At 71.5% G+C, this 55,770-nt stretch carries 51 protein-coding genes (2 of these 51 cut by a window edge); 24 read left to right on the top strand and 27 right to left on the bottom strand.

Features of this window, described 5'->3' with window-relative positions:
- The 4 genes from BM041_RS05300 to BM041_RS05285 all read right to left on the bottom strand — a co-directional run.
- Nucleotides 1–1,145, bottom strand: partial view of an aromatic ring-hydroxylating dioxygenase subunit alpha gene (locus BM041_RS05300; RefSeq protein WP_092956454.1) — the 5' portion only. Its footprint begins 142 nt before the window's first position; 1,145 of the gene's 1,287 nt are visible here — the first part of the coding sequence; it begins with the start codon at nt 1,143–1,145; its stop codon lies off the left edge, out of view.
- A gap of 63 nt (nt 1,146–1,208) precedes the next feature.
- On the bottom strand, nt 1,209–2,138 hold the full coding sequence (locus BM041_RS05295; protein ID WP_092956451.1) for a dihydroorotate dehydrogenase: 930 nt from the start codon (nt 2,136–2,138) through the stop codon (nt 1,209–1,211).
- Nucleotides 2,132–2,944, bottom strand: a complete 813-nt coding sequence (locus BM041_RS05290) for a dihydroorotate dehydrogenase electron transfer subunit (protein ID WP_092956448.1) — start codon at nt 2,942–2,944, stop codon at nt 2,132–2,134. Before BM041_RS05290 ends, BM041_RS05295 begins: the two co-directional genes overlap by 7 nt.
- Before the next feature lie 58 nt (nt 2,945–3,002).
- The gene (locus tag BM041_RS05285; protein WP_175533750.1) at nt 3,003–4,037 is read right to left on the bottom strand and encodes an ornithine cyclodeaminase family protein; all 1,035 of its coding nucleotides are present in this window, start codon (nt 4,035–4,037) and stop codon (nt 3,003–3,005) included.
- 106 nt (nt 4,038–4,143) lie between these two features.
- On the opposite strand from BM041_RS05285, the gene BM041_RS05280 reads away from it, so the two are divergent.
- From BM041_RS05280 to BM041_RS05270, 3 genes are read left to right on the top strand one after another with little or no spacing between them, the layout of a single operon-like run.
- Complete coding sequence (locus tag BM041_RS05280; RefSeq protein WP_092956445.1) at nt 4,144–5,433, top strand: Zn-dependent hydrolase; 1,290 nt, start codon at nt 4,144–4,146, stop codon at nt 5,431–5,433.
- A 20-nt stretch (nt 5,434–5,453) separates the two neighbouring features.
- On the top strand, nt 5,454–6,128 hold the full coding sequence (locus BM041_RS05275) for an orotate phosphoribosyltransferase (protein WP_092956442.1): 675 nt from the start codon (nt 5,454–5,456) through the stop codon (nt 6,126–6,128).
- A 1-nt stretch (nt 6,129) separates the two neighbouring features.
- Nucleotides 6,130–7,179 (top strand): ring-opening amidohydrolase, encoded by a 1,050-nt coding sequence (locus tag BM041_RS05270; RefSeq protein ID WP_175533749.1) that lies wholly within the window; start codon nt 6,130–6,132, stop codon nt 7,177–7,179.
- Here the strand turns inward: BM041_RS05270 and BM041_RS05265 are convergent.
- Entirely contained in the window at nt 7,163–8,368 is a 1,206-nt protein-coding gene (locus tag BM041_RS05265) for an amidase (RefSeq protein ID WP_175533748.1), read from the bottom strand. The genes BM041_RS05270 and BM041_RS05265 overlap by 17 nt on opposite strands.
- A 92-nt stretch (nt 8,369–8,460) precedes the next feature.
- On the opposite strand from BM041_RS05265, the gene BM041_RS05260 reads away from it, so the two are divergent.
- The 6 genes from BM041_RS05260 to BM041_RS05235 all read left to right on the top strand — a co-directional run bounded on the left by BM041_RS05260 (nt 8,461) and on the right by BM041_RS05235 (nt 15,065).
- Nucleotides 8,461–9,423: a tripartite tricarboxylate transporter substrate binding protein gene (locus BM041_RS05260; protein ID WP_175533747.1), complete on the top strand. Its 963-nt coding sequence runs from the start codon at nt 8,461–8,463 to the stop codon at nt 9,421–9,423.
- Nucleotides 9,424–9,489: 66 nt separating this feature from the next.
- Nucleotides 9,490–10,245 carry an SDR family NAD(P)-dependent oxidoreductase gene (locus BM041_RS05255; RefSeq protein ID WP_092956430.1) on the top strand — a complete coding sequence of 252 codons (756 nt, stop codon included), beginning with the start codon at nt 9,490–9,492 and terminating at the stop codon, nt 10,243–10,245.
- An 11-nt stretch (nt 10,246–10,256) separates the two neighbouring features.
- The gene (locus BM041_RS05250) at nt 10,257–11,231 is read left to right on the top strand and encodes a Bug family tripartite tricarboxylate transporter substrate binding protein (RefSeq protein ID WP_092956427.1); all 975 of its coding nucleotides are present in this window, start codon (nt 10,257–10,259) and stop codon (nt 11,229–11,231) included.
- 7 nt (nt 11,232–11,238) lie between these two features.
- Nucleotides 11,239–12,993 carry a thiamine pyrophosphate-binding protein gene (locus BM041_RS05245; RefSeq protein WP_092956424.1) on the top strand — a complete coding sequence of 585 codons (1,755 nt, stop codon included), beginning with the start codon at nt 11,239–11,241 and terminating at the stop codon, nt 12,991–12,993.
- Nucleotides 12,994–13,048: 55 nt separating this feature from the next.
- Nucleotides 13,049–14,002, top strand: a complete 954-nt coding sequence (locus tag BM041_RS05240) for a Bug family tripartite tricarboxylate transporter substrate binding protein (protein ID WP_092956422.1) — start codon at nt 13,049–13,051, stop codon at nt 14,000–14,002.
- Nucleotide 14,003: 1 nt separating this feature from the next.
- Complete coding sequence (locus BM041_RS05235) at nt 14,004–15,065, top strand: NAD(P)-dependent oxidoreductase (RefSeq protein ID WP_092956420.1); 1,062 nt, start codon at nt 14,004–14,006, stop codon at nt 15,063–15,065.
- A 57-nt stretch (nt 15,066–15,122) separates the two neighbouring features.
- Here BM041_RS05235 and BM041_RS05230 read toward each other — a convergent pair whose 3' ends face one another.
- Nucleotides 15,123–15,578: a YybH family protein gene (locus BM041_RS05230; RefSeq protein ID WP_092956417.1), complete on the bottom strand. Its 456-nt coding sequence runs from the start codon at nt 15,576–15,578 to the stop codon at nt 15,123–15,125.
- 75 nt (nt 15,579–15,653) lie between these two features.
- Between BM041_RS05230 and BM041_RS05225 the strand changes: the two genes are divergently transcribed.
- Nucleotides 15,654–16,406: an SDR family NAD(P)-dependent oxidoreductase gene (locus tag BM041_RS05225; protein WP_092956414.1), complete on the top strand. Its 753-nt coding sequence runs from the start codon at nt 15,654–15,656 to the stop codon at nt 16,404–16,406.
- 87 nt (nt 16,407–16,493) lie between these two features.
- Here the strand turns inward: BM041_RS05225 and BM041_RS05220 are convergent, their stop codons facing one another.
- From BM041_RS05220 to BM041_RS05210, 3 genes are all read right to left on the bottom strand, one after another.
- Complete coding sequence (locus tag BM041_RS05220; protein WP_092956411.1) at nt 16,494–18,092, bottom strand: ABC transporter substrate-binding protein; 1,599 nt, start codon at nt 18,090–18,092, stop codon at nt 16,494–16,496.
- 78 nt (nt 18,093–18,170) lie between these two features.
- On the bottom strand, nt 18,171–19,727 hold the full coding sequence (locus BM041_RS05215) for an ABC transporter substrate-binding protein (RefSeq protein ID WP_092956408.1): 1,557 nt from the start codon (nt 19,725–19,727) through the stop codon (nt 18,171–18,173).
- A gap of 210 nt (nt 19,728–19,937) precedes the next feature.
- Nucleotides 19,938–22,175: a primosomal protein N' gene (locus BM041_RS05210; RefSeq protein ID WP_092956406.1), complete on the bottom strand. Its 2,238-nt coding sequence runs from the start codon at nt 22,173–22,175 to the stop codon at nt 19,938–19,940.
- A gap of 104 nt (nt 22,176–22,279) precedes the next feature.
- On the opposite strand from BM041_RS05210, the gene fsa reads away from it, so the two are divergent.
- From fsa to BM041_RS05190, 4 genes are all read left to right on the top strand, one after another.
- Entirely contained in the window at nt 22,280–22,936 is a 657-nt protein-coding gene (fsa, locus tag BM041_RS05205) for a fructose-6-phosphate aldolase (protein ID WP_092956403.1), read from the top strand.
- The gene (locus tag BM041_RS05200; RefSeq protein ID WP_175533746.1) at nt 22,933–23,667 is read left to right on the top strand and encodes a DUF484 family protein; all 735 of its coding nucleotides are present in this window, start codon (nt 22,933–22,935) and stop codon (nt 23,665–23,667) included. Before fsa ends, BM041_RS05200 begins: the two co-directional genes overlap by 4 nt.
- A gap of 13 nt (nt 23,668–23,680) precedes the next feature.
- Nucleotides 23,681–24,613 (top strand): tyrosine recombinase XerC, encoded by a 933-nt coding sequence (locus BM041_RS05195; protein ID WP_092956397.1) that lies wholly within the window; start codon nt 23,681–23,683, stop codon nt 24,611–24,613.
- Nucleotides 24,614–24,772: 159 nt separating this feature from the next.
- A complete protein-coding gene (locus BM041_RS05190) occupies nt 24,773–25,552 on the top strand; it encodes an SDR family oxidoreductase (protein WP_092956395.1) in 780 nt (259 codons plus the stop codon).
- A 1-nt stretch (nt 25,553) separates the two neighbouring features.
- Here BM041_RS05190 and rsgA read toward each other — a convergent pair whose 3' ends face one another.
- Entirely contained in the window at nt 25,554–26,627 is a 1,074-nt protein-coding gene (gene rsgA, locus BM041_RS05185; RefSeq protein WP_092956393.1) for a ribosome small subunit-dependent GTPase A, read from the bottom strand.
- Between the two features lie 153 nt (nt 26,628–26,780).
- On the opposite strand from rsgA, the gene BM041_RS05180 reads away from it, so the two are divergent.
- The gene (locus tag BM041_RS05180) at nt 26,781–27,233 is read left to right on the top strand and encodes a hypothetical protein (protein ID WP_092956391.1); all 453 of its coding nucleotides are present in this window, start codon (nt 26,781–26,783) and stop codon (nt 27,231–27,233) included.
- A gap of 18 nt (nt 27,234–27,251) precedes the next feature.
- Here BM041_RS05180 and BM041_RS05175 read toward each other — a convergent pair whose 3' ends face one another.
- The 6 genes from BM041_RS05175 to lpdA all read right to left on the bottom strand — a co-directional run bounded on the left by BM041_RS05175 (nt 27,252) and on the right by lpdA (nt 33,351).
- Nucleotides 27,252–28,409, bottom strand: a complete 1,158-nt coding sequence (locus BM041_RS05175; RefSeq protein WP_092956388.1) for an MFS transporter — start codon at nt 28,407–28,409, stop codon at nt 27,252–27,254.
- A 63-nt stretch (nt 28,410–28,472) separates the two neighbouring features.
- The gene (locus BM041_RS05170) at nt 28,473–29,009 is read right to left on the bottom strand and encodes a DUF4142 domain-containing protein (protein WP_092956385.1); all 537 of its coding nucleotides are present in this window, start codon (nt 29,007–29,009) and stop codon (nt 28,473–28,475) included.
- Between the two features lie 72 nt (nt 29,010–29,081).
- Nucleotides 29,082–29,363, bottom strand: coding sequence for a PGPGW domain-containing protein (locus tag BM041_RS05165; RefSeq protein WP_092956382.1), 282 nt, complete (start codon nt 29,361–29,363; stop codon nt 29,082–29,084).
- Nucleotides 29,364–29,390: 27 nt separating this feature from the next.
- Nucleotides 29,391–30,701, bottom strand: coding sequence for an SAM-dependent methyltransferase (locus tag BM041_RS05160; protein ID WP_217648614.1), 1,311 nt, complete (start codon nt 30,699–30,701; stop codon nt 29,391–29,393).
- Nucleotides 30,682–31,938 carry a DNA adenine methylase gene (locus BM041_RS05155; RefSeq protein WP_281244499.1) on the bottom strand — a complete coding sequence of 419 codons (1,257 nt, stop codon included), beginning with the start codon at nt 31,936–31,938 and terminating at the stop codon, nt 30,682–30,684. Before BM041_RS05155 ends, BM041_RS05160 begins: the two co-directional genes overlap by 20 nt.
- Nucleotides 31,939–31,959: 21 nt before the next feature.
- Nucleotides 31,960–33,351 carry a dihydrolipoyl dehydrogenase gene (gene lpdA / locus BM041_RS05150; protein ID WP_092956376.1) on the bottom strand — a complete coding sequence of 464 codons (1,392 nt, stop codon included), beginning with the start codon at nt 33,349–33,351 and terminating at the stop codon, nt 31,960–31,962.
- A 135-nt stretch (nt 33,352–33,486) separates the two neighbouring features.
- On the opposite strand from lpdA, the gene BM041_RS05145 reads away from it, so the two are divergent.
- On the top strand, nt 33,487–34,365 hold the full coding sequence (locus BM041_RS05145) for an AraC family transcriptional regulator (RefSeq protein ID WP_092956373.1): 879 nt from the start codon (nt 33,487–33,489) through the stop codon (nt 34,363–34,365).
- Nucleotides 34,362–35,468, top strand: coding sequence for a serine hydrolase domain-containing protein (locus BM041_RS05140; RefSeq protein WP_245761931.1), 1,107 nt, complete (start codon nt 34,362–34,364; stop codon nt 35,466–35,468). Before BM041_RS05145 ends, BM041_RS05140 begins: the two co-directional genes overlap by 4 nt.
- An 11-nt stretch (nt 35,469–35,479) precedes the next feature.
- Here the strand turns inward: BM041_RS05140 and BM041_RS05135 are convergent, their stop codons facing one another.
- Complete coding sequence (locus BM041_RS05135) at nt 35,480–35,965, bottom strand: DUF3237 domain-containing protein (protein ID WP_245761930.1); 486 nt, start codon at nt 35,963–35,965, stop codon at nt 35,480–35,482.
- Nucleotides 35,966–36,026: 61 nt separating this feature from the next.
- Here BM041_RS05135 and BM041_RS05130 point away from each other — a divergent pair, with 61 nt between their 5' ends.
- Together BM041_RS05130 and BM041_RS05125 are read left to right on the top strand one after the other, a co-directional pair.
- Entirely contained in the window at nt 36,027–37,007 is a 981-nt protein-coding gene (locus BM041_RS05130; protein ID WP_092956370.1) for a Bug family tripartite tricarboxylate transporter substrate binding protein, read from the top strand.
- A gap of 88 nt (nt 37,008–37,095) precedes the next feature.
- Nucleotides 37,096–39,000 (top strand): calcium-binding protein, encoded by a 1,905-nt coding sequence (locus tag BM041_RS05125; protein WP_092956367.1) that lies wholly within the window; start codon nt 37,096–37,098, stop codon nt 38,998–39,000.
- A gap of 18 nt (nt 39,001–39,018) precedes the next feature.
- On the opposite strand, the gene BM041_RS05120 is transcribed toward BM041_RS05125, so the two are convergent.
- The 9 genes from BM041_RS05120 to zapE all read right to left on the bottom strand — a co-directional run bounded on the left by BM041_RS05120 (nt 39,019) and on the right by zapE (nt 49,412).
- A complete protein-coding gene (locus BM041_RS05120; protein ID WP_092956364.1) occupies nt 39,019–39,336 on the bottom strand; it encodes a hypothetical protein in 318 nt (105 codons plus the stop codon).
- A 70-nt stretch (nt 39,337–39,406) separates the two neighbouring features.
- Complete coding sequence (locus BM041_RS05115; protein WP_175533745.1) at nt 39,407–39,763, bottom strand: hypothetical protein; 357 nt, start codon at nt 39,761–39,763, stop codon at nt 39,407–39,409.
- Nucleotides 39,764–39,824: 61 nt separating this feature from the next.
- Nucleotides 39,825–41,033 (bottom strand): 2-oxoglutarate dehydrogenase complex dihydrolipoyllysine-residue succinyltransferase, encoded by a 1,209-nt coding sequence (odhB, locus tag BM041_RS05110; RefSeq protein ID WP_092956358.1) that lies wholly within the window; start codon nt 41,031–41,033, stop codon nt 39,825–39,827.
- 28 nt (nt 41,034–41,061) lie between these two features.
- Entirely contained in the window at nt 41,062–43,962 is a 2,901-nt protein-coding gene (locus tag BM041_RS05105; protein ID WP_092956355.1) for a 2-oxoglutarate dehydrogenase E1 component, read from the bottom strand.
- A 233-nt stretch (nt 43,963–44,195) separates the two neighbouring features.
- The gene (gene sucD / locus BM041_RS05100; protein WP_092956352.1) at nt 44,196–45,092 is read right to left on the bottom strand and encodes a succinate--CoA ligase subunit alpha; all 897 of its coding nucleotides are present in this window, start codon (nt 45,090–45,092) and stop codon (nt 44,196–44,198) included.
- Between the two features lie 3 nt (nt 45,093–45,095).
- Complete coding sequence (sucC, locus tag BM041_RS05095; RefSeq protein WP_092956349.1) at nt 45,096–46,292, bottom strand: ADP-forming succinate--CoA ligase subunit beta; 1,197 nt, start codon at nt 46,290–46,292, stop codon at nt 45,096–45,098.
- Nucleotides 46,293–46,371: 79 nt separating this feature from the next.
- Complete coding sequence (mdh, locus tag BM041_RS05090) at nt 46,372–47,325, bottom strand: malate dehydrogenase (protein ID WP_092956346.1); 954 nt, start codon at nt 47,323–47,325, stop codon at nt 46,372–46,374.
- Between the two features lie 280 nt (nt 47,326–47,605).
- Nucleotides 47,606–48,094 (bottom strand): hypothetical protein, encoded by a 489-nt coding sequence (locus tag BM041_RS05085; RefSeq protein WP_092956343.1) that lies wholly within the window; start codon nt 48,092–48,094, stop codon nt 47,606–47,608.
- Between the two features lie 163 nt (nt 48,095–48,257).
- Entirely contained in the window at nt 48,258–49,412 is a 1,155-nt protein-coding gene (gene zapE, locus BM041_RS05080; RefSeq protein WP_245761929.1) for a cell division protein ZapE, read from the bottom strand.
- A 110-nt stretch (nt 49,413–49,522) separates the two neighbouring features.
- Here zapE and BM041_RS05075 point away from each other — a divergent pair, with 110 nt between their 5' ends.
- From BM041_RS05075 to BM041_RS05065, 3 genes are all read left to right on the top strand, one after another.
- Entirely contained in the window at nt 49,523–51,187 is a 1,665-nt protein-coding gene (locus BM041_RS05075) for a glycosyltransferase family 4 protein (RefSeq protein WP_092956337.1), read from the top strand.
- The gene (locus BM041_RS05070) at nt 51,187–51,828 is read left to right on the top strand and encodes an HAD family hydrolase (RefSeq protein ID WP_092956334.1); all 642 of its coding nucleotides are present in this window, start codon (nt 51,187–51,189) and stop codon (nt 51,826–51,828) included. The genes BM041_RS05075 and BM041_RS05070 overlap by 1 nt, the downstream gene beginning before the upstream one ends.
- 114 nt (nt 51,829–51,942) lie before the next feature.
- Nucleotides 51,943–53,760, top strand: a complete 1,818-nt coding sequence (locus BM041_RS05065; protein ID WP_092956331.1) for a sensor histidine kinase — start codon at nt 51,943–51,945, stop codon at nt 53,758–53,760.
- 7 nt (nt 53,761–53,767) lie between these two features.
- Here BM041_RS05065 and pip read toward each other — a convergent pair whose 3' ends face one another.
- Nucleotides 53,768–54,718, bottom strand: a complete 951-nt coding sequence (gene pip / locus BM041_RS05060; RefSeq protein WP_092956328.1) for a prolyl aminopeptidase — start codon at nt 54,716–54,718, stop codon at nt 53,768–53,770.
- Nucleotides 54,719–54,833: 115 nt separating this feature from the next.
- Between pip and BM041_RS05055 the strand changes: the two genes are divergently transcribed.
- Both BM041_RS05055 and BM041_RS05050 read left to right on the top strand, forming a co-directional pair.
- Complete coding sequence (locus BM041_RS05055; protein WP_092956325.1) at nt 54,834–55,586, top strand: hypothetical protein; 753 nt, start codon at nt 54,834–54,836, stop codon at nt 55,584–55,586.
- A gap of 79 nt (nt 55,587–55,665) precedes the next feature.
- A protein-coding gene (locus tag BM041_RS05050; protein WP_092956322.1) for a metal ABC transporter solute-binding protein, Zn/Mn family crosses the window boundary here: on the top strand, nt 55,666–55,770 show its 5' portion. 855 nt of this gene lie beyond the right edge of the window; only the first 105 of its 960 coding nucleotides appear in the window; its start codon is at nt 55,666–55,668; its stop codon lies beyond the right edge, outside the window.

The following is a 55,770-nucleotide window of genomic DNA, read 5'->3' as shown; positions in this document are numbered from 1 at the left end:
TTTTCCGCCAGCGCCTTCGCCGCGCGCATCAGGCGGTGGCGGGCCATGATGATGCCGTTGTCGGTGGAGACCAGATTCTCCTTCGTGCGGTCGACGATGGGGCCCATGCTTTCCTGGAGCGACGCATCCTGCATGGCGATGCCGGCGACGCCGGAATAGGTTTTCCCCAGTTTCTGCGCCTCCCTGTCCATGAGGTAGTCGTTGTCCTTGTTGGCCGCCGGGCGGTAGGTGCCGGGGACGTAGGTGACGTGGATGCCGTGGCCATCCAGCATCGCCTGGCGTTCATGGTCCGTCAGCGCGCGGGTCGGGTGGTAGTCGAAGGACCAGGCCCAGCAATTCTCATCATCGATGGGAATCCAGAAATGGCCGTGCACGGGGTGGTCGCCGCGCGGCGGCACCATGGTGAAGCTCGGCATCACCCAGGGCGTGATGCGCCAGTAGTATTGTCCATCTTCTGCATTCCGCCTTGCGCCGATGTAGAGGCCGCCCGGGGCTTCCACGACCTCGAAGACCGGCTTCGCGTCCTTGAGGTTATACTGGTTGCCCTTGGCGCCCTTGAAGAGGGGGTCGGAATTCAGCGCGCCGCGATGCAGCCAGGAGACGTGGGAGGAATCGATGCCGCCTTCCATCGCCTGCAACCAGTTGCATTCCTGCAGCCGCTTGCTGGTGAAGGTCTGGGCGGGGGCGACTTTCGCGAATTCCCATTCCGGCAGCGGCGGCTCGCTCTCCGCCGGCCCCATATAGGCCCAGAGGATGTCGCCGATCTTCACCAGCTTGTAGCCGGTCAGCTTGATCTTCTGGCAGAAGCCGTTCTCGGCGGGCTCCGACGGGACCTCCACGCATTGCCCGGTCACGTCGTATTTCCAGCCGTGATAGGGGCAGCGGATGCCGCCATCCTCGTTCCGGCCGAACCAGAGCGAGACGCCGCGATGGGCGCAGAATTCGTCGATCAGGCCGTAGCGGCCCTCACTGTCCCGCACCGCCAGCAGGCGCTCCGACAGCAGCTTGATGCGGACGGGCGGGCAGCCGTCTTCCGGCAGTTCCTCGGCCAGCAGCGCGGGGATCCAGTAGGAGCGGAAGAGCTGGCCCATGGGCGTGCCGGGGCCGGTGCGGGTGACGAGCTCGTTCTGCTCCTGGCGCAGCATGGGCGTTATTCCTTCGAGGACTAAGCGTTATCAAGGCAGAGGGGGGTGCCCTGTCAACCCGCCCTATTCGGCGGCGAGGCGCCCGCTTCCCGGCAGCGCCAGGCCGGTGAGGTCCGCGCTGCGGGCGAAACCGCGGCGGGTGCAGAAATCCCGCAGCCCGTCGATCACCTGCACCAGGGCCGTCGGGCTGATGAAGCTGGCGGTGCCAACCTGCACCGCGGTGGCGCCGGCCATCATGAATTCCACCGCATCCTCCGCCGTCGCGATGCCGCCGACGCCGATGACGGGGATGCGGACGGCCTGGGCGCATTGCCAGGTGAGGCGCAGCGCGATGGGCTTGAAGGCAGGGCCGGAAAAGCCGCCCATGCCGGCGCCGAGCTTGGGCGTGGCCTTCTCGATATCGATGGCGAGGCCGAGGATGGTGTTGGCGACGACGATCGCATCCGCGCCCGCCTCCTCCGCCGCCCGCGCCACCGCGGCGATGTCGCCGGTATTGGGGGAGAGCTTGGCCCAGATCGGCAGGGCGCAGCGCGCGCGCATGGCGGCGATGGCGGCGGCGGCTGATTCGGGAAACATCGCGAAGGCGCGGCCATCCTCCTCCAGATTGGGGCAGGAGATGTTGGCCTCGATCGCGGCGATGCCGGGGGTATCCGCCAGGCGCGCGGCGGCCTCGGCGAAGGCGGCATTGGTGCCGGCGGAGAGGGAGACGACCAGCGGCGGGCGGAAGCGGCGCCATTCGGGGATGGCGTGCGCGATGAAATGATCGAGGCCCTTGCCGGGGATGCCGATGGAATTGAGGATTCCCGCCTCCGTCTCGCAGAGCCGTGGCAGGGGATTGCCGGAGCGGGGTTCCGGCGTAACGGATTTCGTCACCAGCGCGCCCAGCAGCCCGAGGTCGAAGACCTGCGCGAGTTCGGGGCCGAAGGTGCCGGATGCCGGCATGACCGGGTTGGCCAGCGTGACCGCGCCGATGCGGGTGGTGAGGTCTACCATCCCAGCGCCGCCTGGAGATCGAAGACCGGGCCTTCCGCGCAGACGCGGAGATTGACGGTGCCGCCATCCGGCGCGCGGATCGGCCGGACGCAGCAGAAGCACATGCCAAGCCCGCAGCCCATCTGCTGTTCCAGCGCCACCTGGCCGGGGATGGCGTATTCCGCCGAAAGCCGTTGCAGCAGCAGGAACAGACGGTTCGATCCGCAGGTGAAGACGGCATCCGGCCGCGCGGCCTCGAAGCGGGCGCGCAGCAGCGCCTCCACCGCCGCGGGATCGCTGCTGCCATCGGCATCGAAGACCGGCGTGACCAGCGCGCCCGACGCGCCGGCGAATTCATCCGCCATCAGGTCGGCGGGATCGCGGGCGGAGAGCACGGCATCGACGGCGATGCCGAGCCGCGCCGCCGCATCCGTCAGCGGCGCCAGCGTCGCCAGGCCCACGCCGCGCGCCAGGATCAGGATGCGCCGCCAGGACGGATGCAGGGAGAAACCCTGGCCGAGCGGGCCGACCACGGAAAGCCGATCCCCCGCGCGCAGCGCCGCCAGCGCCGCGGTGCCCCTGCCCTTCACATGGAAGAGAAAGCCGAGCGGCTCCTCCGCCCCGCAGCGCCAGATGCTCATGGGGCGCCGCAGATAGGGGCCGTTGCCGCCGCCATCGCGGCAGAGCAGGTGGAAGAACTGCCCGGGGCGGCCGCGCGCGGAGAGGTCCGGCGCATCCAGGCGCAGGCGATGGTAGCGGCGCCCCACCGGGGCACTCTCGATCACCACCGCGTCGCGTTCGGCCACCGGGAAGGGTGCCAGGTCCATGCCAGGCCCTGCTGGTTCAAGGCCCGGATGGTCGCGCGCCGCCCGGCGAAGTCAACCCTCAGCGGAGGATGGCGCGGTTCCGCCGCGGCGTCGGGCCGCGCAGATGCGGGTTCGCGGGCTCCCCCAGATTGACCCGGATGCCGAGGCGACGGAGGCGCGCCTTGCGCCAGGCCAGCGCCGCCAGCGCCAGGTCGCCGATCGCCATGCCCTGGATGATGGCGACGATGTTGTCGCTGTCATCCACACGGCCGGGCTTCGTGCCGCCGACGATCTCCCCCACATCGGCGGCCAGCCGCGCGGTGATCGCCTCCGCCGTCCAGGCGCCGCTGTCGATCCAGGCGCCGACATTGCCGATGGTCAGCGCGAAGACGAGGTCATCCACCACGAAGCGGTTCGCCCAGCCCAGCAGGTCCGCATGCAGTTCCACATCGCCGAGGCCGATCACCGTCGCGCCGGGCTTGACCATGGAGGCGTCGAGGAAGGTCTCGGTCGCGGCGGTGATGGTGATGACGATGTCGGCATCGCGCACGGCTTCCGCGATGGAGGGCGCGGCGTGGAGTTTCAGCGTTAGCTCCGTGGGCGCCTTGGCCACGAATTCCGCCACCGCCTCCGCCCGGCGCGCCGCGACATGGAGGTCCGTGATGCCGGGAAGCGCGGCGGCGAGGCAGGCCGGCAGGTGGGCCGCGATGCGCCCGGCGCCGATCAGCGCGGCGCGCGTGGCGCCCGGGCGGGCCAGCAGCTTCGCCGCCAGCGCGCCGGTGGCCGCCGTGCGCAGGCAATGCAGCCAGTACTCGTCCATCATCGCCAGCGGCCGGCCCGTGGTGCCATCCGCCAGCCACGCCCAGTCCCGTGCCGCGTCCCGCGCATCCGCGATCAGGCGGAAACCCGCGAGCTTCGCGCCGGGCAGGACGGCGCCCTTCACCTTGAAGGTCGCACCTGGTCCCTTCATGCCCAGGGCGGGCGGGTTCGACAGCACCTGGCGATGGGCGCCGTAATCCCGCCAGGCATCCTCGATGGCATCCAGCGCTTCCTGCGGCGTGACGAGGCCATTGGCTTCGCCGCTGCGGAGGATGAGGAACTCGTCGTTGTCCATGGAGCGCCCGGTTCGGTGTGGCTGTGATGGTGGGTCGCCAGGGCGGCGGCGCCAAGAGGCGCCCCCTGTTCTTGCCCAGATCGGCCTGCCGCGCCAGCATCCCCCGATGGACACGCCCCTGCCCGCCATCGCGCCCGACCTCGCCATCATGGCGCGCGGGCTGTTCGATGCGCTGCGGGATTCGCATTTCGACGGCACCGGCATCACGCGGGAGACCTATGGCGCCGGGGAGACCGCGGCGATGCGGCGGGTGGAGGCGATCGCGCGCGCGGCCGGGCTGCGCTGCGACTGGGATGCGGCGGCGAACCTGATCGTCACGCTGGACGGCACGGACCCGTCCCTGCCGGCGGCGGCCTGCGGATCGCACCTCGACAGCGTGCCGCAGGGCGGCAATTTCGATGGCGCGGCGGGCGTCATCGCGGGGCTGCTGGCGCTGCTGGGCGCGCAACGCGCGGGGCCACGGGCGCGCAGCCTGGTGCTATTCGTGATGCGGGGGGAGGAAAGCGCCTGGTATGGCCGGCCCTATCTCGGCTCCTCCGCCCTGTTCGGCCTGTTCGATCCCGCCTGGATGGACCTGCCCTGCCTGCAGGACCCCTCCCTGACCCTGCGCGTGGCCATGGCGCGGGAGGGGGCGGATGTGGCTTCCGTCGCAGCGGGCACCCGGCTGGTCGATCCCACCGCGCTGTCACACTTCGTGGAACTGCATATCGAACAGGGGCCGGTGATGGTGGCGCGGGGCGTGCCCGTCGGCCTCGTCTCCGGCATCCGCGGCAACCATCGCCACCCCCATGCCAAGGCGGTGGGAGAGGCCGCGCATTCCGGCGCGGTGCCGCGCTGGCTGCGGCGGGATGCCGTGCTGGCGACGGCGGATTTCGCCATGCGGCTCGACTCCACCTGGCGCAACGCGCTGGAACGCGGCGAGGATCTGGTGATGACCTTCGGCATCCTCACCACGGATCCGAAGCAGCATGCGATGACTCGCGTGCCCGGGGAGGCGCGCTTCACGCTGGAATACCGGTCGGAGAGCGAGCGGACGCTGAAGGATTTCCAGGCGCTGGCGGAGGCCGAGGCGCTGGAGATCGCGCGGGAGCGTCGCGTGCGGATCGACCTCGGCCTGCCGGTGCGGACCCCGCCCGCGGTGATGGATGGGCGGCTGCTGGCGCTGGCGCGGCGGCTGTGCGAGTCCGGGGGGATGCCGCATGAGGTGCTGGCGAGCGGCGCGGGGCATGATGCCGCGATCTTCGCCAATGCGGGCGTGCCTTCCGCCATGGTCTTCGTGCGCAACGACCATGGCAGCCACAACCCGCGCGAGGCGATGGACTTCAACGATTTCCTCAAGGGGGCGGCGGTATTGCAGGCGGTGTTGCTGACGGGCGCGGAAGCGGTGGGGCGTTAGCGGAGCGATGGGACGGTAACATGGAACGGGACGCGATCGCGCGGCGCACGGCGCAGGCGCTGCTGGATACGCGGGCGATCCTGCTGCGGCCGGACCGGCCCTTCATGCTGTCCTCCGGCTGGGCGGCGCCGGTCTATCTCGATATCCCGCGCGCGCTGTCATTCCCGCTGGCGCGGCGCGCGCTGCTGGAAGGGGCGGAGGCGCGCATCCTGGCGGAGGTCGGCCATGCCGGCTTCGATGCGGTGGCGGCGACGGAACAGGGCGGCATCGCCCTCGGCGCCATGCTGGCGGAGCGTTTTCATCAGCCCTTCGCCGTTGTCAGGCGCCGCGCGCAGGGCTTCGGCGCGGATGCGCATATCGAAGGCGCGCTGCGGCCGGGGTCTCGCGTGCTGCTGGTCAGCGACGTGACGACCGACGGGCGCAGCAAGGGCGCCTATTGCCGCGCGCTGGAACGCGCGGGGATGGAGGTGGCGCGCATCTTCGTGCTGTTCAAATGGGGCATCTTCGATCGCGTGGTGACGGATGCCGGCGCCGGACTCTTCGCGCTGGCGGATTGGAACGATGTGGTGCGGGAAGCGGAATCGCGCGGCGCGCTGCCGGCGGCGGATCTGGCGGAGCTTCGCCGCTACCTCGCCGATCCCGTCGCCTGGTCGGCGGCGCATGGCGGCATCGCCGCGCCTGACTGGAAGGAATGACATGACGGTCCTGTTGCGTCACTACGACATGGAGGGCCCCGGCGATGCGCGGGGCCTGGCCGGGGCGCTGGCCGCATTGCCGCCGGGGCGCCTGCGGCGGATCGCCGTGCTGGGCAAGACGGAGGGGACGGCGACACTGAACGACTTCTCCCGCGACCTCGCCATCGCCGCGACGCAGGCGGCGCTGGGGGGACGGGAGGCGACGCTGATCTTCTCCACGGGGTGCGAGGGCGTGATCACGCCGCATGGCACGCTGATCGTGGAGATGGAGACGGCGCGCGATCCGGCGGGGCCGGCGCGCCTCGCACTCGGCGTCGCGGCGACGGCGCCGATCCCGGTGGAGGAGTATGGCGGGCGCGGGCATGCGCTGGCGGTGGCGGAGGCCGTGCGCCGCGCCATGGCGGATGCGGGTGCCACGGCCGAGCAGGTGGCGCTGGTGCTGGTGAAAAGCCCCGTGCTGCCGCGGCGGCACCTCGCCACCCTGCCGCCGGAACGCGCGGCGCGGGCGGGATCGACGCCCACCTCCCGCGCCGTCGCGGCACTCGGCGCCGGGATCGCGCTGGGGGAGGTCGCGGAGGACCGCGTGACGGATGCGGCGATCCTGCGCGATGGGTCACTGCACAGCCGGCGCGTCATGGCCTTCTCCGGCACCGAACTCTCGCATTGCGAGGTGATCCTGCTGGCGAATGTGCCCGGTGCGGGCGGTGACCTGGTGATGGCGACGGAACCGCTGGCTGACATCATCGATGCGCCGGCGCTGATGCGCCTCGCGCGGCGCGTGGGGCTTCAGCCCGATGGCGAGGGGCTGTTCACCACGAGCGCGCCGGAGGCGCTGCTGCTGAAGGTGGGCGTCCGGCCCGGCGGCGCGCTGCGCGGGCGGCGCACGACGGTGTTCGAGAGTGAGCTGGACCCGGACAAGCATATGCGGCCTGTCGCCTCGGGCATGGTCGGCGCCCTGTTCGGCACCACGCGGGTGTTCATCAGTGGCGGATCGGAACAGCAGGCGCCGCCGGGCGGCGGCCTCGCCGCGATGATCACACGGGCGGCATAGGCGCGGGGGGCAGCGCGGCCTCCACCTGGGCCGCGAGCGCCAGCAGCGCGGCATCCGCCCCGGGGGCGGCCAGCAGGTGGAGGCCGAAGGGCACGCGCTCCCGCGGGTAGAGCCCGGCGGGGAGGGTGATGGCGGGGGCGCCGGCGGCGTTGGCGGTGCGGACGAAGATCGATCGCGCGGGGTCGAGCGGGATGGGCGTGCCGTCCATCTCCACCGTCTCGGCCTCGATGGGGGGCGCGGCGAAGGGCCAGCCGGGCGTGGCGATGGCGGTGGCGTCGCGCAGCGCGTCCCGGAGGGCCTGGGTGAAGGCGGCGCAGATGGCGCGGGCCTCCGCCACCGCGGCGGGGTCCAGCGCGCGATGGGCCGCGCGGCGGGCGACCAGGCGCGGGCCGATCGGCGCATCGGCCGGCAGGCGATCGAGCCAGGCGCCGCCCTCGGCCAGGGAGATCACGCCGCAGGCGGCATCGGCTTCCCGCCACAGCGGGATCTCGGCCTCGATGGTCTCGATCCCGGCTTCGCGGCAGCGATCCAGCGCGGCGGCGAAGAGGGCGCGCGTGGCGGCATCGGCGCTGGCCTTCACCAGATGCGTGGGGACCAGGAGGCAGGGCCTCGCGCGGCCCGGCGGCGTGCCCAGCACGGCGGCGCCGCGCGCCAGGGTGGCGACATCGCGGGCGATCAGGCCGAGCGTGTCGAGGCTCGGCGCGGGCTGGGTCACGCCGCCATAGTCCCAGGCGTGCAGGCTCGGCTTGAAGCCGACCACGCCGCCATGCAGCGCCGGGTTGCGCACCGACCCGCCGCTGTCGGTGCCGAGGCCGAGCACGGCCTGGCCCAGCGCCACGGCGACCCCGCTGCCGGTGGAGGACCCGCCGGCGGTGCGCGTCACATCGAAGGGATTGAGGCCCATCGGTTCCGCGGCGTTGTCCGGCGCATACATCGCCATTTCCGACAGCGTCGTCATGCCCACCACCACGGCACCGGCCGCCTTGAGGCGCGCGACGCAGGCGGCATCCGTAGTGGCGATGCGCGTGGCGAAGACGGCGCTGCCCTCCGTCCAGGGCAGGCCGGCGACGGGGATGTTGCCCTTCACGGCGAGCGTCACGCCCTGGAGCGGGCCGGGGGCGGGCGCGTCCGGGGCGGCCACGCGATGGGAGAAGGCGCGGAAGCGGGCCAGGGGGTCGAGGAGGTGCATCGGCGCAGCATGGGGGCGATGCCGGGATGCGGGAAGATGGACGGCGGCGCCGGGATCGCTAGCCTGCGCGCCGGGATCACGGGAGAGCGATGATGATTCGACGCAGGACGATGCTGGGCGCGGCGCTGGCGCTGCCGGCGGTGGCGGCACAGGCCCAGGCGCCCTGGCCATCCCGCGCCATCCGCCTGGTCGTGCCCTTCGGCGTCGGCGGCACGGCGGATATCTTCACCCGGCTGGTGGGGCAGCGGCTGCAGGAGAATCTCGGCCAGGCGGTGGTGGTGGAAAACCGCACCGGCGCGGCGGGCACCATCGGCACGGACCACGTCGCGAAATCGCCACCCGATGGCTACAGCTGGATCGTCTGCACCAACACGCAGACGGCGAATGAGACGCTGATGCCCGGCCGGTCCTATGACCTGCTGCGCGACTTCGCGCCGGCGGCGTCGCTGAACATCATGCACCATGCGGTGGTGGTGCATCCCTCGCTGGCCGTGAACTCGATCGCGGAACTGATCGCCTTCGCCAGGGCGAATCCCGGGCGGCTCGATTTCGGGTCGCCCGGCATCGGGTCCGGCCACCACCTGGCGGCGGAGGTCTTCAAGGCCCAGGCCGGGATCGAGATGCAGCACGTGCCCTTCCGCAGCAGCGACCAGGTGCGCACGGCGGTGGTGGCGGGGCAGGTGCCGCTCTGCTTCGACCCGATCCCGTCCATGCTGGAGACGATCCGCACCGGCCGCGTGCGCTGCATCGGCACGACGGGCCCGCGGCCCAACCCGGTGCTGCCCGGCGTGGGGACGGTGGCGCAGGTGCTGCCGGGCTATGAGCAGTCGGTCTGGGTCGGGCTTCTCGCCCCCGCCCGGACCCCGCCCGCGATCCTGGAGCGGATGCAGGCGGAAGTGGGGAGAATCCTGGCCGATCCGGCGATCCAGGACCAGCAGGCGCGCACCGGCGCGCAGGTGATGCCGATGGGGGTCGCCGAATTCGCCGCCTTCGTGCGCCGTGATGTCGAGCAGCACCGGGAATGGATCCGGGCGGCACGGATCGAACCGGTCTGAGAGGCTTGCCCCTGGCGCCCAGGGCCGCGACACTCCCCGCCAAGCAAGGATGGGTGGGGAAACGGGATGGAGCTGGGCCTCAAGGGGCGCCGTGCCCTGGTGACGGGGGCAAGCCAGGGCATCGGGCGCGCCGTGGCGCGGGCGCTGGCGCGGGAGGGCGTGACGGTGGCGGCCGCCGCCCGGCGCAGCGACCTGGTCCACGCCATGGCGGCGGCGGTGCAGGCCGAGGGCGGCGCGCCGATCATCCCCATCACGATCGACCTGGCGGAGAAGGATGCCGCCGCGCGGCTGGCGGATGCCGCCATGCAGGCGCTGGGCGGCATCGACATCCTGATGAACGCCGCGGGCGGCAGCCGCCCTTTGCCCTTCGATGCCTCCCGCGCCGATTGGGATGAGGGGATGGAGATCAATTTCCATCGGCTGCGCGAATTGACGCACGCCGTGATGCCGGGGATGCGCGCGGCCGGCTGGGGGCGCGTGGTGAATTTCACCGGGACCTCCGAGCCGAAGATCATCAACGCCGCCTTCGCCGCCAAGGCCGCGGTGCATGTCTGGGCCAAGGGCCTGTCGCGCGACGTGGCGGCGGATGGCGTGACCATCAACTGCCTCCAGCCCGGGCGCATCCGCAGCGAACAGATGGCCAAGCGCTACCCGACGCCGGAGAGCGAGCGGGAATTCGCGGAGGCCGAGATCCCGATGAAGCGCTTCGGGGAGGCGGAGGAGATGGCGGATGTCGCGCTGTTCCTCGCCTCCGATCGCGCCGCCTATGTCACCGGCACCGTCATCCCCGTGGATGGCGGCATGTCCCGCTTCGCGTTCTGAGGGAGGCGACAATGATGCAGACCACTCGGCGTTCCCTGCTGGCGGCGGGCGGCGCGCTGCTGGCGGCGCCGGCCTTCGCGCAGGCGAATTGGCCGGACAAGCCGATCCGCTTCGTCGTGCCCTTCACGCCCGGCGGCACCACGGACATCCTGGCCCGCGTGCTGGCGCCGCGGCTGACGCAGGGGCTCGGCGTGTCCGTCGTGGTGGAGAATCGCGGCGGCGCGGGCGGGACGGTGGGGCATGAGGTCGTGGTGCGCGCGGCGCCCGATGGCAACACCATCATGCTCGGCCATATCGGCACGCTGGGTGTGAACCCGAGCCTCTATCCGCGGCTCAGCTTCGACCCGATCGGCGGCGTCGCGCCCGTCTCCATGGTCGCGCTGGTGCCGAACATCCTGGCGGTGCATCCCTCCGTGCCCGCGCGCACCCTGCAGGAGCTGATCGCGCTGGCCCGGGCAAAGCCGGGGGAGCTGACCTATGGCAGCGCGGGCAATGGCAGTGCCGCGCATATCGCGGCGGCGGCGCTGGGCCATGCGGCGGGGGTGGAGTTCACCCATGTGCCCTATCGCGGCAGCGGGCCGATGGCGAATGACCTGATCGCGGGCCAGATCAACTTCACCATGACGGGCGGCACCGTCGTGATGCCGCTGGTGCGGGATGGCAGGCTGCGGGCGCTGGGCGTTTCGTCCCGCGCGCGGATGCAGGCCGATCCCTCCATCGCCACCATCGCGGAACAGGGGCTGCCGGGCTTCGAGACGACGCAATGGTACTGCGTCGTCACCACCGCCGGCGTGCCCGCGCCCATCATCGCGCGGCTGAATGCGGAGGTGCACCGGGCGATGAACGATGCGGAGGTGCGGTCGCGCCTGGCGGCGGAAGGCGCGGAGAGTGCGCCGGGCACGCCGGAGGAACTCGGCCGCTTCATGCGCGCGGAAGTGGCACGCTGGGCGGAGGTGATCCGCATCACCGGCATGAAGGCAGATTGAGCAGAGCATGGATGAGATCGAGAAGCCCATCGCATCGCCCCCCGGCAGCGCCTGGGGCAGCGACGTCGTCGCCAGCCTGGTGCAGGAAATGGGCTACCGGCACATCACGCTGAATCCCGGCGCGAGTTTTCGCGGGTTGCATGACAGCCTGGTGAACCACACCGGCAACCGCGACCCGCAGATGATCCTCTGCCTGCATGAAGGCAATGCGGTGGCCATCGCGCATGGCTGGGCGAAGATCACCGGGGAGCCGATGGCCGTGGTGCTGCACAGCAATGTCGGGCTGATGCATGGCACGATGGGGCTGTTCAACGCCTGGTGCGACCGCGTGCCGATGCTGGTGCTGGGCGCGACGGGGCCGGTGGATGCGGCGGCGCGGCGGCCCTGGATCGACTGGCTGCACACGATGAGCGACCAGGCGGCGCTGGTCCGGCCGTTTCTCAAATGGGACAACCAGCCGGCTTCGGTGCCGGCGGCGGTGGAGGCGCTGCTGCGGGCGAACCTCATCACGCGCAGCGCGCCCTGCGGGCCGGTCTATGTGAACCTCGATGCGGCGTTGCAGGAAATGCGGCTGGAGGCGCTGCCGGCGCTGCCGGACGTTTCCCGATACGCGCCGCCCCCGCCTTCCATACCCGCGCCGGCGACGGTGGATGCCGCGGTGGCGATGATCCGCGCGGCGAAGCGGCCGATGATCCTGGCGGGGCGCGGCGCGAGGACCACCGCCGACTGGGCGCGCCGCGTGGCGATGGCGGAGGCGCTGGACGCCGTCGTGCTGACCGACTTCAAGGTGGGCGCGGCCTTCCCGACCGACCATCCGCTGCACGCCGCGGCGCCGACCACCTTCCTGACGGAGAAGGCGCAGGCCGCGCTGCGCGGCGCGGACCTGGTGCTGGCCTTCGACTGGGTGGATCTGGCGGGGACGCTGAAGCAGGCCAGCGGATTCGAGGGGCGGGTGATCCACGCGACGCTCGACCAGCAGCTGCATAACGGCTTCGGGATGGAGCATTTCGGCCTGCCGCCCGTCGATCTCCACCTGGCCTGCGAGCCGCAGATCGCGCTGCATGCCATCGCGGATGCGCTGGGCGTGGGCCCCGGCACGCCACCGGAAGACCTGCCCGCCTGCCCGGCCCTGCCGCCGGCCTCGCCCGATGCGATGCTGGATGTGGGCACGCTGTCGGCGGCACTCGGGGAAGGGCTGCACGGCGTGCCCACCTGCCTCGTGCGGCTGCCGCTGGGATGGCGGGGCGAGACCTGGCATTTCCGGCATCCGCTGGACTATCTCGGCGGCGATGGCGGCGCGGGGATCGGCGCGGGGCCGGGGATGCTGACGGGCGCCGCGATGGCGCTGGAGGGCACGGGGCGGCTGCCGGTCGCGGTGCTGGGCGATGGCGACACGCTGATGAGTGCGACGGCCTTCTGGACGGCCGCGCATTACCGCGTGCCGATGCTGGCGGTGATCTGCAACAACCGCAGCTTCTACAATGACGAGGTCCACCAGGAACGCGTCGCCAAGCAGCGCAACCGGCCGGTCGAGAACAAGTGGATCGGCCAGCGCATCGCCGACCCCGACATCGACATCGCCGCGCTGGCGCGGGCGCAGGGTGCCACGGGGATCGGGCCGGTGCACACGGCCGGCGAACTCGCCGCCGCCGTCAGGGATGCGGTGGCGCGGGTCAGGGCCGGGGAGACGGTGGTGATCGATGCGCGCGTCGCACCGGGATATTCGGCGGCGATGACGGCGGGACTGACGCGACATAGTTGAACCGGGCACAGCTGACGGCCGGAAAGGCCGCGGCATTTCAGGGAGGAGAAGAACGATGCAGCGACGTTCGTTCCTGGGCGCGGCCATCGCCATGGCGGCCGCGCCCGCGCTGGCGCAGGATTTTCCGGCGGCCACCTTGCGCATGGTCGTGCCCTTCACGCCCGGCGGCAGCAACGACCTGATGGCGCGGCTGATCGCGGAAAGGCTCGGCGCGCGCTGGGGAAAGCCCTTCGTGGTGGAGAACCGGCCGGGTGCGGCCGGCAATATCGGCACGGAAGCCGTGGCGCGCAGCGCGCCGGATGGCGCCACCTGGCTCTTCGCGCCGAACCAGGTGCTGACGACCAATCCGCTGACCATGCGCACCAGCTTCGACCCGCTGCGCGACCTCGCCTTGGCAGCGCGCGTCGCGCGGGTGCAGACGCTGCTGGTGGTGAATCCGTCGACCGGCATCCGCGACGTGCGCGGCCTGGTGGCGGCGGCGAAGGAGAGACCGGGGCAGCTTTCCTACCCCTCCTCCGGCGTCGGCAGCTTCCAGCATTTCGGCGTGGCGCGGCTGGTGGGGGAGGACATGGTGCATGTCCCCTATGGCGGCGCGGCGGCGCTGATGCCGGATTTGCTGGCGGGGCGGACGCATGCCTTCTGCGGCGCGCTGAACAGCCTGCTGCCGCATGTCCGCGCCGGCACGCTGCGCCCCCTGGCGGCGATGACGCCGGCGCGCGCCAGCCTGCTGCCGGAAGTGCCGACCATCGCGGAGGCCGGCTTCCCCGGGGAGGAGACGGAGATCTGGGCCGGTGTCGTGCTGCCCGGCGGCACGCCGCGTGGCATCGTCAACCAGGTTCATGCGGCGCTGGCGGGATTGTTCGCGGAGCCGGAGGTGGTGGCGCGGCTGGCGGAACAGGGGATCGAGCCCGCGGTGCAGGGCCCTGAGGAATTTGCGGGCACGGTGCGCGCGGAACTCGCCGCGAATGGCGCGCTGGTGCGGCGGCTTGGACTGAGACAGGGACAGTAGAATGTCGAACACGCTGCCGACGGCGCGGCTTTCCTATTTCTCCCACTGGATGGACCCGGTGGCGCTGCGCGTGCTGGGGGCGGAGCCGAATATCGCGCTCGATCACCTGCAATTCGGCATGGACCGCGCGACACTGGATGCGGCCTTCGCGCAGGCGCATGGCTACCACGCATTGCCGCGTGTGGAGATCCAGGAACCCTGGTTCTGCGACGCCGCGCTGCTGGCCCGCGCGCCGAACCTGCTGGCGGCGTGTTCGTCGGGTGCCGGCTTCGACGTGATCGATGTGGAGGCCTGCACCAAGGCCGGCGTGATCGTCTGCCACCAATCCGGCACCAACAAGGAAGCGGTGGCGGAGCATGTGCTGGGGCTGATCCTGGCGCTGTCGAAGAAGATCGGCGTGGCGGACAAGATGCTGCGCCGTCAGGCGGGGCTGGATCGCTTCGCCGTCACGGGGCGCGACATCCGCGGCAAGACGCTCGGCCTGGTCGGCATCGGGCAGATCGGCACCCGCGTGGCGGAGCTGTGCCGCGGGCTGTTCGGGATGACGGTGCTGGCCTGCGATCCGTATCTGGACGCCGCGGAAATCGCGGCGCGCGGCGGCACGAAGGCCACGATGGAGGAAGTCTTTGCGCGCGCCGACTTCGTCTCCGTCCATGTACCGCGCAACAGGGAGACCTTCGGCATGATCGGCGCGGCGCAATACGCGGCCATGAAGCCGACGGCCTATTTCATCCAGACCTCGCGCGGCGGCATTCATGACGAGGGCGCGCTGGCAGAGGCGCTGGCGGCGGGGCAGCTGGCGGGGGCGGGGCTGGATGTGTTCCTGAAGGAACCGCCGCCGCCCGATCATCCGCTGCTGGCCTTCGATAACGTCATCGTCACGCCGCACAACGCCGGCATCACGCAGGAAGCGCTGCACGACATGGCGGAAGGCGCGGCGCTGCAATGGGCGCAGATCTTCCGGGGCGAGGTGCCGCCGCGGCTAGAGAATCCGGAAGCGTGGCCGCTGTATTCGAAGCGCTTCGAGGCGGCGTTCGGGTTTGCGCCGAAGGCGTTGGGGTAGGCGTTTCCCCCCCTCACCCAACCCTCTCCCCCTGTCAGGGGGAGAGGGCTTTTCGAGTCAGCGGATCACCGGCCTGTCGCCGTGGCTCTCCGTCGGCACGCCGCGTTCCAGGGACAGATGGCTGTGCACGGCGATCCAGCCATCGGCCCCGCGCATCAGCACCAGCGTGGCGCGGCCGGGGCGCGGGAAGGGCGTGCCATCGGCGTGGAAGCCCGTGCTGGCGAAGGGCGCGATGGCGATGGCCAGGCTGGCATCGGCGCTGGCCAGGACACGGGCCGCGTCCTGCACGAAGGTGAAGTCCGCTGTGCGGGGCCAGACGCTGTCCCATTGGCGGTCGCGGAACTGGGCGAACCCTTCCAGCACGGCCTGGTGGGTGCCGAAGGCCAGGACCTGGTCGTGCCACATCGGCGTCGCCGCCCGGTAGTCCACCGCGCGCACCGCGGCGGCGAAGCGCGCCATCCAGGCCAGCACGCCGGCGCGGGTTCCGGCATCGGCCTCGGGCAGGGCATCCATCGGGGCATTCCTCGGTTTGCGCGGTATCGCGGGGAAGGGTAACGCTTCAGCCCGGATCAGGACCAGGAGCGGTGCATGACGACGAAGCGCGTTGTTCTCATCACCGGCGCGGGGTCCGGCATCGGCGCGGGCTGCGTGCGCCGGCTGGCAGCGCCCGGCACCGCGATGCTCCTGCACACGCGCAGGAATGCGGAGGGGCTGGACCGCGTGGCGGCAGCCGCGCGCATGGCGGGGGCGGAAGCCGTGACGATGCTCGGCGATATCGGCGATGCCGCCCTGCCGGCGGCGCTGGTGGCGCGCGCCATGGAGGAATTCGGCGCGCTCGACGTCGTGGTCACGGCGGCAGGCTTCGCGGACAGGACGCCCTTCGCCCAGGCCGATGACGCCATCTTCCAGAAATCGATCGACGGCGTGCTGTGGGGGTTCCTGCGGACGGCGCGCGCCGCGCTGCCGCACCTGATGGGGCGCGATGCGCCGAGGATCATCGCCATCTCCTCCTTCGTCGCGCATGTCTTCCGCACGGATGTCAGCACCTTCCCCGCCAGCGCGGCCGCGAAGGGCGCGGTGGAGGCGCTGGTGCGGGCGCTGGCGGTGGAGGCGGCGAAGGGCGGCGTCACCGTGAATGCGGTGGCGCCGGGCTACACCCGGAAGGACCCCGGCGCCCATGCGGCGCTGAGCCAGGCGCAATGGGATGCGGTGACGGCGAAGATCCCGATGGGCCGCCTCGGCACGCCGGATGATGTGGCGGAAGCGGTGGCCTATTTCGCCTCACCGGCCGCGGGCTATGTCACCGGGCAGGTGCTGCATGTGAATGGCGGGCTGATCTGAGGGTCGCTTGATCCTTCGTCACGGGCGGCATGAAAAAGGCCCGGCGCCTTGCGGCACCGGGCCCCCTTCCCCGCGGATCGTGACCGATCAGCGGCGCATGCGGACGTGACGGAGTTCCAGGTCTTCCTGCACGCGCAGCGGCAGTTCGGCCACCGTCTCCCGCACGCCGAAGATCTGCGGCTCCTGGTGCAGCGGGATCATCGGCAGCAATTCGCGGAAGCGCGCCCAGTACTGGCCCGCCAGCTGCTGGCGCTTCGGCTGGTCCGTCTCCACCGCGATCTGGCGGAGCAGTTCCGCCATCTGGTCGTCCTGGAAGCGGCCCCAGTTGAAGCTGCCCTCGCCCAGCAGTTCACGCCCCGGGTTCGTCATGTCGAAATTGCCCGGCGTCCAGCCCAACAAATAAAACTGGTATTCGCCATTGGCGCCGCCCTGCAGGAAGCGGCCGAAGGGCACGGCGTTGAGCCGCGCCTGAATGCCGACGCGCTGCAGCATGCTGACGGCGGCCTGGCAGATGGCCTCGTCATTCACGTAGCGGTTGTTGGGGCAGTTCAGCGTGGTGCGGAAGCCCTGGGGGAAGCCGGCTTCCGCCAGCAGGCGGCGCGACGCATCCGGGTCGAAGGGCAGGCGTTCATTCGACGCCGCGTCGAAGCCGCCGATCGCCTGGGCGATGGGGATGCCGGCGGCGACGGTGGAGTTGCGCAGGATCACGCGGGTGATCGTGTTCATGTCGATCGCCTGGTACATGGCCCGGCGCACGCGCGGGTCACGCATCGGGTTCGGCGTGCCGGGCGCGTCCAGGTTCTCCGGCCGGGCCGTGTCCATGGCGAAGTAGATGCTGCGCGCGGTCGGGCCCTGGATCAGGCGGATGCCCTGCGCCTGGGACACGCGCTGAACGTCCTGCAGCGGCACGTGGTACATCACGTCCAGTTCGCGGGACAGCAGGGCGGCCACGCGCGTCGGCGCGCTGGAAACAGGGCGGAAGACGGCGCGGGTGATGCCGTGCTGCATCGCGGCCGCATCCCAGTATTCGGCGTTCGGCACCAGCACGGTGCGTTCATCCGCCAGGCGCTCCACGACGCGGAAGGGGCCCGTGCCGTTGGTGTTCAGCTGGACGAAGGTGCTGGTGGCACCTGGCTGGCCGGCGCGCGCCACGGCCATGGCGTTGTTCGCGCGGACCCAGTTCGCGTTCATGATGAAGAACAGCGTCAGGTCCTGCAGCAGGATCGGGTTCGGGCCGCGGGTCTCGATCTCCACCGTGAAGTCGTCCACGGCGCGGACGGCGGTGACGGATTGCAGCGTGTAGGCCATGTCGTTCTGGCGCACGCGCTCAGCCGACATCACCACATCGGCGGCGGTGAAGGGCTCGCCCCCGTGGAAGCGGACATTGCGGCGCAGGTGGAAGCGCCAGGTGGTGGCGTTCACCTGTTCCCACCGCTCCGCGAGCGCCGGGCGGACGCTGCCATCGGGCTGCCGCTTCACCAGCGGCTCATAGACATTCTCCTTCATCGTGTTCGTCACGCCGTGGTTGTTGGCGTGCGGATCGAGGCCGAGGATGTCGTTGGCCGTGGCCCAGGTGAAGGTGGTGGCGGCAGCCGGCGCGGCGGGCGCCGTCGCGGCGAAGACGGCACCCAGCGCCAGCGCGCTGACCGCGCCGCGCAGCAGGGTACGGAGGGGTGAAGCCTGCATGGTCTTGTGTCTCTTCCCGGTTCGGAGGCGCCGGAAGATGCTTGAGGCCCCATCCCCTGTCCAGCGGGGAAAACCTCGCTAGCGCCTGGGATGCAGGTGGTGCGCCAGGGTGCTTTCCTCGACCATCGCGGCGTAGGTCAGGCTCGCCCGGTGGGCCCAGATGTTGTCCGGCACATGCAGCGGCAGCACCGCCATGTCCTGCCCCATCGCCACCCGCTGCGCCTGGCGGATCAGCTGATCCCGCGCCGCCGGATCGGCCGCGCCGCGGGCCTGTTCCATCAGCCCGTCGAAGGCCGGGCTGGCATAGCGGCCGCGGTTCAACCCGCCGAGGCCCCGTGTCGCGTCGAAGCTGTGCAGCACCTGCGCCATGCCGAGCCAGGCATCGCCGGTGGAATGCCCGAATCCGATGAGGAAGGTGCTGAATTCCCGCCGCCCCGCGCGGGTGAAGAAGACGTTGGAGGGCATGACCTCCACCCGCGCATCCAGGCCGATCCGCGCCCAGAACTGCGCGACCGCCTGCGCGGTCTTGTCATCCTCCACATAGCGGTTGTTGGGGGAATGCAGCGTGATGCGGAAGCCCTCCCCATACCCCGCCGCGGCCAGCAGGCGGCGCGCCTCCGCCGGGTCATAGGCCGGGGCCGCCAGGTCCGGGTCGAAACCCAGTTGCCCCTCGATGGCCAATTGGCCGGAGGCGCGGGCGGCGCCGGACATCACCCGATCCACGATCGCGGCGCGGTTGATGCCGAGCGAGAGGGCATGGCGCACCCGCGCATCCTTCAGCGGATTGGCCGCCAGCGGCCGCCCGTCCCGCGCCGTGACGAAGGGCGATGGGTCATTCGCCTGGTCGAGGCCGATATAGATCATGCGGTTGGAGGAGGCGGAGGAGACCGTGACCTCCGGCCGGGCGCGGAGCCGCGCCACCTCCCCGGGCGGGACGGCATCGACCAGGTCGGCATCGCCCGCCAGCAGGGCCGCGAGCCGCGCGGCATCATTCGCCACCGGCCGCAGCGTGGCGCGGGCGAAGGCGGGGGCCGCGCCCCAATACCCGTCGTTCCGCGCCAAGCGCAGCGCGGAGCCCGGCTGCCATTCGACGAAGCGCCAGGGGCCGGAACCCACCACCGCCCGCCCCGCATTGAAATCCGCTGTCGTCGCCGTGGCCGCGATGCGGGCCGGGATGATCCAGGCCGTCATCGCATTCAGCGGCACGGAGGGATCGACGCCCCGCGACCGGATCCGGATGGTGCGGGCATCCACCACCTCCAGCGCCACGATGCTGCCGGCCAGGCGGATATAGGGCGCGGGGCTGTTGGGCACGCGCGGCATGCGCTCGATCGAGGCGCGCACATCCTCCGCCGTCACCGGCGTGCCGTCATGGAAGCGCGCATCCGGACGCAGCCGGAACTCCCAGAGATCGGGCTCTGGATTGGAGAATTCGGCCAGGCCCGGCACCGGCCGCAGGTTCCGGTCCGACGCGACCAGCGGATCGAAGAGATGCCGCATCACCGCCTGGTTGGCACCGACCAGCGCGAAATGGGGGTCGAGCGAGGAGGTCTCCGTCTGGATCGCCACCCGCGCCTCCTGCGCCGCGGCCACCACCGGCAACAGCACCGCCGCCACCATCATCCAACCACGCATCGCCGGTCGCCCCCCAAGGGTGGTGCAGGGCACAGCCTAGACCCGGGGGGCGGGGTTGGGCGAGGGCGGGGCCATCCCGGGGAAAAGGGCTCCGCCCTCTCCCCCGGACCCCTTCACCCGCCGAGGGCCAGCGGGCCCTCGGAACCCATGGGATTGGTCGGTGATGGGAGGGGCGCCGCGCGCAGCCCCTCGCCGGGCGTGCCACCCCCGCTACAGGAACCCCACCGGGTCCACGTCCACCTGCACGCGCACGCTGTTCGGCAGTTTGACGCGGGCGAGCCAGTCGCGGAGCAGGGGTTGGATCTGGATGTCCTTGCGGGCTTTCAGCAGCAGGCGGCGGCGGTGGCGGCCGCGCAGCAGGGCCAGCGGCGCCGGGGCGGGGCCGAGGATTTCGACGCCCTCGGCGCGGGGGGCGGCAAGGCCGAGGTCGCGGGCGGCGCGGTCGGCTTCGCGTTCGTCTTCCGCGCTGACGATGAGAGCGGCGAGGCGCCCATAGGGGGGCCAGTGGCCGGGGCGGCGGCCGGCGGCTTCTTCCGCCATGAAGGCGTCGAGGTCGCCGGAGACGAGGGCGCGCATCACCGGGTGGTCCGGGTTGAAGGTCTGCAGCAGGACGCGGCCGGGGGCTTCGGCGCGGCCGGCGCGGCCGGAGACCTGGTGCAGCAGTTGCAGGGTGCGTTCGGCGGCGCGGAGGTCGCCCCCCGCCAGGCCGAGATCCGCGTCCACCACGCCGACCAGCGTCAGGTGCGGGAAGTGCCACCCCTTGGCGACGATCTGCGTGCCGATGATGAGGTCCACCTGGCGGTTCGCGATGGAATCGGCGGCGGCGGTGGCGGCGGCGGGGCCGGGGATGGTGTCGCTGGCCATGACGATGCGGCGGGCATCGGGGAAGAGTTCGGTCGCTTCCTCCACCACCCGTTCCACGCCGGGGCCGACGGGGGTCAGGGTGCCCGGCGCGTTGCATTCCGGGCAGGTCGGCGGGATGGGCTCGGCATGGCCGCAATGGTGGCATTGCAGGCGGCGCTGGGCGCGATGTTCGACCAGCCAGGCGGTGCAGTTCGGGCAGCGCATCCGGTGGCCGCAGGCGCGGCACAGCGTGAGTGGCGCGTAGCCCCGGCGGTTCAGGAACAGCATGGCCTGTTCGCCGCGGGCCAGTGTCTCCCGGATCGCCTCGATCAGCGGGGGGGCGATGAAGCGGCCGCGTTCGGGGGCGTGCTGGCGGAGGTCGATCGCCTCCACCCCCGGCATCCCCGCGGCACCGTGGCGCTGGGGGAGGTCGACATGGTCGTAGCGCCCGGCCTCCACATTGTTCAGCGTCTCCAGCGACGGCGTGGCGGAGACGAGGATGCAGGAGGCCTGGGACAGGCGGGCGCGGACCACGGCCATGTCGCGGGCGTGGTAGACGACGCCGTCTTCCTGCTTGAAGGCGGTCTCGTGTTCCTCGTCCACGATGATGAGGCCGAGGTCCGGGAAGGGCAGGAACAGCGCGGATCGCGCGCCGACCAGGACCTGCACGCCGCCTTCCGCCACGGCGCGCCAGGTGCGCGCGCGGGTGCGGCTGCCGAGTTCGGAGTGCCAGAGGGCGGGGGCGACCCCGAAGCGGGCGCGGAAGCGGTCGAGCCACTGGGCGGAGAGGGCGATTTCCGGCAGCAGGACCAGCGCCTGCCGGCCCCTTCTGAGACACTCCGCGACGGCGTCGAGGTAGACTTCCGTCTTGCCCGATCCCGTGACGCCGGTCAGCAGCGTGACGCCGAAGCGGCGTTCGGCCACCTTCTCCCGCAGCCTGGTCGCGGCGGCGGCCTGGTCCGGCAGCAGGGTGGGGCCGGGGTGTTCGGGGTCCGGCGCGGGAAACAGGTCATCTTCCGGCAGCAGGGCCGGCACCAGCAGGCCGGCATCGGCCAGGCCGCGCACCACGGCGGGGGAGACGCCGGCGGCCTCGGCCAATGCGGTGCCGGACATCACTTCACCGGGCGGCAGCGCATCCATCACGCGGAGCCGCGCGGGGGTCATGCGGGGGTCGGGGGCGTTGCGGCCCTCGCTGGGGGCGCGCTGCCAGCCGGCCTTGGCGGAGGGGGGGGTGAAGGCGCCGGGGCTCGACATCGCCATCCGCAGCACGGCGCCGGGGGGGCTCAGCGTGTAGGCGGCCACCCATTCGACGAAGCGGCGCAGCGTCTCGCCCATCGGGGGCACGTCCAGCACCGCCATCACGTCACGCAGACGTGAGGGGGCGAGGTCGGGATCGGCCTCTCCGTCCCAGACCACGCCCAGCATCTCCCGCCCATTGAGGGGGACGGCCACGAAGGCGCCACGGGGGGCGTGCAGGCCGTGGGGCAGGCGATAGTCATAGGCGCCGGCGGCCAGGGGGAGTGGCAGCAGGACCCGGACCCGTGGCGCGGAAGCCACGCCGGCAGGTTGGTTCGGGGGCGAAGACTTCCGCCCGGAGGCGCGCATGCTATAAGCTCCAGAGCGAACGAAAGCGAAACGATTTTCGCTTGTCCGGCGGCCGCACCGCAAGGAATGCGCCGCCGGTCGACCGGCCAAAGGGACCAAGCCTGATGAAGTTCTTCGTCGATACCGCCGATGTGGCCGATATCCGCAGCCTGGCGGAAGCCGGCCTGGTCGATGGCGTCACCACCAACCCGAGCCTGATCGCCAAGTCCGGTCGCAAGATGGCGGAAGTCATCGCGGAAATCTGCGCCATCACGGAAGGGCCGGTGAGCGCGGAGGTCACGGCGACGGATTTCGCGGGCATGCTGGCGGAGGGCCGGTTCCTGCGCGGCATCGCGCCGAATGTCTGCGTGAAGGTGCCGCTGACGGAAGCCGGGCTGCGCACCTGCAGGGCGCTGTCGCAGGAAGGCACGCCGGTGAATGTCACGCTCTGCTTCTCCGCCGCCCAGGCGCTGCTGGCGGCGAAGGCGGGTGCCACCTTCATCTCGCCCTTCGTCGGCCGGCTGGACGACATCTCCACCGACGGCATGGCGCTGATCGCGGACATCGTCCAGATCTACCGCAACTACCCGACCCTGAAGACGGAGGTCCTGGTCGCCTCCATCCGGCACCCGATCCACCTGGTGCAGTCCGCCAAGCTCGGTGCCCATGTGGCCACGCTGCCGCCGGCTGTCATCCGCCAGCTTCTCAAGCATCCCCTGACCGAGGCCGGGCTCGCCGCCTTCCTCGCCGATTGGGCGAAGACAGGGCAGAGCATCCTGTGACATCGAACGCCGCGACCCTCCTCGACACCGCGGGCGCTGCCCCGGCTGGCCACCCACTGACGGCTGAGGAGGTCGCGGCGTATCTGCGCGACCATCCGGACTTCCTGGTCCGACACCCCGACCTGTACCGCGCGCTGGTGCCGCCGCGCCGGGTGCATGGGGAGAATCTCGCGGACCACATGGCGGCGATGGTGGCCGCGGAGCGCGCCCGCACGCGGCAATTGGAGGCCGAGGTGCAGGCCGCCATCGATGATGGCCGGGCCGGCGCGGCGCTGGTGCTGCGGGTCCGGCTGGCGACGCTGGCGCTGATGCGGTCCCGCGACATCCCGGAAACCGTCAGCCAGGAACTGCCCGCGCTGCTGCGCATCGAAAGCTGCGCGATCTTCGCGGAGCCCGCCGGCGCGCCATCCTTCCTGCCGGGCCGCCGGGCGCCGGCGGAGACCGCCCTGCCCCGCCAGGGCGTGCGGATGCTGCCGCCGGGGACCATCGCCAGGCTGGTCGGGCGCGGGCGGGATGCGCGCGTGCGGACCGAGATCACGGATGCCGAATTGCTGCACGCGGAGGCCGCGGCCCTGGTGACGCGGGACGCGGTGGCGCGGGTGCCGCTGTGGTGCGGCACGCCCTGCATGCTGGCGCTGGGCGCGCGGGATGCGGCGGCACTGCCGGCGCGGCAGGCGGTGACGACGCTCGCCTTCCTCGGCCGCGCGGTGGCGGCGGCGCTCTCTCGCTGATGCCGGGCCGTTGATGGAAGCGCCGGAGGCCGTCGCTGCCTGGCTTCGGATGCTGGCGCAGGAGCGGCGCGCCAGCGGCAATACGGTGGAGGCCTATGGCGCGGACCTCGCGCTGTTCATCGATTTCCTGACCCGGCACCTGGGCGAGGTGCCGGATACGACCGCGCTCGCCACGCTGCGGCCCGCCGATATCCGGGGCTTCCTGGCGGAGCGCGCGCGGGTGGGCGACGCCAATGCCACGCGCGCCCGGCGCCTGGCGGCGATCCGGGGATTCCTGCGGGACCTGGCGCGGCGGCGGGGCCACAAGGTGGCGGCGCTGGCGGGGATGCGCGGGCCGCGCGCGGGGGCGCCGGTGCCGCGGGCGCTGTCGGCCGCCGATGCCAAGGATATCGCGGCGAATATCGGCGGCGTGCATGACCCCGACCGGTCCGAACAGCCGCGGATGCAGGCGGCGCGGGACGTGGCGCTGTTCACCCTGCTCTATGGCTGCGGGCTGCGGATTGCGGAGGCGCTGGCGCTCGACGTGAAGGATGCGCCGCGGGCGGGGCAGGATGCCGCGCTGCGGGTCACGGGCAAGGGCAACAAGCAGCGCCTGGTGCCGGTGCTGCCGGCGGTGCGCCAGGCGATGGAGGCCTGGCTGGCGGAGCACCCCGATCGCCACCCGGACAGCCCGCTCTTCGTGGGCGCGCGGGGGGGCAGGCTCGACCCCGCCGTGGCGCAGCGGCATCTGCGGCACTGGCGGCGGCTGGCGGGGCTGCCGGAACACGCCACGCCCCATGCGCTGCGGCATTCCTTCGCGACGCATCTGCTGGGGGGCGGGGCGGACCTGCGGGCGATCCAGGAACTGCTGGGCCATGCGAGCCTGTCCACGACACAGCGCTACACGCGGGTGGATGCGGCGGCGCTGCTGGAGACGTGGCAGAAGGCGCATCCACGGGCGGATTGAGGGGATTTCGCGGGTTGCCGCAGGGGGAGCGCTGCTCCCCCTGCACCCCCTCGCCAAGGGCCAGCGGGCCCTTGGAACCCAGGCCATTGCTTCGCTGCCTTCCCCACGGCAGCGAAGCAATGGCACGCTCCCCCCAAGCACCACCGGGAGCAAACCGCCATGACCGACACCGCCCGCGCCGCCCATGCGCGCCAATTCGACCTGACCGGCCGCGTGGCCCTCATCACCGGGGCGTCGCGCGGCCTCGGCGCCGCCATGGCGCGCGGCCTGGCGCAGGCGGGCGCGAGCGTCATCCTCGCCGGCCGGGATGCGGCGACGCTGGAGGCGCAGGCGGCGGCGTTGCACGCCGATGGGCTGGACGCGCGCATCAGCGCCTTCGACGTCACCGACGGCCCGGCGGTGGAAGCCGCCGTGAAGGCGATGGGGCCGATCGACATCCTGGTCCACAACGCCGGCAACCAGCACCGCGCGCCGGTCGAGGAGACGACGGAGGAAGGCTGGTACAGCGTGATGGACACGCATCTGACGGCGCTGTGGCGGCTGTCGCGCCTGGTGGTGCCGGGGATGAAGGAAAGGCGCCGGGGGAAGGTGATCGCGACAGGGTCGCTGGCGTCGGACCTCGGGCGGGCGACCATCACGCCCTATGCCTCCGCCAAGGGCGGCATCAAGATGTTCATCCGGGCGCTGGCGGTGGAACTCGGCCCCTACAACATCCAGGCTAATGCGATCGGGCCGGGCTGGTTCGACACGGAGCTGAACCGGCCGCTGCTGGACAATCCCGAATGGCTGGCGATGGTGAAGCGGCGCTGCCCGGCCGGGCGCTATGCGAATGCGGAGGAGATCGCCGGCACGACCGTGTTCCTCGCCTCCCCGGCCAGCGACTTCGTCTCCGGCCAGTTGATCTTCGTCGATGGCGGCGTGACCGCCAGCATGAGTTGAATCAGCTGTCCCCGCCGCGCAGCTTCGTCTTGGCCTTGCGGTAGGATCGCTGCTGCTTCGCGGCGCGGATGCGGTCGGCATCCTGCGTCGCGCGATCCTTGACCTGCGCGGCGGCGGCGAGTTCGTCGCGCAGCTTCTGGAAGGCGGCCCAGCGATCGGGGTCGAGCGTGCCGTCCCCCAGCGCCCCGCGCACCGCGCAGCCGGGTTCGTTGGTGTGGCCGCAATCGTTGAACCGGCATTGCGCCGCCAGCTGCTCGACATCCTCGAAGACCGTGACGAGGCCTTCCTCCGCGTCGACCAGGCCGACCTCCCGGATGCCGGGGGTGTCCAGGATCATGCCCCCGCCCGGCAGCAGGACGAGCTGGCGATGGCTGGTGGTGTGGCGGCCCTTGGCGTCGTCCTCCCGGATGTCCTGGGTGGCCATGCGGGCCTCCCCCAGCAGGGTGTTCACCAGGGTGGATTTGCCGACGCCGGAGGAGCCGATCAGCACGCAGGTCTCCCCGGGCGCGATATGGGCGCGGAGGTCATCGAGCCCCTGCCCGTCCCGGGCGGAGACGATGACGACGGGACAGCCGGCGGCGAGCGCCGCGACCTCCGCGGCGCGGCCGCCCGGCTGGTCGGCCAGGTCGGCCTTGGTCAGCACCACCACGGGCCTGGCGCCGCTCTGCCAGGCGGCGGCGAGGAAGCGTTCCATCCGGCGCGGGTTGAGATCGGCGTTGAGCGAGGTGACGACGAAGACGATGTCGATATTGGCGGCGATGACCTGCAGCGTGCGGACGCTGTCGGCGGCGCGGCGGATGAAGGCGGTGCGGCGGGGCAGGACGGCGTGGATGGTGGCGGTGCCCTCCGCCGGCTTGGCGGCCACCGCCACCCAGTCGCCGGCGGCGGGGTGCCCGCCCTCCGCCGCCTCATGCCGCAGGCGGCCGGAGAGGCGGGCGTTGAGCACGCCGGATTCGGTGATGACGAGGTTGTATTCCCGCTGCTGGACGACGATGCGGCCCGGGATGTGGCCGGCATGGGCATGGGGCGCGAAGGCCGCGCGCCAGGCGTCGGACCAGCCGTATCGTTCGATCAAGTGCGGCCCCGTCTCGTTCATCCCTCAGCATAGCACCTGCCCGGCGGCGGCGGCGCCCTTCCTGCGGCCGAGTCCCCTTCCCCCGGCTGTTGCCCGGGCGTAGCGTTCCGGACGCAGCAGCGCCGCCCGCCGGCGGGGCCGGAGGACAACGCCATGGCCCAGAACCTCGCCGCCGCCAAGCCGGATGAGCGGTACCTGCAGACCATCGGCTACAAGCGCAACAACCCGGGCAACCTGATGGTCCAGACCATCGCCTATTCCGGCAAGAGCAACGACCAGGCGAAGGATGGGCCGGTCGCGTTCATCACCATGGCCAAGGGGCTTCGGGCCCTGGCCATGGATGTGAAGATGAAGGGCCGGACCTACAGCACCATCACCGAGGTCCTGACGAAATACGCGCCATCCTCCGAGAACGACACGAAGGGCTATATCGCCTACGTCTCGAAGAAGATCGGCAAGGGGGCAACGGACAAGCTGACCTTCGACGACAAGACCAACATCGCGCTGATGCAGGCGATCATCGCGATGGAGATCGGCTACGGCACCTGCCCCTTCACGGAAACGGAGCTGCAGACGGCCGTGACGGCGGCGAAGGTCAGCGAATAGGCGCCGGGACCACCGCCTTCAGGATACCGGGCGCGGCGCCACCAGCATCAGGCAGCCCAGCGCCGCCAGCGCCATGAGCCCCGCCATGCCGAAGACCGCCATGGCGGGCAGGCCCTCCACCAGCGGCGTGGCCAGCGTCGGCGCCAGCGCCTGGGCGACCAGCACGGGCATCGCCATGCGGCCCATCAGAACGGCGTAGCCCTCTGCCCCGAACAGCGCGAGGGGCACGGTGCCACGGCTGATGGTGAGGATGCCGTTGGAGGCGCCATAGGCGAGCGCGAAGGGCAGCGCGGCGACGGGCCCCGCCAGCAGCAGCGCCAGCACGCCGGCCGGCAGAAGCAGGGCGCCGAGCCTGGCGACCTTCAGCGGATGGGTGCTGGCGCCGAGGGTGAATTCCAGCAGCCGCCCGCCGACCTGCGCCGCGCCGACAGCGGCCGCGATGCCGACGGCGACGGCGATGCCAAGGCCCAGCGCCTCCAGCAGCGCGATCAGGTGCACGCCGAAGACGGCGGAGATGATGGAGCGCAGGATGAAGAAGGCGGCCAGCAGCAGGAAGGCTCGCCTGGCCCAGGCGAGCGCCGCGGCATCGGGCCGGGGTCTGGCCGCGGCGGTGGCGGCGGCGGGCACGCCCGGCGGCACCGTGAACCAGTAGATCGGCAGCACCACCAGCACATGCACGGCGGCATAGGCCAGGCAGAGCCCGCGCCAGCCGAGCAGGGGCAGCAGCGCGGCGCCGACCGGGAAGCCGATGGTGCTGGCGAAGCCGGCGAAGAGCGTGATGGTGGTGATGCCGCGCCGCGCCTGCTGGCCGAACAGCCGCCCGAGCGTGGCGAAGGCGGCCTCATAGAGACCCATCGCCATGCCGAGGCCCAGCACCAGCCAGCCGATGGCCCAGCCCCACAAGCCGGGCAGCAGCCCCAGCAGCGCCAGGCCGAGGCCGATGACGAGGGCGGAGAGGGCGAGGAGATTGCGGCCGCCATGCGCCTCGATCACCCGGCCGACGCGGGGGGAGCAGAGGCCCGCGACCAGCAGCGCGGCGGAAAAGGCCGCGACGACCAGGGTGCGGGAGACGCCATGCGATTCCGCCACCGCCACCGCGATCACGGCGGGCAGGTAGTAGGTACAGGCCCAGGCGATGGTCTGGGCAACCCCGAGCCCGATGGCGACGCGCAGCATCCAGGCAGGGTGCTACGCGCCGCCGGCCGGGCCAAGCCGGGCCGTGTGACAATCGGCCGGAGATTACTGCGGCGGGCGGGGCGCCTGCAGGGCCTCGGCCGCCGCCAGGTGGGCGCGCATGGCGGGCAGGCGGCGCTCGGCGAATTCCTTCAGGCGCGGCACCTCCCCATGCGCGGCATAGGCCTCGAAGATCTCGACCGTCTCCTTGTGGCCATCGACCTGCATCTGGACGTACCAGCGGTTCAGCTCGTCACCCTCGAAGGTGCGGAGGCGGATGAGCTTCTCCTGCGTCCGGTCGTCGAGGCCCGCCGGCAGGCGCGTGGCGGCATCCGGCAGGGCGCGGAGTTCGGCGAGGATCGCGCTGTGGTCGGCGATCATGCGCGTCGCGTAGTCGCGGATCTGGGGGTGGGTGCTCTTCTCCAGCAGGGTCTTGCTGGAATCGACCTCGAAATTGCTGGCGATGGTGACGCGTTCGACGAAGGCGTTCGCGCCCGCGCCGGTGCCGGCGAAGAGGTTGAGCAGGCCGGAGGAGGATTGCCCCAGCGCGGGCATGGCGGGCAGCAGCAGGGCGCTGGCGAGGATCAGGCGGCGTCGGTTCACGGCGTTGTCTCCGGTTCGGTGGCGTCGTGCCCTAGGAACGAGAGAAGGCGCCGCGAGTTTCGCGGAACGGGTTCAGCCCCGGCGGAACAGGCGCCGCAGCCCGTCCCGCTTGCGGCCGCCCCAGGCGATGAGGCGGGTTTCCATCTCCTCCACCTTCGCGACCGCGTTCGGCCAGCGGTCGCCCGCCCAGCCGAGGCCGCGATGCGCCCAGAGATACTGGTGGCGCAGCACGAAGAGGCCGAGCGCGGTGAACAGGGCGCCCTGCAGGACCGGCAGCACGAAGCCGATGACGCCGAGGACGAGAAGTGACCAGCCCGCGATCTTGCGGGACAGCGAGGGGCGGAACTCCATCATGGCGCCGCAGATAGTGATCCGCAGGCCCTATCGGTAGAGGTCGGCGCGGGTCGCGGGCAGGCCGGCGGGGCCGCGGGCGCGGCGCGTCGCGAGCGTCTGGAAGATGCCGACCGTGCCGCGTTCGAAGGCCAGCGCGCAGCCCGCGAGGTAGAGCAGCCAGAGATCGGTCTTGGCGCTGCCGACCTCCGCGATGGCGGCGTCGCGGTTGGCGTGCAGGTTCTCCGTCCAGGCGCGGCAGGTGCGGCCGTAATGCTCCCGCAGGCCCTCCACGTCATGGATCTCGAAGCCGTTGCGCTCCATGGCGTCATGCGTGCCGCCGAGGTGGTCCAGCTCGCCCCCCGGGAAGATGTATTTCACCAGGGCCTCGAATTCGGGGCGCTTCTTCCGGAATTCCTTCTCGTTCTTCTTCATCGGCCGCGCGATGGCGTGATGGAGGTAGGCGCCGCGGGGCCGCAGGCGTTCCTTCACGCCCCTGAAATAGCCTTCGCGATTATCCAGCCCGACCGCCTCATACATGCCAATGGAAGAAACCTTGTCGAAGGGCGGTACGTCCAACTGACGAAAATCCTTCAGCAGGATCGTCACCCGGTCCTGGAGGCCGAGGCGCTTCACCTTCTCCGTCGCATAGGCGAATTGCTCCTCCGCCAGGGTCACGCCGGTGGCGTGGACGCCCCAATGCGTGGCGGCGTGGATCACCATGCCGCCCCAGCCGCAGCCGATATCGAGCAGGCGTTCCCCCGGGGAGAGGCGCAGCTTGCGGCAGACCAGGTCGAGCTTGGCGAATTGCGCCTCCGCCAGCGTCGTCTCGGGCGTCGGCCAATAGGCGCAGGTGTAGACCATCTCCGGATCGAGGAAGAGCGCGTAGAAGGCGTTCGACAGGTCGTAGTGGAAATGCATCAGGGCCTTGTCGTCGCGCCCCTTGCCGTATTGCGCGGCATCGCCGGGGCCGCGCCAGCCATGATCAGTCACCGCCGGGCCGGAGCCGAACAGGAAGGGCAGCAGCGCCCGCGCCGCCAGGCCCTTGTCCACCTTCTTCAGCAGGCCCCGCCGCCCCCCTTCCGCCCGCGCGGCGAGGTCGAGCAGCGTGCCGCCCTCGATCCCGATGGCGCCGGTGGCGAAACCCTCGATCAGCGTGCCGAGCTTCGGCTTGCGGACCAGGCGCGTCAGCAGCGCGGGGTCGCGGATGGCGATGGCCAGGTCGTCCCGCGCATCCGGCCCCAGCTTGACCGTGGAACCGTCCCAGAGCCGCAGCACCAGATCGGCCTTGAGCATCCCGCCGATATGGTCGGCCAGGCGGCGGATGCCCTCGGCGCGGCGATCAGTGGGGGTCTCGGCCATGGCAGGGCTCCTCTCGCGGGACGGCATCGGCCCAGGGCTGGTCGGCGGGCAGGTCGAGCCGCCGGTCGCTGACGACATAGAGCCGTTCGGTGGTGGTGTCCGCACCGGGGGTGCCGACACGTTCGCCGCGGCCGTTATGGATGCCGAGGCGGGTGCCCGCATAGCGCCGATGCGGGATCTCCAGCACGCGAAGGAAGCCCCGCGCCGCCAGCACCCGCTCCAGCTCCGCGCGCTGCAGGAAGCCCTCCGCGCCGAAGGAGACGACGAGGGTGCGGGCGCGCAGCGCGCCGACCAGGCGGGCGAGGGCGGGGCCGATCTCCCGCCGGTTGTTGAAGGCGCTGCGGCGGGTGCGGCATTCCACGCGCTTGGCGGCGCGGCCATAGGTTTCCGGCCGGTCCCAGCGCACCAGCGTCTCCCACAGATGGTAGTTGGAGAGATAGGCGTGCTGGTCATAGGGCGGGTCGAGATAGGCGACGTCGCACTCGATGCTGGCGGCGAGTTCGACCGCATCCTGCGCCAGGGCCAGGCAGGGGCCGGCGGCGGGGCGGGGCAGCAATTCGGGCAGGCGGAGTTCGAGCGGCTTGAGGGCGCGCGGCGCCCATTCCCGCATGAAGGCCATCTGGTGGCCGGCCGTGCTGTCCACGCGGTCGGCGGCCTGGAGCAGCGCGGTCAGCAGGACGGCGCGCAGTTCCGGCTCCGGGTCCAGGCGTTCGATCGCGTCCCGCACGGCTTCGAGGCGCGCGGCATTGGCGGGGTGGAGGTAGCGCGCGCCCTCCGCATAGGTCGCGGTGAACCAGCCGGGGCTGGGCGGCAGGTGGGACAGTTTCGCCAGGATCGTGCGGGCCTGCACGGACCAGCGTTCCGCATCGGCCTGGACGGTGCCGAGGGCGAGCGCATGGGCGAAGGCCAGATGGTCATTCGCCACCACGCGCCAGCCCGCGGCCTTCAGCGCATGCGCGACGCGGGCGGAGCCCGAGAAGAGGTCGGCGACCACCGCGCCTTCCCCGGCCGCGGCGCCGACGGTGCGCAGCACCTGGCCGAGCAGGGCGCGCTTGGAACCGAGGTACTTCAGCAGGTGCTTGTGGCCCGCAAGGGGAGCGCTGCTCCCCCTGCACCCCCTCGCCAGGGTCCAGCCGGACCCTGGAGCGGGGACAATTGACGATGGTCCAGGGGGGTCTCCCCCCCAAAGCTCCGCCCTTGGGCGGATGGGGTTTGGGGAAGGCAGCGGCTTCCCCAAGACACCCGCATCATCGCCCCCTCAGATATGCAGCGCGCGCCCATCCACCGCGAGGGCGGCTTCCTTCACCGCCTCGTTCAGCGTGGGATGGGCGTGGCAGGTGCGGGCGACATCCTCGGCGCTGGCGCCGAATTCCATCGCCACCGCGATCTCCGCGATCAGCGTGCCGGCATCGGGGCCGAGGATATGCGCGCCGAGCACGCGATCCGTCTCCTTGTCCGCCAGGATCTTCACGAAGCCGTCCATGGAGGCCATGGCCCGCGCACGGCCATTCGCGGTGAAGGGGAACTTTCCTACTTTGTAGGCGACGCCGGCGGCCTTCAGCTCTTCTTCCGTCTTGCCGATGTTGGCGACCTCGGGCCAAGTGTAGACCACGCCCGGGATGGCATCGTAGTTGATGTGGGGCTTCTGGCCGGCCAGCTGCTCGGCCAGGGCCACGCCCTCATCCTCCGCCTTGTGGGCCAGCATGGGGCCGACGATGACGTCGCCGATCGCCCAGATGCCGGGGACATTGGTGGCGAAATGGCCATCCGTCTTCACCCGCCCGCGCTCATCCAGCGCGACGCCGGCCTCGGCCAGGCCCAGGCCCTCCACATGCGGGCGGCGGCCGATGGCCAGGAGGACCACGTCGGCTGCCAGCGTCTCCGCCGAGCCACCGCCGACGGGCTCCGTCGTCAGGGTCACGCCGGCATCGGTGACGCTCGCGCCGGTCACCTTGGTCTTCAGCTTGAACTTGATGCCCTGCTTCGACAGCGTGCGCTCGAAGGCCTTGCCGATCTCGTTGTCCATGCCGGGGACGATGCGGTCCAGGAACTCCACCACCGTCACCTGCGCGCCGAGGCGGCGCCAGACGCTGCCGAGCTCCAGGCCGATGACGCCGCCGCCGATGACGACGAGGTGGCCGGGGACCGATTCCAGTTCCAGCGCGCCGGTGGAGGTGACGATGCGCTTCTCATCCACCGTCACGCCGGGCAGGGGCGTGCTTTCGGAGCCCGTCGCGATGACGATGTGCTTCGTGGCGTAGGTGGTGCCGTCCACATCGACCTGCCCGGCGGAGACGACGCGGCCGGCGCCCTTCAGCCAGGTGACCTTGTTCTTCTTGAACAGGAACTCCACGCCCTTGACGTTGGCGCCCACGACCTCCGCCTTCCGGGCCTGCATGCGCGCCAGGTCGAGCGAGACCTGGCCGACATTGACGCCATGCTCGGCCAGCTTGTGGTTGGCTTCCTCGAAATGCTCGGAGGATTGCAGCAGGGCCTTGGAGGGGATGCAGCCGACATTGAGGCAGGTGCCGCCGAGCGTCGCCCGCTTCTCGACGCAGGCGACCTTCATGCCGAGCTGCGCCGCGCGGATCGCGCAGACATAGCCGCCGGGGCCGGCGCCGATCACGATGACGTCGAAACTGTCTGCCATGGGAAGTGGTCCTGATGCCTTGCCTTCTGCGGCCGGACCATACGCGCCGGGCGCCAGGGTTCAAGGCCCCAGGGGTCCGGGGGCCCAGGGCAACTTCGCAAGCACGATCAAGCGGGGCTGGGGCATGATCGGGACATGCCGAAGCAGAGCACCCGCATCGATTACGGACGGCGCATCGCCCGCGCGATGGCGCTGATCGCCGCCGACCCGGCCCGGCCGCCCAGCCTGGAGGCGATGGCGGAGGCCGCCGCCTTCAGCCCCTTCCACTTCCACCGCCTCTACCGGGAGCTGACCGGGGAGACCCCGGCCGAGACCCTGGCGCGGGAACGCCTGTCCCGCGCCGCGGCGATGCTGGTGCGGGAGGGGCTGCCCGTCGCGGTGGTGGCAAAGCGCTGCGGCTATGGCAGCGCGGCCGCCTTCACCCGGGCCTTCCGGGGGGCCTACGGCGTGCCGCCCGCGGCGTATCGCGACGGCGGCGGCATCGGCACCCCGATCGGCAACCCCTTGTCCCCACCCAACCGGGAGCACCCTGGCATGTTCGAGGTCACGATCCGCGAGGAACCCGCGCTGCGCCTGGCCGCCCTGGCCCATCGCGGCCCCTATGCCGCCATCGGCACGGTCTATGACCGGCTGATGGCCTGGGCCGCCCCGCGCGGGCTGATCACGCCGGAAGCGCGCTTCATCGCCCTCTACCTGAACGACCCGGCGACGGTGCCGGAGAAGGACCTGCTGTCCGAGGCCGGCATGACCGTCCCCGCCGGGGTGGAGGGCAGCGACGGCGTGCGCATCCTTGACCTGCCCGCCACCCGCGTCGCCACGCTGGTCTTCAAGGGCCCCTATGCGGAGCTGGAGGGCGCCTATACCTGGCTCTACCGGGAATGGCTGCCGGCGAGCGGCGAGGAGCCGGCCGACCAGCCGCCGCGGGAGGATTACCTCAATGACCCGCGCAGCCTGCCGCCCAGCGAATGGCTGACGGCGGTGATGATCCCGCTGAAGGAACCGGTGGCGGCATGATCGGGCGTCGCAGGGCGATCGCCGCCGCCATGCTGCCCGTCATCGCCGCTACGCCCGGGGCCTCAGCCTTCGCGCCCGGGGTCCCGGCGGAATCCGGCTTTCCCGCGGACCTGGCGGAACGGTTGGAGGCGGGCTTCCGGTCCGGCCTGCTGCGGCCGCTGCATGGCGTGGTGCTGGCGCGGGACGGGCGCATCCTGCTGGAACGCTACGCCCCCGGACCCGACCAGGTGTGGGGCCGCCCGGTGGGGGATGTCGATTTCGGGCCGGACACGCTGCATGATCTTCGATCCGTGACGAAGAGCGTGACGGCGCTGCTCTATGGCATCGCCCTGGCGCGCGGGCAGGTGCCGATACCGGATGCGCCGCTCCATGCCGCCTTCCCCGAATTCCCGGACCTCGCGGCCGACCCGGCCCGGGCCGGCATCACGGTGCGGCATGCCCTGACCATGACGCTCGGCCTGCGATGGGATGAAAGCCTGCCCTACACCGATCCGCGGAACAGCGAGATCGCGATGGAGCAGGCGCCGGACCGCCTCCGCTTCATCCTGGAACAGCCGGTGGTGGCGCCGCCCGGCGCGCGCTGGACCTATGGCGGCAACGCAACGACGCTGCTGGGCGCGTTGATCACCCGGGGCACGGGCCGGTCCCTGCCGGATTTCGCGCGGGAAGCCCTGTTCGCGCCTCTCGGCATCACGCGCTTCGAATGGCATGCGCGGGGGCCCGGCGCCGAATCCGCCGCCTCCGGCCTGCGGCTGACGCTGCGGGACCTCGCGAAGATCGGGGAATTGCTGCGGACAGGCGGCAGCTGGGACGGGCGGCCGGTGGTGCCGCGGGACTGGCTGGCGGCCACGGCCACGCCGGCGATCGGCATCGAGGACGGGCTGCGATACGGGCTGCACTGGTATCTCGGCGCGCACCGCGCCGGCGGCGCGGCCCATCCCTGGATCGGCGCCTTCGGCAATGGCGGGCAGCGGCTGTGGAGCCTGCCCGCCGCGGGGCTGACGCTCGCGATCTTCTCCGGCGACTACGACCAGCCGGAGGCCTGGATGACGCCGACGCGGATCTGGCGGGAGATCGTGCTGGCCAATCTGCGCCTGGGCTGAGCGCGGCGGGCTCAGACCGCGTAGATGCGGATCAGCACCGAATCGGGGCGGCGTTCGCCGTAGCCCAGGAACAGGCTGCGCGTGAGCCAGAGATGCGGCGCGGCCACGGCCTCGAACACCGGCGTCGTGCGGAAATAGACCCGCTCCGGCGGGACGGGCTCGCCGCGGAGAAGCCGGGCCATGTCGTCGGGCGATGCGTGGCGGAGGCCGCGATTCGTCACCTGCACCAGCGCGCCGTCATCGAGGCAGAGCGTGTAGCGGGCCTCGATCTCCGCCACCCCGTCCGGGCGGATCAGCTGGAAATCGGCGCCGCCGGGCAGGACCTCGCCGCGCAGTCCAGGCCCCTCGATCGTGCCGCCGAGGATGGCGATGACGCGGCGCTCGCCATTCGGGCCGGCGCCGAGGCTGACCGGGGCGCCGACCGCGGCGCGGACCTCCGCCACGAAGCGGATCGCCGGGGTCGCGCCGGGGCGCGCGGACAGCATGTCGTTTTCCATCTTCAAATCCTCCCTGGGGTTGAAGCATTATGCAGCATAATAATTCCAGGGAGTGACGACCATGAAGGCTTCGCGCCGTTCCGTGCTGGCTGCGGCTGGCCTGCTTCTTCCCCTGTCGGCCGCAAACCGCGCCCCCTTGGCGGCGCTGCCGGACCGCCCGGTGCGGCTGGTGCTGGGCTTCCCGGCCGGCAGCGGGCCGGACCTGGTCGGGCGCATGCTGGCCGATGGGCTGAAGGAAGCCTGGCCGGCGGGCGTGGTCGTGGATAACCGCCCGGGCGCCGCGGGCGCGATCGCCGCGCAGGAAGTGGCCCGCGCCGCGCCGGACGGCACCACGCTGCTGTTCGGGGAGGTCGGGCAGTTGGCCATGGCGCCCAGCACCTATGCCCGCCTGCCCTACGACCCCGCGCGGGATTTCGCGGCGGTGGCGGAGGTGGCGGCGATCGACTTCGCCTTCGTCGTGCCAGCCAGCCTGCCGGTCACCGACCTGGCGGGCTATGTCGCCTGGGGCCGCGCCCGGCCGACCGTCTTCATGGGCACCTTCGGCGCCGGCACGCCGGGCCATTTCGGCGCCGCCATGCTGGCGAACGCGGCGGGACTGCAACACGAGGCCGTGCATTTCCGCGCCACCGGCGATGCGATGACGGCGATCCTGGGCGGCGACGTGCAGGGCATGTTCGGCAGCCTGGCGCTGGTGGCCCCCCATGTGCAGGCGGGGCGCCTGCGCGCGCTGGCGGTCAGCGGGCCGGAACGCGCGGCGATGCTGCCGGGGGTGCCGACGCTGGCGGAGGGAGGCTTCGCCCGCATCGGCTTCCATTCCTGGTTCGGGCTGGTCGCGCCGGCGGCGACGCCCGCATCCACCGTGGCGTCGCTGGAAGCCGGCGTGCTGTCCGCCATGGCAGCGGCACCGCTGCGGGCGCGGATGGCGGAGGCCGGGTTCCGCCCCGCAGGACGGGGGCGCGACGCCTTCGCGACCCTGATGCGGGAGGAGACGCGGCGCTGGGCGGAGGTGGTGCGCGCCACGGGATTCCGCGCCATCGAATAGGCGATCATCATCGCCTGATTATCAATCACAGGTTTACGACACCGCCGCCCCCGCGATACCGTTGCGCATCCGGCGCAAAGGGGTTCGCATGGCCATGATCACCGGGACGCTCTTCGCCGATCGCCTGACCGGGACGGCGCGGGCGGACAGCATCGCGGGGTCGGACGGCGCGGATACGCTGTTCGGCATGGCGGGCGATGACCTGCTGGAAGGCGGGGCGGGCGACGACGTGCTCCATGGCGGGGGCGGCGCCGACACGCTGCGGGGCGGCGCAGGCCACGATTTCTACACCGTCTCCGCCGGCACCCGGGTGGAGGAAGGCGACGGCGAGGGAACGGACACCGTCCGCGTCACCGGGCTGGCCGCCTACACCCTGCCCCTGGCCGTGGAGAACCTGGTGCTGGCCGGCGCCATCGCCTTCACGGGCACGGGCAATGGCAGCGACAACGCCATCACCGGGCTCGGCCTGGCGGACCACCTGCTGGGGCTGGGCGGGGCGGACACGCTGCTGGGCGGCGGGGGCGGCGATACGCTGGAAGGCGGCAGCGGCGACGATGTGCTGAACGGCCAGGCCGGCGCGGATTCGATGGCCGGCGGCACCGGCGACGACCTCTACCGGGTCGATGATACCGGCGATTCGGTGGTGGAGGCCGCGGCGGAGGGCTTCGACACCGTCCGCGTCTCCGGCCTGTCGGGCTACGCCCTGCCGGTGAATGTGGAAGCGCTGGTCTTCGACGGCGCCTTGGCCTTCAGCGGCAGCGGCAATGCGCTGGCGAACCGGCTGCGCGGCGGCGGCGGCGGGGCGGATACGCTCCAGGGACTGGACGGCGCCGATACACTGCGCGGCGAAGGGGGCACGGACAGCCTGGCGGGCGGCCATGGCGGCGATGCGCTGCATGGCGGCGCGGGGAATGATCAGCTCGATGGCGGCGAGGATGATGACGGGCTGTTCGGCGGCGATGGCGCGGATCTCCTCCTGGGCGGGGGCGGACAGGACACGCTGCAGGGCGGGACGGCGAATGACACGCTGCTGGGCGGGCTGGAGCGCGACAGCCTCTATGGCGAAGGCGGCGCCGACAGCCTGGATGGCGGCGCCGAGGCCGATTGGCTGACCGGCGGCGACGGGAACGATACGGTCGATGGCGGCGAGGGCAATGACGGCCTTCGCGGGGATTCCGGCGACGACAGCCTGATGGGTGGCGCCGGGCGCGACGTGCTGAAGGGCGGCGCGGGCCGCAATACGCTGAGCGGCGGGGCCGGGGACGACACGATCTACGCCGAGGGCGACGACCTGATCCTGGAGGATGCCGGCGGCGGCTACGACACCGTCTTCATCAGCGGCACCGCGGGCTTCGTCCTGCCGGACCATGTGGAGGCGCTGCGCAGCTTCGGCGCGGGCCCCGTGGTGGGCGCGGGCAACGGCCTGGCCAACCGCATCTTCGGCGGCGCGGGGGGTGACAGCCTGGCGGGCATGGTGGGCTTCGACCTGCTGGAAGGCGATGCGGGCAACGACACGCTGGATGGCGGCGCGGATGCGGACCGGCTGTTCGGGGGGAACGGCCTCGACCAGTTGCTGGGCGGGGGCGGGAACGACCTGCTGGTCGGCGGCGCCGGGGCGGATACGCTGCGCGGCGGGCAGGGCGTGGACCGGCTGTTCGGCGATGCCGGCGGCGACAGCTACCTGTTCGGCGACGCGACCGAAGGCGGCGACACCATCTTCGTCTATGCGGGGATCGAGGACCGGATCGTGGTCCTGGCCACGGGCTTCGGCGGCGGCCTCTCCGCGGGGATGGACCTGGCGGCCACCGGCCGCGCCATCACCAGCACCGGCAATGCCGCGACCAGCGCGGACGGCACGGGGCAATTCGTCTTCAACAGCAGCAACGGCACGCTGTGGTGGGACGCGGACGGCATCGGCGCGGGGGCAGCGATCCGGCTGGCGACCTTCAGCGGCGTGACCGGCTGGAACGACTCAGAGATCGTCGTCATCTGAAGGGGCGCTGGCCGCGCCCTATCGCAGCAGCGCACCCACCAGCAGGCCGAGGCCGAAGACGCCCGCGGCGGGGGAGATCATCGGCCAGAGGCGCGGCGGCGTGAAGGCGCCGGCAAAGGCGAAGACCGCGCCCGCCAGATAGGCCCCGGCCCCCTGCCCCACGCTGATCCGCGCCATCACCACCAGCGGGCCGAGCCCCGCGACCACGCCGCAGACCGTGGCGAGGAGGCGCCAGGCGCGATCGGAACGCGGGTCCATCCGCAGCAACTGCGCGGTCCTCGCGCGGTATTCGAGCGCGGCGGCCAAGGCGAGGAAACCGAAGGCGAGGATCAGCATGCGAAGGCACTCGGGCGTGGTCCCGCATGATGGCAGAGCGCCAGCCGCGCGATAGCAACGCCCGGTTGTTTCAGCGCGTGGGATTGCCGGCGCGGAGCGCGGCGCGGATCATCAGGAAGGCCCAGCCGGGCGCGGCGATCAGCAGCAGCACCACCAGCGGGCCAGCCTCCGCGCCGCCCAGTAGATCCGCGACCATGAAGGGCCATGCCGGCAGGAAGGGCGATGCCAGCGCGGCCGCCAGCCCGAAGGGCCAGCGCCGCGCCAGCACCCAGCCGAGCAGCGGCAGCAGCCCGACCAGGGCCGGCAGCGGCACCAGCACCACGAAGGGGCTCGCGACGATGGTGGCGAAGTCGCCGGGATCGAGCGAGTCCAGGAAGGGCAGCGCCAGCCAGGCCGGATTCAGCACGAGGCCCAGCAGGGCGGGCATGAGAAAGGGCCGGCGGTTCCGCGACATGCGGCGCCACCGGCCCTGGTTCAGGCGATCCCGCTCAGAGGTCCAGCATCAGCCGGCGCGGATCCTCGATGCTTTCCTTCACGCGCACCAGGAAGCTGACCGCTTCCTTGCCGTCCACGATCCGGTGGTCGTAGCTGAGGGCGATGTACATCATCGGGCGGATCTCGATCTTGCCGCCGACGACCATCGGGCGGTCCTGGATCTTGTGCATGCCGAGGATGCCGGATTGCGGCGGGTTCAGGATCGGCGTGGACATCAGCGACCCGTAGATGCCGCCATTGGTGATGGTGAAGCTGCCGCCCGTCAGTTCATCCAGCTTCAGCGCGCCGTCGCGGGCCTTCCTGCCGTAGCCCGCGATCGTCTTCTCGATCGTCGCGAAGGACATCTGGTCCGCGTCCCGCACCACGGGGACGACGAGGCCCGAGGGGCCGCCGACCGCGATGCCCATATGGACGAAGTGCTTGTAGACGATCTCGTCGCCATCGATCTCGGCGTTCACCGCCGGGAATTCCTTCAGCGCGGCGACGCAGGCCTTCACGAAGAAGGACATGAAGCCGAGCTTCACGCCGTGCTTCTTCTCGAAGGCATCCTTGTATTCCGCGCGCAGCGCCATCGCGGCGCCCATGTCCACCTCGTTGAAGGTGGTCAGCATGGCGGCGGTGTTCTGCGCTTCCTTCAGGCGGCGCGCGATGGTCAGGCGAAGGCGCGTCATCTTCACGCGCTCCTCCCCGCTCTCCGGCGCGCGGGGCGCCTTGGGGGCGGCGGCGGCGGGCGCGGGCGCGGCGGCGGGCTTGGACAGGAAGGCGAGGACATCGCCCTTCGTCACGCGGCCATCCTTGCCGGTCGCATCCGTGATGGCGCCGGGGGCGACGTTGTTTTCCGCCATCAGCTTGGTGGCGGCGGGGCCGGCCGGCAGGCCGGAGGGGGCGGCGGGGGCCGGCGCCGGGGCGGGTGCCGCGACCGGTGCGGGCGCGGGCGCCGCGGTGGGCTTCGGCGCGGCGGCGGCGCCACCAGCGGCGATCCGGCCGAGCACGGCGCCGGGGCCGACCTCGGCGCCCTCCGCCGCGTCGATGCTCTCCAGCACGCCGGCGGCGGCGGCATTGACCTCGACCGTGACCTTGTCGGTCTCCAGTTCCACCAACGGCTCATCCGCCGCGACGGCCTCGCCCACCTTCTTCATCCAGCGCGCGATGGTTGCGCTGGAAACGCTCTCCCCGAGGGGGGGCACCACGATGTCGGTCATCTGTCCTGCCTTCTGCCTGGTGGCGCGCTCAGCTCAGGCCGAGCGCGTCGCGCACCAGGGCTTCCTGCTGCTGCTGGTGAACCTTGGCGAGACCCGTCGCGGGGCTCGCGGCCTCGATGCGGCCGGCATAGGCGGGCCGCTTTGCCTTGATGTCGATCTCCCGGAGCACGCCTTCAACCTTGCGGTCGAGGAAGGTCCAGGCGCCCATGTTCTCGGGCTCCTCCTGGCACCAGATCACCTCCGCATTGACATAAGGCGCGAGGGTCTTGGCCAGGCTGGTCTTCGGGAAGGGGTAGAGCTGTTCGAGGCGGATGATCGCCACGTCCTTCACCCCCTTGTCCCGGCGTTCCTGCAGCAGGTCGTAATAGACCTTGCCGGTGCAGAGGACGACGCGCTTCACCGCCTCCGGCGCCGCGATCGCATCCGTCTCCGGAATCACGTACTGGAAGCTGCTGCCGGGCGCGAAATCGGCGAGCGTGCTGACGGCCAGCTTGTGGCGCAGCAGCGACTTCGGCGTCATCAGCACCAGCGGCTTGCGGTAGTTCGCCTTCATCTGGCGGCGGATGGCGTGGAAGTAGTTGGCCGGCGTGGTCAAATTGCCGACGCGCATGTTCCGCTCCGCGCAGAGCTGCAGGTAGCGTTCCAGGCGGGCGGAGGAGTGTTCCGGCCCCTGCCCTTCATAGCCATGCGGCAGCAGCATCACGAGGCCCGACATGCGCAGCCACTTGGTCTCCGCACTCGCGATGAACTGGTCGATGATGACCTGCGCGCCGTTGGCGAAGTCGCCGAACTGCGCTTCCCACAGCACCAGGGTGCGCGGATCCGCCAGCGTGTAGCCGTATTCGAAGCCCAGCACGCCGAATTCGGAGAGCAGGCTGTTGAAGGCCTCGAACTTCGGCTGCCCGGCGCGGATGTTGTTCAGCGGCACGTATTCGGCCTGGTTCTTCTGGTCCACCAGGTAGGCGTGGCGGTGGCTGAAGGTGCCGCGCTGCACGTCTTCGCCCGAGAGGCGGACACGGTGGCCTTCCAGCAGCAGCGTGCCGAAGGCCAGTGCCTCGCCGGTTGCCCAGTCGATGCCCTCGCCCGTCTCGATCGCCTGCTTCTTGGCTTCGAGCTGGCGCATGATCTTCGGGTTGGCGCCGAAATCCGCCGGCACGCGGGCCAGCGCCGCGCCCACTTCGCGCAGCGTGTCGAGGCCGACGGCCGTCTCGTGCAGGCGCTCGACCTCCTCGCCCACCGTCACGGCCTTGAGGCCGGACCAATGGCCTTCGAGCCAATCAGCCTTGTTGGGCTTGAAGCTCTGCGCGGCCTGGAAGGCGTCCTCCAGCGTCGCGTTGAAGGCGTCCAGCATCGCCTTGGATTCGGCGGCGGGGATGCTGCCCTCGGTGGCCAGCTTCTCCGCGTAGAGGGTCCGCGTCGTCCGCATTTCCTTGATGCGGTTGTACATCAGGGGCTGCGTGAACGCCGGCTCGTCCGTCTCGTTGTGGCCGTGGCGGCGGTAGCAGACGATGTCGAGCACGAAATCCGCGCCGAACTGCATGCGGAATTCGGCCGCCATGCGGGCGCAGAACACCACCGCTTCCGGGTCGTCGCCATTCACATGCAGGATCGGCACCTGGATGCTCTTCGCCACGTCGGTGCAGTAGAGGCCCGAATAGGCATGGGCGGCGACGGTGGTGAAGCCGATCTGGTTGTTGGTCACGACATGGATCGTGCCGCCGGTGCGGTAGCCGATGAGCTGGCTCATCGCCAGCGTCTCATACACCACGCCCTGGCCGGCGAAGGCGGCATCGCCATGCAGCGTGATGCCCATGACGCTGCGGCGCGCCTTCGTGTCACCCGCCATGTCCTGCCGCGCGCGCACCTTGCCGATGACCACGGGGTCCACGGCTTCGAGGTGGGAGGGGTTGGGCTGGAGGGAGAGGTGCACCATCCGGCCGCCGATCTCGATGTCGGTGGAGGTGCCGAGGTGGTACTTCACGTCGCCGGAGCCCTGCACATCCTCGGGATGTGCGGAGACGCCCCGGAACTCCGAGAAGACGGCCGAGTAGGGCTTCTTCACGACATTGACGAGGACGTTGAGCCGGCCGCGATGGGCCATGCCGATCGCGATCTCGTTCACGCCGCCCGCGGCCGCGGTCTCGATGATCGCCTGCATGGCGGGGATGGTGCTCTCGCCGCCCTCAAGCCCGAAGCGCTTGGTGGTGGCGTATTTCTTCGCGCAGAAGGCCTCGAAGCCCTCGGCCTCGATCAGGTCCTGAAGGATCTCCTTCTTCGCCGCGGGGTCGAAAGCCTTCAGCCAGGGCGCGCCTTCGATGCGGCGCTGGATCCAGGACTTCTGCTCCGGGTCCTGGATGTGCATGAACTCCACGCCGATGGAGCCGCAATAGGAGGCGCGGCAGATCGCGAGGATCTCCCGCAGCGTCGCGTATTCCTTGCCCAGCACGAAGTCGAGGAAGATGGGCCGGTCCATGTCGGCTTCGGTGAAGCCGTAGGTCGCGGGCGTCAGTTCCGGGTGCGGCTTCGGCACCTGCAAAGCGAGCGGATCGAGCTTCGCTTCCAGGTGGCCGCGGACGCGGTAGCTGCGGATCAGCATCAGGGCGCGGATGCTGTCGAGCACGGCGCGCTGGGCGGCGGCCTTGTCCATCTGGGGGGCCGCGGCGGGGGCGGCCGGGGCCGGCTTCTCGCCCTTCTTCGGCGCGGGCAGCGGCTCCGGGTCCGGGCCGAAGGCGCCGCGGAGGCGGGGCGCCCAGGAGGCGCCAGTGGCGTCCGTCAGGACCGACCGGGCCTCGTCGTTCAGCGCGCCGAACAATTCGGCGAAGGAGGGGTCCACGCTGTCGGGTTTCTCCGCCCATCGGGCGTAGAGGTCGGCGAGGTAGGCGGCATTCGCCCCCGACATCGCACTCGCGAGGATATCCACTCCGGCCATCTTCTTCTCCGTCGCGCCCGGTGCCCTTCCTGGGTCCGGGCGTCGCAGTTTCCTCATCCGGACGGAACTCCGCCCGGCGGGCTTCCTCAACCCGGGCAGAACCCCGCCCGGCCGGCTTACTCAACCCGGGCGCTAATCCGCCCGGCAGGCATCACGCCATCATAGGCCGACCACCTCCGCGGCGGCAGACCCCATCCATATGATGATCTGCGCCCGGAGTGGTGACCGTGGTGTTACTTCTTCAGCGCCTTCACCATGGTGGAGCCCAACGCGGAGGGGCTGTCCGCCACATGGATGCCGGCCGCCTTCATCGCCGCCATCTTGGCTTCCGCCGTATCCTTGCCGCCGGAGATCACCGCGCCGGCATGGCCCATGCGGCGGCCCGGGGGGGCCGTGGCGCCGGCGATGAAGCCGACGACGGGCTTGTTGGGCTTGCCCGGGCCAAAATTATGGGCCGCCAGGTATTCCGCGCCGATGACTTCCGACTGGCCGCCGATCTCGCCGATCATGATGATCGACTGGGTCTCGTCGTCCTTCAGGAACATCTCCAGCACGTCGATGAAGTCCATGCCCTTCACCGGGTCGCCGCCGATGCCGACGCAGGTGGACTGGCCGAGGCCGGCCGCCGTGGTCTGGGCCACCGCCTCATAGGTCAGGGTGCCGGAACGCGACACGATGCCGACGGAGCCGCGCCGGTGGATGTGGCCCGGCATGATGCCGATCTTGCAGGCATCCGGCGTGATGACGCCCGGGCAGTTCGGCCCGACCAGCTTCGACTTGGACCCGTCGAGCGCACGCTTCACGCGCACCATGTCGAGCACCGGGATGCCCTCCGTGATGCAGATGATGAGCGGCAACTCGGCGTCGATCGCTTCCAGGATCGCATCCGCCGCGAAGGGGGCGGGGACGTAGATCACGCTGGCATTGGCGCCCGTGGCGGCCACGCATTCAGCGACCGTGTTGAAGACCGGCAGGTTCAGCTCGGGGTGCATCGTGCCGCCCTTGCCGGGGGTCGTGCCACCGACATAGGTCGAGCCATAGGCGATGCCCTGGGACGCATGGAACGTCCCCTGGGCCCCCGTGAAACCCTGGGTCATGACGCGGGTGTTGGCGTCGATCAGAACGGCCATGGATCAGGCCCCCTTCTTGACCGCCGCCACGACCTTCTGGGCCGCGTCGGCAAGGTTGTCGGCCGCGATGATCGCGAGCCCGCTCTCGGCCAGGATCTTCTTGCCGAGGTCCACATTCGTGCCCTCGAGCCGCACGACCAGCGGCACGCTGAGGGACAGGTTCTTCGAGGCCTCGACGATGCCGTTGGCGATCATGTCGCACTTGGCGATGCCGCCGAAGATGTTGACCAGGATCGCCTTGACGTTGACGTCGGAGGTGATGATCCGGAACGCCTCCGTCACGCGCGCCGCATTGGCGGTGCCGCCGACATCGAGGAAGTTCGCGGGGGACGACCCGTAGAGCTTGATGATGTCCATGGTCGCCATGGCCAGGCCCGCGCCGTTCACCATGCAGCCGATCTCGCCATCGAGGGCCACGTAGTTCAGGTCGTTCTTGACCGCGTCGAGTTCCTTCGGGTCCATCTCGCTGTCATCGCGAAGGGCCTCGAGGTCCTTGTGGCGGAACAGCGCGCTGTCGTCGAAGGAGACCTTGGCGTCCAGCGCCACGATGTCGCCCTTGCCGGTCACGACCAGCGGGTTGATCTCGACGATCGCGCAGTCGAGTTCGAGGAAGGCGCCGTAGAGGCTGGTGACGAACTTGCTGAAGCTCGCGACCTGCTTGCCTTCGAGGCCGAGCGCGAAGGCCAGCTTGCGGGTGTGGAAGCCGGAGATGCCGGAAGCCGGGTCCACCGCGACCTTCAGGATCTTCTCGGGGTGGTTCGCAGCCACCTCCTCGATCTCCATGCCGCCCTCGACGGAGGCCATGATGGTGACGCGGGAGGTCTCCCGGTCAACGAGCAGGCCGAGATAGAGTTCCCGCTTGATGTCGCAGCCATCTTCCACATAGACGCGGGAGACCAGCTTGCCGGCCTCGCCGGTCTGCTTGGTGACCAGCACCTTGCCGATCATCGCATCGGCCGCTTCCTTGACCGCTTCCAGCGACTTGACGACGCGGACGCCGCCCTTGCCGTTCGGGTCGTTGGCGAAGCGGCCGGCGCCGCGGCCACCGGCATGGATCTGGGACTTCACGACATAGACGGGGCCGGGAAGCTTCTTCGCGCCCTCGACAGCCTCATCCGCCGTCCAGGCGACATGGCCGTCGAGCACGGCGACGCCGTAGCGGCGCAGCAGCTCCTTGGCCTGGTACTCGTGGATATTCATCCGGCAGCTCCCGGCAGGGGTTTTTCGCGAATTGCCGCCACGGGGGGCGCCCCACGGCGGCGTCAGACAGGAGCCAGGCTCAGACGCCGAGCTTCTTGAAATCCTCGATCAGCTTCTTCACCGCGTCGCAGGACTTGTCGAAGGCGGCCTTCTCCTCGGCCGTGAACTCGACCTCCATGATGCGCTCGACGCCATTGGCGCCGATCACCACGGGGACGCCGACGTAGAAATCCTTCTGGCCGTATTCGCCGTTCAGCAGCACGGCGCAGGGCAGGACGCGCTTCTTGTCGAGCAGGTAGCTCTCCGCCATGGCGATGGCGGAGGCGGCCGGCGCGTAGAAGGCGGAGCCGCGCTCCAGCAGCTTCACGATCTCACCACCGCCATTGGCCGTGCGGGCGACGATCGCGTCGATCTTCTCCTGCGTCGTCCAGCCCATCTTGACCAGGTCGGGCACCGGCACGCCGGCAACCGTGGAGTAGCGGGTCAGCGGCACCATGGTGTCGCCATGGCCGCCAAGGACGAAGGCGGTGACGTCTTCCACGGAAACCTTGAATTCCTGGGCGAGGAAGAGGCGGAAGCGGGCGCTGTCCAGCACGCCGGCCATGCCGACGACCTTCTCCGGCGGCAGGCCGGACTTCTGCTGCAGCACCCACACCATCACGTCCAGCGGGTTGGTGATGCAGATGACGAAGGCGTTGGGGGCGTAGGTCTTGATGCCTTCCGCCACCTGGCCGATGACACCGGCATTCTTGGTCAGCAGGTCGTCGCGCGTCATGCCCGGCATGCGGGGGAAGCCGGCGGTGACGATGATGACATCGGCGCCCGCGATGGCGCTGTAGTCGCCGGTGCCCGACATCTCGCTGTCGAAGCCATCGACGGGGCCGGACTGCATGATGTCCAGCGCCTTGCCGGCGGCGACGCCCGGGAAGACGTCGAACATCACGACGTCGCCGAGTTCCTTCAGGCCGATCAGGTGGGCAAGCGTGCCACCGATATTGCCGGCGCCGATGAGCGCAATCTTCTTGCGGGCCATGAAGCGGTCCTCGACCTTGACTTGATGTGTTGCCGGGGGCCGGCTGCGCGGATTCCCGGAGGGCGCCCCAACCGCAGGCGGGCCCACGAAAAAGCAGGCTCACCGGCCGCTTGACGCGCCCGCCGCGTTACCTACTCCCGCAGTGCAGCGCGGGCAAGGCGGCCTCTGGGCCGCAAAACAGCCTCGGGCGGCCCGAAACGGGGGGTCCGCGACGCAAAACGGCCCGCCTGGGGGGCGGGCCGTCTGCGTCATAGCCGGGGGCACCCCGGTGGGCGGGGCGTCAGATGGGCATGCAGCGGACGACGTTCTCATGCCCGCGGGCGAGCGTCGCGAAGGTGCCGGCCGGGCAATCGGTCTGGGCGTAGTCCACCGCCGGCAGGCCGGCCTGCCAGCCGGCGACGCCGCTGCGGCCGCCGCAGACCGTGCGGCCGTTGCGGCGCGTGCAGTTGGCGGCGGCATCGCGGGAGACGGTGGCGGCGGAGGCGCCGCGGACCACGATTCCGGTGCGCTGGGTGCGCACATCCCCGGGGCGCGCCGCCTGCTGCTGCCGGCTTCCCTGCTGCGGGCGGGCTGCCTGCTGCGGGCGGGCGGCGGGGCGGGGCGCGGTGGTGCTGCTGCGCTGGGTGGTCGCGGCGGGGCGGGTGGTGGGCGCCTTGGCGCCGGCCTGCGGCCTGGCGCTCGCGGTCCTCGGTTCTTCGCGCCTGGCGGCGTCGGCCGCCTGCGGGGCAACGAGGACGAACGAGAACAGGGCGAGCAGGACAAGCCGCATGCGATGAAAAACCCCCGATTGCGTCGCCAGGCCGCGCGGCTTCGATGCCCCGTCAACCCAACGCGGGTCCCCCTTGGACCCGAAGCCACTTCCCGCCGACCAATAGACGGACGGCGCCGTGGCCTGTCAACGCATTATGTCCGTATGTTTCGCGGGGCTTCGGCTACTGCAGGTGGGCAAGGCCGAGCCAGTCCTGGCTCTGCATCTCATTCAGGCGGGATGCCGTACGGGCGAACATCGCGGCATTGTCGCCCTGTTCGTAGAGCCGGTCGGGCACCGCCTGGGCGCTGGCCACCAGCTTCACCCGATGCTCGTAGAGGGCATCGACCAGGGTGATGAAGCGGCGCGCGCGGTCGAAATTCTCCGGCCCCAGGCGCGGAATCCCGTCCAGCAGCACGGTGTGGTAGTGGGTCGCGACCGCCAGGTAGTCCGCGGGGCCGAGCGGCCGGCCGCAGAGCGAATCGAAATCGAATCGCGCCACGCCGCGCGCGGCCTGGGGCACTTCCAGGCTACGGCCGAGCAGGGTCAGGCGTTCCGGCGCGCCATGCGCCTGCCCGGTCAGTTCGGCGAAGGCGGCGTCGAGGGCCTGTTCGGCCCGGTGGTCCACGGGCACGTGCCAGGTCGGCATGGCGCGGATGCGGTCCCGGCGGTAGTCGCGGGCCGCTTCCAGCGTCAGCACCTCCAGCCGCCGGGAGATCAGGGCGATGAAGGGTAGGAAGGCGTCGCGGCCCGGGCGGCCCTTGAACAGGTCGGCCGGCGCGGTGTTCGACGTCGCCACCACCACCGTGCCGCGGGCGAACAGCGCCTGGAACAGCCGGCCGAGGATCATCGCATCGGCGATGTCATGCACCTGGAATTCATCGAAGCAGAGCAGTGCCGCTTCCGCCGTGATGCTGTCGGCCAGCGGCGGGATCGGGTCCGTCGTGTCGCCGTGCTGCTTCTTCCAGGCATGGATGCGCTGGTGGGCATCCTGCATGAACTGGTGGAAGTGGATGCGGCGCTTGCGGGGGACCTCCGCGCAGTCGAAGAACAGGTCCATCAGCATGGACTTGCCGCGCCCGACCTCCCCCACGAGGTAGAGGCCCATCGGCGTGCCGGCCGGCGCTTCCTCCGCCGCCACGGGCTTGCGGCGCATGAAGCGGGCGAAGAAGCCGCCCTGTTCCGGCTCCTCCGGATGGGGGTCATAGCCGCGGGTGCGGCGCCAGAGGTCCTGCAGCACCTCCGCCGCGCGGGCCTGGGCGGGATCGGCCGCCAGGGCGCCGGCGGCGATCCGGGCGCGGTAGGCGGGCAGCGGGCCCTCCCCGCCGGCGGGGCTCATCTTCGCATCCATGAGGGCGGGACTAACCCGCGCCTCGGCATCGGGCAACGGGGTGCGGCCCCGCCCCCCGCGGTTGACGCGCCCGGGCCGGGCCCGCAGCCTGCCATGCCATGTCCGAACCGACCGCCACGTTCCTGTATGCCAAGGATGGCTACGACACCTCCCGCCCCCGGCTGATGGGCCGCCATGCGGCGGGGGAGGGTTTCCTGCGCGGCATGATCCGCCATTCCGGCTTCGACCGGCTGGTGGCGCTGGTGCCGCAGCCCGCCGATGCCGCGGCCTTCCAGGCGCAGGCGCGCGACCTTGGCGCCACCATGGCGCTGGAGGCGGTACCGGAGGCGGAGCTGCACCGGGTCTCGGAGACCGGCTGCCTGATGCTGCCGGGGCCCGGCATGGCAGGGCTGGCATGGCGGCGGCAACGCTTCGGCGCGGCGCATTTCTCCCTCGTGGGGATCACCCATACCACCGCCTCCCACGGCGCCATGGACAACATCGCGGAGCTGCTGACGGGTCCGCTCCGCCCCTGGGACGCGCTGATCTGCACCTCCGCCGCGGTGCGGGCCTCCGTCACGCGGCTGCTGGAGGGGGAGGCCGCCTGGCTGGCCGAGCGGCTGGGGGCGACCCGCTTCGTCACCCCGGCCCTGCCGGTCATCCCGCTCGGTGTCGATGTGGCCGCGCTGGCGCGGGACGAGGCCGCGCGGGCGGACTGGCGGCAGCGCCTCGGCGTCGGGCCGGCCGATGTGGTGGTGCTGCATCACGGGCGGCTGTCCTTCCATGCGAAGGCGCATCCGCTGCCGATGTTCCTCGGGCTGGGCCGCGCCGCCGCCGCCGCGCCCGCCGGGGCGCGGGTTCACCTGGTGCTGTCCGGCTGGTTCGCGGATGAGGTGCAGCGCGGGGCCTTCCAGGCCATGGCGCAGGCGCTGTGCCCGATGCTCGCGATCCATCACGTGGATGGGCGGTTGCCGGCGGTCCGCCAGCAGATCTGGTCGGCGGCGGATGCCTTCACCCTGCTGTCCGACAACATCCAGGAGACCTTCGGCCTGGCGCCGGTGGAGGCGATGGCGGCGGGCCTGCCGGTGGTGGCGACGGATTGGGACGGGCTGCGCGACACGGTGGAGCACCGCGTCACGGGCTTCCGCATCCCCACGCTGATGGGCGGGCCGATGGCCGATCTGGCGGCGCGGCACGAAGCCGCGCTCGACAGCTATGACAGCTATATCGGGGGCGCGGCGCAGTTCACCGCCGTCGATGTCGGGGCGACGGAGGACGCCTTTCGCGCGCTGGTCGCTGATGCCGGGCTGCGCGCGCGGATGGGGGAGGCCGGGCGGCAGCGGGCCGCGTCGCTGTTCGACTGGTCCACCGTCATCGGCCAGTACCGGGCGCTGTGGGCGGAGCTGGCGGCGATCCGCGGCGCCGCCGCGCCGACGCCGGGCGAATCCCCCCGGCGGGCGGACCCCGCCCGGCTCTTCGCGGAATATCCGACAAGGCGGCTCGGCCCCGAGACGCGGCTCCGCCTGGCGCCGGGCATCGCGGATGCGGCGGCGGCGGTGGCGCGGCTGATGGCGCTGGTCGCCATTCCCGGCATCGCGCCGCGGCGGGAGCTTCTGCCCGGGGAGGACAGCTTCCGCACCGCGCTCCGCGTGCTGGATGCCGGGCCGGCCAGCGTCGCCGCCATCGTGGCCGCGCTGCCGCCCGCGCGCGCCCGCCGCCTGGCGCGCGCCCTGGCCTGGCTGGTGAAGGTCGATGTGCTGCGGATGGCGGAGGAGGAGGCGTGATGCCGCCGCGGGGCGTGATCTTCGATTGCGACGGCACGCTGGTGGACAGCGAACCGCTCTCCGCCCTCGTCTTCGCGGAGGCGTTGGCCGAACAGGGCCTGGACATCACGCCGGCGGCGGCGCTGGAGGCCTTCCGCGGGCGGCGCTTCGCGCTCTGCGTCGCGATGGCGGAAGCGATGCTGGGCCGGACCCTGCCGCCGGGTTTCGAGGCGATGGTGCGCGACCGCACGGCGGCCGCCTTCCGGGAGAGGCTGCGGGCGATCGATGGCGCGGGCGCGCTGCTGGCGACGATGCCCCTGCCCTTCTGCGTCGCCTCCAACGCGCCACGGTCGAAGACGGAGCTGGCCCTGACGCTGACGGGGCTGCGCCCTTTCGTCGGGGAGCGGATCTTCAGCGCCTATGACGTGGGCGCCTGGAAGCCCGATCCGGGGCTGTTCCTGCACGCCGCGGCGGCGCTCGGCCTGCCCCCCGCCGATTGCCTGGTGGTGGAGGATAGCGAGGCGGGGGTGATGGCCGGGCTGGCCGCGGGGATGCGGGTGGTGGCGCTGCTGCCCGACATGTCGCGGGAAGGCCGGCCGGGCTGGCTGCCGGCGGCGGTGCCGGCACTGGAGGGCCTGGCTGCCGTGCGGCATCACCTCTAGCCGGGGGCCAAGGGCGGCCGGGCCTGCAATCCTGGCGTGTCAGCCTGCGCAACGACTCACATTGACGGGGAAGGGCCCCTTTCGGCGCGCCTGGTTTTTCGTATATTAAATACCATGACTGATGCCGCCGGATCGGGACGTGCCGAGGCAACCCCAGGCCAGGCGGACCTGCCGCCCCGGCCCCGCGACGCGGCCTGGACCCTGGCGCGCGCGGCCAGGCTGCCGCTCCGCGGTCGCATGGCGCTGCTGGTCCTGGCCGGCACGCTGCCGCTGCTGGCCTTCAACCTCGGCAGCATCCACGCGGATTTCCGGCACGAACGCGACCGCGCCGGGCGGCAGGCGCTGGAACTGGCGCGCGGCCTGGCGCTGGCGGTGGAGGGAGAACTTCGCACGCGCATGGCCTCGCTGGAGGTGCTGGCCCTGTCCCGCGCGGCGCGGCGGGGGGATCTGGCGGATCTGCGCGCGATGGCGGAGGCGGTGGTCGCGCAACACGCCACCGATGCGACGATCCTGCTGCTGTCGGAGGACGGGCAGCAATGGCTGAACACCGACCTGCCCGCCGACGCCCCCTTGCCGGTGCGCGGCACGCTCGACAACCAGCGGCGGGTCTTCGCCACGGGGCAGGCCTCGGTCTCCGATCTCTATGGGGGATCGGTGCCGGGGCGGCTGGTGGTGGCGATCGACGTGCCGGTGCGCGACGCCGCCGGGCGGGTGCGGGCGGTGCTGGCGATGAACCCGTCGCTGGCCACCTTCGACGAGGTGCTGCGGCGCCAGCACCAGGGCAATGGCTGGATCATCACGCTGCTGGACCGCGGCGGGCGCCGGATCGCCCGCGCACCGGAGAACGACTCACTGCGCGGCGCGCCGATGCCACGGGACTTCATGCCGGCCTGGGCGATGGGGGGCGACGGCATCGTCACCACCACGACACCGAAGGGTGAGGCCCTGCTGGCGGCCCATGCGCGGCTGCCGGGTGCGGGCTGGGGCGTGGTCGTCGCCGTCCCGATGGCGGAGCTGACGCGGCCGGCCTGGCGATCCGCGTTGACCTCCACCGGCGTCGGGCTGGCGCTGCTGCTGGTGGGGCTGGGGGTGGCGCACCGCGTCTCCTTGAGTGTCACGCGGCCGATCGCCGCGCTGCGCCGCCTGGCCGCCGCGCCGGACAGCGACCAGGGGAAGCTGGCGCGGGCGACCGGGCTGGCCGAGACGGATGAGGTGGCGGCGGCGCTGCGGGAGGAGGCTCGGCGGCGGATCGACGCCACGGCGGGGTTGAAGGACAGCGAGCGGCGGCTGCGGCTGGTGGTGGCGGAGTTGAACCACCGCGCCAAGAACGCGCTGGCGACGGTGCAGGCCCTCGCCCTGCAGACCGCGCGGGGGGAGGCCGGGTCGGACCCCGCGCGCTTCGCCAGCGAATTCGGCGCCCGGTTGCAGACGCTGTCCCGCGCGCATGACCTGCTGACGGCGATGTCCTGGGAACCGGCGGCGCTGAGCGACGTGGTGCGGGCGGGGCTGGCGCCGTGGCTGGAACCGCCGGACCCGCGCCTTTCCTTCCACTGTGCCTGTTCGCCGGTGCCACCCCCGGCGTCACCCGGCCAGGCGCAGGCCATCGTCCTGGCGCTGCATGAACTGGCGACCAATGCGGTGAAGCATGGCGCGCTGTCGCGGCCGGGGGGGCGTGTGGCCGTCACCTGCTGGGCGGAGGAGGGCGGCGCGGTCGGGATCATCACCTGGCAGGAAAGCGGCGGGCCGCCGGTGCCGGGCCCGCCGGCGCGGCGCGGCTTCGGGACCAGGCTGCTGGAGCGGGCGCTGGCGAAGGATCTCGGCCCGGGATCGCAGGTGACGCTGGACTTCGAGCCGGAGGGCGTGCGGGCAACCATGCGCTTCTTGCCGCGGCGGAACGCGGCGGCGGCGGAGGCGATGGCGGCGGCCTGCTGAGGGGGCCTCAGCCCCGGCGGCGGAAGCGCTCCACCGCGCTGACCAGCGCCGTCCGCACGCCCGGTTCCAGCGCCGAATGGCCCGCATCCGGGATGATGGTCAGCCGGGCGCGGGGCCAGGCGGCGGCCAGGTCGAAGGCCGTGTCGCAGGGGCAGACCATGTCGTAGCGGCCCTGCACGATCTCCGCCGGGATATGGGCGATGCGGTCCATGCCGCCCAGCAGCCCGCCGGGCGGCAGGAAAAGGTCGTGCTTGAAGTAGTGGGCCTCGATCCGTGCCAGGCCCAGCGCGGTGCGGTCCTGCGCGAAGCTCGCGACCGTCTCCGGGCTCGGCAGCAAGGTGGAGCAGGAGCCTTCATAAAGGCTCCAGGCGCGCGCCGCGGGCTGATGGACCATCGGCTCGGGATCGCAGAGGCGCTTGAGATAGGCGCTCAGCAGGTCGCCGCGCTCGGCGGGCGGGATGTGCTCGGCGAAGGCGTTCCAGGCATCGGGGAAGACGCGGCGGAGCCCGTAGAGGAACCACTCGACCTCCGACGGCCGGCCGAGGAAGACGCCGCGCAGCACGCAGCCCGTGACGCGGTCGGGATGGGCCTGGGCGTAGGCGAGCGCGAGGGTGCTGCCCCAGGAACCGCCGAACAGCAGCCAGCGCTCGATGCCGAGGAAGCGGCGGAGCGATTCGATGTCGGCCACCAGATGGGGGGTCGTATTCTCCCGCAGGTCGCCGAGGGGGCGGGAGCGGCCGGCGCCGCGCTGGTCGAAGATCACGACGCGGAAATGCGCGGGGTCGAAGAAGCGGCGATGGATGGCGCCGGCCCCGGCGCCCGGGCCGCCATGCAGGAACAGCACGGGCTGGCCGCGGGGGTTGCCCACCTGCTCCCAATACATGACGTGTCCCGCGGAGAGCGGCAGCAGGCCGGTCTCATAGGGTGCGATGTCGGGAAACAGGTCGCCGCGCGGCATGAACGCCCTTTAAGGGGGCGGGGGCGGCGGAGTCCATGGGTCCGTTGCGGGTGCGGCGACGGATTTATGGCTTTTCACCCTTCGCCCCGGGCCGGTTCGTGCCTAGTTTGGGAGGATGGCCGAGACACCCTCGGCCGGCTCCCGATCCGCCGCCGCCGGCGCCCTGCGCTGCGGGGTCTGCGGGACGGAGAGCCGGCACCCGCCCTTCCGCCCCGCGCCGCCGGAACAGGCGCCGGACCTGGACCTCCGCCCGGGGGAGCCGGTCCGATCCTCCATGGCGCGATGGCTGCAGCAATGCCCGGCCTGCGGCTATGCGGCGCCCGACATCACCCGTGCCCATCCGGCGGCGGCGGAGGCGGTGCGCGCCGCGCCCTTCCGCGCCCTGCTGCAGGACAGCACGACGCCCCCCCTCGCCCGGCGCTTCCTGGCCTGGGCGCTGGTGCTGGAGGAGACAGGCGCGCTGCACGCGGCCGCCGAGGCCACGCTGCATGCGGCCTGGGTGGCGGATGACCTCGGGCGGCCGGACCTGGCGCGGGCCTGGCGGCTGGATGCCGTCGCGCTGTGGCGCGGCGGGCCGCCGCTGGATGCGGAGCAGACCGTGCGCATCATCGATGCGCTGCGCCGGGCGGAGGCCTGGGAGGATGCGGCGAGCACGGCGGAAAGCCTCGGCCTGACCGACCCGGCGGAAGCGGTGGCGCAGGTCGTGGCGCTGGAGCGGCGGCTTATCGAGGCGCAGGATTCCGGCCGCCACACCGTGGCCAGCGCCCTGCCCCCGCCATCGCGGCGCCCGCATGTCAGCCACCAGCGCATCGCGGCGCGGGGCGAGGGATTCTGGGCCCGGCTGAAGCGGCTGTTCGGCGGGCCATAGGCACAGGCGACCACCGACCTTGCGGCCCCTGCCCTGCCCCGCTATCGTTATATTATAACGTTACTGCGGAGACCCCTTCATGCAACGGCGTTCCCTCCTCGCCCTGCCGGCGCTGCTGTTGCCTGGCCTGGCGCGCGCCCAGGTGACACCGCAGGAGGCGCCGCTGGTCGTCGCCTCCTTCTCC

Origin of the sequence: Falsiroseomonas stagni DSM 19981, from assembly GCF_900114315.1 — a bacterium.
Taxonomy (GTDB): domain Bacteria; phylum Pseudomonadota; class Alphaproteobacteria; order Acetobacterales; family Acetobacteraceae; genus Falsiroseomonas; species Falsiroseomonas stagni.
The sequence above is the reverse complement of the archived record's forward strand: the minus strand, read 5'-3'. Positions and strand labels throughout refer to the sequence as shown.

Excerpts from the sequence above, each read along its gene's own strand:
- BM041_RS05295 (WP_092956451.1), bottom strand. The coding sequence starts at position 2,138 with ATGGTAGACCTCACCACCCGCATCGGCGCGGTCACGCTGGCCAACCCG.
- BM041_RS05290 (WP_092956448.1), bottom strand. The coding sequence starts at position 2,944 with ATGGACCTGGCACCCTTCCCGGTGGCCGAACGCGACGCGGTGGTGATC.
- BM041_RS05285 (WP_175533750.1), bottom strand. The coding sequence starts at position 4,037 with ATGGACAACGACGAGTTCCTCATCCTCCGCAGCGGCGAAGCCAATGGC.
- BM041_RS05280 (WP_092956445.1), top strand. The coding sequence starts at position 4,144 with ATGGACACGCCCCTGCCCGCCATCGCGCCCGACCTCGCCATCATGGCG.
- BM041_RS05275 (WP_092956442.1), top strand. The coding sequence starts at position 5,454 with ATGGAACGGGACGCGATCGCGCGGCGCACGGCGCAGGCGCTGCTGGAT.
- BM041_RS05270 (WP_175533749.1), top strand. The coding sequence starts at position 6,130 with ATGACGGTCCTGTTGCGTCACTACGACATGGAGGGCCCCGGCGATGCG.
- BM041_RS05265 (WP_175533748.1), bottom strand. The coding sequence starts at position 8,368 with ATGCACCTCCTCGACCCCCTGGCCCGCTTCCGCGCCTTCTCCCATCGC.
- BM041_RS05260 (WP_175533747.1), top strand. The coding sequence starts at position 8,461 with ATGATTCGACGCAGGACGATGCTGGGCGCGGCGCTGGCGCTGCCGGCG.
- BM041_RS05255 (WP_092956430.1), top strand. The coding sequence starts at position 9,490 with ATGGAGCTGGGCCTCAAGGGGCGCCGTGCCCTGGTGACGGGGGCAAGC.
- BM041_RS05250 (WP_092956427.1), top strand. The coding sequence starts at position 10,257 with ATGATGCAGACCACTCGGCGTTCCCTGCTGGCGGCGGGCGGCGCGCTG.
- BM041_RS05245 (WP_092956424.1), top strand. The coding sequence starts at position 11,239 with ATGGATGAGATCGAGAAGCCCATCGCATCGCCCCCCGGCAGCGCCTGG.
- BM041_RS05240 (WP_092956422.1), top strand. The coding sequence starts at position 13,049 with ATGCAGCGACGTTCGTTCCTGGGCGCGGCCATCGCCATGGCGGCCGCG.
- BM041_RS05235 (WP_092956420.1), top strand. The coding sequence starts at position 14,004 with ATGTCGAACACGCTGCCGACGGCGCGGCTTTCCTATTTCTCCCACTGG.
- BM041_RS05230 (WP_092956417.1), bottom strand. The coding sequence starts at position 15,578 with ATGGATGCCCTGCCCGAGGCCGATGCCGGAACCCGCGCCGGCGTGCTG.
- BM041_RS05225 (WP_092956414.1), top strand. The coding sequence starts at position 15,654 with ATGACGACGAAGCGCGTTGTTCTCATCACCGGCGCGGGGTCCGGCATC.
- BM041_RS05220 (WP_092956411.1), bottom strand. The coding sequence starts at position 18,092 with ATGCAGGCTTCACCCCTCCGTACCCTGCTGCGCGGCGCGGTCAGCGCG.
- BM041_RS05215 (WP_092956408.1), bottom strand. The coding sequence starts at position 19,727 with ATGCGTGGTTGGATGATGGTGGCGGCGGTGCTGTTGCCGGTGGTGGCC.
- BM041_RS05210 (WP_092956406.1), bottom strand. The coding sequence starts at position 22,175 with ATGCGCGCCTCCGGGCGGAAGTCTTCGCCCCCGAACCAACCTGCCGGC.
- fsa (WP_092956403.1), top strand. The coding sequence starts at position 22,280 with ATGAAGTTCTTCGTCGATACCGCCGATGTGGCCGATATCCGCAGCCTG.
- BM041_RS05195 (WP_092956397.1), top strand. The coding sequence starts at position 23,681 with ATGGAAGCGCCGGAGGCCGTCGCTGCCTGGCTTCGGATGCTGGCGCAG.
- BM041_RS05190 (WP_092956395.1), top strand. The coding sequence starts at position 24,773 with ATGACCGACACCGCCCGCGCCGCCCATGCGCGCCAATTCGACCTGACC.
- BM041_RS05180 (WP_092956391.1), top strand. The coding sequence starts at position 26,781 with ATGGCCCAGAACCTCGCCGCCGCCAAGCCGGATGAGCGGTACCTGCAG.
- BM041_RS05175 (WP_092956388.1), bottom strand. The coding sequence starts at position 28,409 with ATGCTGCGCGTCGCCATCGGGCTCGGGGTTGCCCAGACCATCGCCTGG.
- BM041_RS05165 (WP_092956382.1), bottom strand. The coding sequence starts at position 29,363 with ATGATGGAGTTCCGCCCCTCGCTGTCCCGCAAGATCGCGGGCTGGTCA.
- BM041_RS05160 (WP_217648614.1), bottom strand. The coding sequence starts at position 30,701 with ATGGCCGAGACCCCCACTGATCGCCGCGCCGAGGGCATCCGCCGCCTG.
- lpdA (WP_092956376.1), bottom strand. The coding sequence starts at position 33,351 with ATGGCAGACAGTTTCGACGTCATCGTGATCGGCGCCGGCCCCGGCGGC.
- BM041_RS05145 (WP_092956373.1), top strand. The coding sequence starts at position 33,487 with ATGCCGAAGCAGAGCACCCGCATCGATTACGGACGGCGCATCGCCCGC.
- BM041_RS05140 (WP_245761931.1), top strand. The coding sequence starts at position 34,362 with ATGATCGGGCGTCGCAGGGCGATCGCCGCCGCCATGCTGCCCGTCATC.
- BM041_RS05135 (WP_245761930.1), bottom strand. The coding sequence starts at position 35,965 with ATGGAAAACGACATGCTGTCCGCGCGCCCCGGCGCGACCCCGGCGATC.
- BM041_RS05130 (WP_092956370.1), top strand. The coding sequence starts at position 36,027 with ATGAAGGCTTCGCGCCGTTCCGTGCTGGCTGCGGCTGGCCTGCTTCTT.
- BM041_RS05125 (WP_092956367.1), top strand. The coding sequence starts at position 37,096 with ATGGCCATGATCACCGGGACGCTCTTCGCCGATCGCCTGACCGGGACG.
- BM041_RS05120 (WP_092956364.1), bottom strand. The coding sequence starts at position 39,336 with ATGCTGATCCTCGCCTTCGGTTTCCTCGCCTTGGCCGCCGCGCTCGAA.
- BM041_RS05115 (WP_175533745.1), bottom strand. The coding sequence starts at position 39,763 with ATGCCCGCCCTGCTGGGCCTCGTGCTGAATCCGGCCTGGCTGGCGCTG.
- odhB (WP_092956358.1), bottom strand. The coding sequence starts at position 41,033 with ATGACCGACATCGTGGTGCCCCCCCTCGGGGAGAGCGTTTCCAGCGCA.
- BM041_RS05105 (WP_092956355.1), bottom strand. The coding sequence starts at position 43,962 with ATGGCCGGAGTGGATATCCTCGCGAGTGCGATGTCGGGGGCGAATGCC.
- sucD (WP_092956352.1), bottom strand. The coding sequence starts at position 45,092 with ATGGCCGTTCTGATCGACGCCAACACCCGCGTCATGACCCAGGGTTTC.
- sucC (WP_092956349.1), bottom strand. The coding sequence starts at position 46,292 with ATGAATATCCACGAGTACCAGGCCAAGGAGCTGCTGCGCCGCTACGGC.
- mdh (WP_092956346.1), bottom strand. The coding sequence starts at position 47,325 with ATGGCCCGCAAGAAGATTGCGCTCATCGGCGCCGGCAATATCGGTGGC.
- BM041_RS05085 (WP_092956343.1), bottom strand. The coding sequence starts at position 48,094 with ATGCGGCTTGTCCTGCTCGCCCTGTTCTCGTTCGTCCTCGTTGCCCCG.
- zapE (WP_245761929.1), bottom strand. The coding sequence starts at position 49,412 with ATGAGCCCCGCCGGCGGGGAGGGCCCGCTGCCCGCCTACCGCGCCCGG.
- BM041_RS05075 (WP_092956337.1), top strand. The coding sequence starts at position 49,523 with ATGTCCGAACCGACCGCCACGTTCCTGTATGCCAAGGATGGCTACGAC.
- BM041_RS05070 (WP_092956334.1), top strand. The coding sequence starts at position 51,187 with ATGCCGCCGCGGGGCGTGATCTTCGATTGCGACGGCACGCTGGTGGAC.
- BM041_RS05065 (WP_092956331.1), top strand. The coding sequence starts at position 51,943 with ATGACTGATGCCGCCGGATCGGGACGTGCCGAGGCAACCCCAGGCCAG.
- pip (WP_092956328.1), bottom strand. The coding sequence starts at position 54,718 with ATGCCGCGCGGCGACCTGTTTCCCGACATCGCACCCTATGAGACCGGC.
- BM041_RS05055 (WP_092956325.1), top strand. The coding sequence starts at position 54,834 with ATGGCCGAGACACCCTCGGCCGGCTCCCGATCCGCCGCCGCCGGCGCC.